Annotated in this window: 54 protein-coding genes and 2 tRNA genes (1 of these 56 running past the window's edge); 21 read left to right on the plus strand and 35 right to left on the minus strand. The window is 66.7% G+C overall.

The genetic code is table 11. The features are described from left to right. Positions 1-794: 794 nt before the first annotated feature. The 3 genes from CRO50_RS16295 to CRO50_RS16305 all read left to right on the plus strand — a co-directional run bounded on the left by CRO50_RS16295 (position 795) and on the right by CRO50_RS16305 (position 3,027). Entirely contained in the window at positions 795-1,904 is a 1,110-nt protein-coding gene (locus CRO50_RS16295) for an MBL fold metallo-hydrolase (protein WP_157791699.1), read from the plus strand. Between the two features lie 63 nt (positions 1,905-1,967). Continuing rightward, the gene (locus CRO50_RS16300; protein ID WP_097147003.1) at positions 1,968-2,492 is read left to right on the plus strand and encodes a DUF3299 domain-containing protein; all 525 of its coding nucleotides are present in this window, start codon (positions 1,968-1,970) and stop codon (positions 2,490-2,492) included. 352 nt (positions 2,493-2,844) lie between these two features. Further along, positions 2,845-3,027, plus strand: a complete 183-nt coding sequence (locus tag CRO50_RS16305; RefSeq protein WP_097147004.1) for an alpha/beta fold hydrolase family protein — start codon at positions 2,845-2,847, stop codon at positions 3,025-3,027. Between the two features lie 209 nt (positions 3,028-3,236). Here CRO50_RS16305 and CRO50_RS16310 read toward each other — a convergent pair. Further along, positions 3,237-3,313 (minus strand) — tRNA-His (locus CRO50_RS16310). A 383-nt stretch (positions 3,314-3,696) separates the two neighbouring features. Here CRO50_RS16310 and CRO50_RS16315 point away from each other — a divergent pair. Continuing rightward, positions 3,697-3,894 carry a DUF6324 family protein gene (locus tag CRO50_RS16315; protein ID WP_097147005.1) on the plus strand — a complete coding sequence of 66 codons (198 nt, stop codon included), beginning with the start codon at positions 3,697-3,699 and terminating at the stop codon, positions 3,892-3,894. Positions 3,895-3,897: 3 nt separating this feature from the next. On the opposite strand, the gene CRO50_RS16320 is transcribed toward CRO50_RS16315, so the two are convergent. Beyond that, a complete protein-coding gene (locus CRO50_RS16320; RefSeq protein ID WP_097147006.1) occupies positions 3,898-4,353 on the minus strand; it encodes an MmcB family DNA repair protein in 456 nt (151 codons plus the stop codon). Positions 4,354-4,524: 171 nt separating this feature from the next. Between CRO50_RS16320 and CRO50_RS16325 the strand changes: the two genes are divergently transcribed. Then, a complete protein-coding gene (locus tag CRO50_RS16325) occupies positions 4,525-5,751 on the plus strand; it encodes a hypothetical protein (protein WP_097147227.1) in 1,227 nt (408 codons plus the stop codon). Further along, complete coding sequence (locus CRO50_RS16330) at positions 5,744-6,499, plus strand: COG3904 family protein (protein WP_097147007.1); 756 nt, start codon at positions 5,744-5,746, stop codon at positions 6,497-6,499. The genes CRO50_RS16325 and CRO50_RS16330 overlap by 8 nt, the downstream gene beginning before the upstream one ends. Positions 6,500-6,756: 257 nt before the next feature. Here CRO50_RS16330 and CRO50_RS16335 read toward each other — a convergent pair whose 3' ends face one another. Beyond that, a complete protein-coding gene (locus tag CRO50_RS16335; RefSeq protein ID WP_097147008.1) occupies positions 6,757-7,056 on the minus strand; it encodes a hypothetical protein in 300 nt (99 codons plus the stop codon). Positions 7,057-7,300: 244 nt separating this feature from the next. Here CRO50_RS16335 and CRO50_RS16340 point away from each other — a divergent pair, with 244 nt between their 5' ends. Continuing rightward, positions 7,301-7,882 carry a hypothetical protein gene (locus tag CRO50_RS16340; RefSeq protein WP_097147009.1) on the plus strand — a complete coding sequence of 194 codons (582 nt, stop codon included), beginning with the start codon at positions 7,301-7,303 and terminating at the stop codon, positions 7,880-7,882. Between the two features lie 33 nt (positions 7,883-7,915). On the opposite strand, the gene nusB is transcribed toward CRO50_RS16340, so the two are convergent. From nusB to CRO50_RS16365, 5 genes are all read right to left on the minus strand, one after another. Beyond that, entirely contained in the window at positions 7,916-8,413 is a 498-nt protein-coding gene (gene nusB / locus CRO50_RS16345; protein ID WP_097147010.1) for a transcription antitermination factor NusB, read from the minus strand. A gap of 24 nt (positions 8,414-8,437) precedes the next feature. Then, positions 8,438-8,971 carry a 6,7-dimethyl-8-ribityllumazine synthase gene (locus CRO50_RS16350; RefSeq protein WP_097147011.1) on the minus strand — a complete coding sequence of 178 codons (534 nt, stop codon included), beginning with the start codon at positions 8,969-8,971 and terminating at the stop codon, positions 8,438-8,440. Positions 8,972-8,986: 15 nt separating this feature from the next. Then, a complete protein-coding gene (gene ribB, locus CRO50_RS16355) occupies positions 8,987-10,117 on the minus strand; it encodes a 3,4-dihydroxy-2-butanone-4-phosphate synthase (protein WP_097147012.1) in 1,131 nt (376 codons plus the stop codon). A gap of 158 nt (positions 10,118-10,275) precedes the next feature. Continuing rightward, complete coding sequence (locus CRO50_RS16360; RefSeq protein WP_097147013.1) at positions 10,276-10,857, minus strand: hypothetical protein; 582 nt, start codon at positions 10,855-10,857, stop codon at positions 10,276-10,278. Then, positions 10,854-11,441 (minus strand): riboflavin synthase, encoded by a 588-nt coding sequence (locus tag CRO50_RS16365; protein WP_097147014.1) that lies wholly within the window; start codon positions 11,439-11,441, stop codon positions 10,854-10,856. The genes CRO50_RS16360 and CRO50_RS16365 overlap by 4 nt, the downstream gene beginning before the upstream one ends. 189 nt (positions 11,442-11,630) lie before the next feature. Between CRO50_RS16365 and CRO50_RS16370 the strand changes: the two genes are divergently transcribed. From CRO50_RS16370 to CRO50_RS16380, 3 genes are all read left to right on the plus strand, one after another. After that, the gene (locus tag CRO50_RS16370; protein ID WP_097147015.1) at positions 11,631-12,923 is read left to right on the plus strand and encodes a capsule biosynthesis protein; all 1,293 of its coding nucleotides are present in this window, start codon (positions 11,631-11,633) and stop codon (positions 12,921-12,923) included. A gap of 148 nt (positions 12,924-13,071) precedes the next feature. Further along, complete coding sequence (locus CRO50_RS16375) at positions 13,072-14,205, plus strand: polysaccharide biosynthesis/export family protein (protein WP_097147016.1); 1,134 nt, start codon at positions 13,072-13,074, stop codon at positions 14,203-14,205. 6 nt (positions 14,206-14,211) lie between these two features. After that, positions 14,212-16,248 (plus strand): capsular polysaccharide biosynthesis protein, encoded by a 2,037-nt coding sequence (locus tag CRO50_RS16380; protein WP_097147017.1) that lies wholly within the window; start codon positions 14,212-14,214, stop codon positions 16,246-16,248. Here CRO50_RS16380 and ribD read toward each other — a convergent pair. The 6 genes from ribD to CRO50_RS16410 form a co-directional block, all read right to left on the minus strand. Continuing rightward, positions 16,245-17,351, minus strand: coding sequence for a bifunctional diaminohydroxyphosphoribosylaminopyrimidine deaminase/5-amino-6-(5-phosphoribosylamino)uracil reductase RibD (ribD, locus tag CRO50_RS16385; RefSeq protein ID WP_097147018.1), 1,107 nt, complete (start codon positions 17,349-17,351; stop codon positions 16,245-16,247). The genes CRO50_RS16380 and ribD overlap by 4 nt on opposite strands. Positions 17,352-17,358: 7 nt before the next feature. Beyond that, a complete protein-coding gene (nrdR, locus tag CRO50_RS16390) occupies positions 17,359-17,826 on the minus strand; it encodes a transcriptional regulator NrdR (RefSeq protein WP_097147019.1) in 468 nt (155 codons plus the stop codon). 166 nt (positions 17,827-17,992) lie between these two features. Then, the gene (locus CRO50_RS16395) at positions 17,993-18,970 is read right to left on the minus strand and encodes a GGDEF domain-containing protein (protein ID WP_097147228.1); all 978 of its coding nucleotides are present in this window, start codon (positions 18,968-18,970) and stop codon (positions 17,993-17,995) included. A 71-nt stretch (positions 18,971-19,041) separates the two neighbouring features. Beyond that, on the minus strand, positions 19,042-19,629 hold the full coding sequence (locus tag CRO50_RS16400; protein ID WP_097147020.1) for a heme NO-binding domain-containing protein: 588 nt from the start codon (positions 19,627-19,629) through the stop codon (positions 19,042-19,044). 72 nt (positions 19,630-19,701) lie between these two features. Continuing rightward, positions 19,702-21,282, minus strand: coding sequence for a trimethylamine methyltransferase family protein (locus CRO50_RS16405; RefSeq protein WP_097147021.1), 1,581 nt, complete (start codon positions 21,280-21,282; stop codon positions 19,702-19,704). Between the two features lie 170 nt (positions 21,283-21,452). Beyond that, positions 21,453-22,145: an HAD family hydrolase gene (locus tag CRO50_RS16410; protein WP_179747307.1), complete on the minus strand. Its 693-nt coding sequence runs from the start codon at positions 22,143-22,145 to the stop codon at positions 21,453-21,455. A gap of 217 nt (positions 22,146-22,362) precedes the next feature. Between CRO50_RS16410 and CRO50_RS16415 the strand changes: the two genes are divergently transcribed. After that, a complete protein-coding gene (locus CRO50_RS16415) occupies positions 22,363-22,821 on the plus strand; it encodes a MarR family winged helix-turn-helix transcriptional regulator (protein WP_097147022.1) in 459 nt (152 codons plus the stop codon). A gap of 49 nt (positions 22,822-22,870) precedes the next feature. Here CRO50_RS16415 and CRO50_RS16420 read toward each other — a convergent pair whose 3' ends face one another. Further along, a complete protein-coding gene (locus CRO50_RS16420) occupies positions 22,871-23,155 on the minus strand; it encodes a DUF3572 domain-containing protein (RefSeq protein WP_097147023.1) in 285 nt (94 codons plus the stop codon). 137 nt (positions 23,156-23,292) lie between these two features. On the opposite strand from CRO50_RS16420, the gene CRO50_RS16425 reads away from it, so the two are divergent. Further along, positions 23,293-24,726: a GGDEF domain-containing response regulator gene (locus tag CRO50_RS16425; RefSeq protein ID WP_179747308.1), complete on the plus strand. Its 1,434-nt coding sequence runs from the start codon at positions 23,293-23,295 to the stop codon at positions 24,724-24,726. A gap of 79 nt (positions 24,727-24,805) precedes the next feature. Here the strand turns inward: CRO50_RS16425 and CRO50_RS16430 are convergent, their stop codons facing one another. The 4 genes from CRO50_RS16430 to CRO50_RS16445 form a co-directional block, all read right to left on the minus strand. Further along, complete coding sequence (locus CRO50_RS16430) at positions 24,806-25,342, minus strand: periplasmic heavy metal sensor (RefSeq protein WP_097147025.1); 537 nt, start codon at positions 25,340-25,342, stop codon at positions 24,806-24,808. A gap of 3 nt (positions 25,343-25,345) precedes the next feature. Then, positions 25,346-25,855 carry a hypothetical protein gene (locus CRO50_RS16435; protein ID WP_097147026.1) on the minus strand — a complete coding sequence of 170 codons (510 nt, stop codon included), beginning with the start codon at positions 25,853-25,855 and terminating at the stop codon, positions 25,346-25,348. Beyond that, positions 25,848-26,438, minus strand: a complete 591-nt coding sequence (locus CRO50_RS16440) for an RNA polymerase sigma factor (protein WP_097147027.1) — start codon at positions 26,436-26,438, stop codon at positions 25,848-25,850. Before CRO50_RS16440 ends, CRO50_RS16435 begins: the two co-directional genes overlap by 8 nt. 229 nt (positions 26,439-26,667) lie before the next feature. Then, positions 26,668-27,261: an EF-hand domain-containing protein gene (locus CRO50_RS16445; RefSeq protein WP_097147028.1), complete on the minus strand. Its 594-nt coding sequence runs from the start codon at positions 27,259-27,261 to the stop codon at positions 26,668-26,670. A 300-nt stretch (positions 27,262-27,561) separates the two neighbouring features. On the opposite strand from CRO50_RS16445, the gene CRO50_RS16450 reads away from it, so the two are divergent. After that, positions 27,562-27,972: a DUF983 domain-containing protein gene (locus tag CRO50_RS16450; RefSeq protein WP_097147230.1), complete on the plus strand. Its 411-nt coding sequence runs from the start codon at positions 27,562-27,564 to the stop codon at positions 27,970-27,972. 17 nt (positions 27,973-27,989) lie between these two features. Beyond that, positions 27,990-28,703 carry an NUDIX hydrolase gene (locus CRO50_RS16455; RefSeq protein ID WP_097147029.1) on the plus strand — a complete coding sequence of 238 codons (714 nt, stop codon included), beginning with the start codon at positions 27,990-27,992 and terminating at the stop codon, positions 28,701-28,703. Here CRO50_RS16455 and CRO50_RS16460 read toward each other — a convergent pair. Genes CRO50_RS16460 through CRO50_RS16470 form a run of 3 tightly spaced genes read right to left on the minus strand, consistent with a single transcriptional unit; the run spans position 28,696 to position 30,696 of the window. Next, positions 28,696-29,577, minus strand: a complete 882-nt coding sequence (locus tag CRO50_RS16460; RefSeq protein ID WP_097147030.1) for a DMT family transporter — start codon at positions 29,575-29,577, stop codon at positions 28,696-28,698. The two genes, CRO50_RS16455 and CRO50_RS16460, sit on opposite strands and share 8 nt — an antisense overlap. A 14-nt stretch (positions 29,578-29,591) precedes the next feature. Then, positions 29,592-30,497 carry a fatty acid desaturase gene (locus tag CRO50_RS16465; protein WP_097147031.1) on the minus strand — a complete coding sequence of 302 codons (906 nt, stop codon included), beginning with the start codon at positions 30,495-30,497 and terminating at the stop codon, positions 29,592-29,594. Further along, complete coding sequence (locus CRO50_RS16470) at positions 30,490-30,696, minus strand: DUF2061 domain-containing protein (RefSeq protein WP_097147032.1); 207 nt, start codon at positions 30,694-30,696, stop codon at positions 30,490-30,492. The genes CRO50_RS16465 and CRO50_RS16470 overlap by 8 nt, the downstream gene beginning before the upstream one ends. 96 nt (positions 30,697-30,792) lie before the next feature. Here CRO50_RS16470 and CRO50_RS16475 point away from each other — a divergent pair, with 96 nt between their 5' ends. Next, positions 30,793-31,650, plus strand: coding sequence for a helix-turn-helix domain-containing protein (locus CRO50_RS16475; protein WP_097147033.1), 858 nt, complete (start codon positions 30,793-30,795; stop codon positions 31,648-31,650). Positions 31,651-31,653: 3 nt separating this feature from the next. On the opposite strand, the gene CRO50_RS16480 is transcribed toward CRO50_RS16475, so the two are convergent. Next, the gene (locus CRO50_RS16480; protein ID WP_097147034.1) at positions 31,654-33,015 is read right to left on the minus strand and encodes a 3-hydroxyacyl-CoA dehydrogenase NAD-binding domain-containing protein; all 1,362 of its coding nucleotides are present in this window, start codon (positions 33,013-33,015) and stop codon (positions 31,654-31,656) included. A gap of 179 nt (positions 33,016-33,194) precedes the next feature. Further along, on the minus strand, positions 33,195-34,238 hold the full coding sequence (locus CRO50_RS16485; RefSeq protein ID WP_097147035.1) for an aldo/keto reductase: 1,044 nt from the start codon (positions 34,236-34,238) through the stop codon (positions 33,195-33,197). Between the two features lie 258 nt (positions 34,239-34,496). On the opposite strand from CRO50_RS16485, the gene CRO50_RS16490 reads away from it, so the two are divergent. Both CRO50_RS16490 and metG read left to right on the plus strand, forming a co-directional pair. Beyond that, on the plus strand, positions 34,497-35,252 hold the full coding sequence (locus tag CRO50_RS16490; protein ID WP_097147036.1) for an SDR family NAD(P)-dependent oxidoreductase: 756 nt from the start codon (positions 34,497-34,499) through the stop codon (positions 35,250-35,252). A gap of 137 nt (positions 35,253-35,389) precedes the next feature. Then, positions 35,390-37,102, plus strand: a complete 1,713-nt coding sequence (metG, locus tag CRO50_RS16495) for a methionine--tRNA ligase (RefSeq protein WP_097147037.1) — start codon at positions 35,390-35,392, stop codon at positions 37,100-37,102. Positions 37,103-37,677: 575 nt separating this feature from the next. Here the strand turns inward: metG and CRO50_RS16500 are convergent. From CRO50_RS16500 to CRO50_RS16520, 5 genes are all read right to left on the minus strand, one after another. Next, positions 37,678-40,281 carry a methyl-accepting chemotaxis protein gene (locus CRO50_RS16500; protein ID WP_097147038.1) on the minus strand — a complete coding sequence of 868 codons (2,604 nt, stop codon included), beginning with the start codon at positions 40,279-40,281 and terminating at the stop codon, positions 37,678-37,680. A 47-nt stretch (positions 40,282-40,328) separates the two neighbouring features. After that, positions 40,329-40,925, minus strand: a complete 597-nt coding sequence (locus CRO50_RS16505; protein WP_097147039.1) for a cache domain-containing protein — start codon at positions 40,923-40,925, stop codon at positions 40,329-40,331. A 135-nt stretch (positions 40,926-41,060) separates the two neighbouring features. Beyond that, positions 41,061-42,533: an inorganic phosphate transporter gene (locus CRO50_RS16510; protein WP_097147040.1), complete on the minus strand. Its 1,473-nt coding sequence runs from the start codon at positions 42,531-42,533 to the stop codon at positions 41,061-41,063. Further along, positions 42,530-42,994 (minus strand): NUDIX hydrolase, encoded by a 465-nt coding sequence (locus CRO50_RS16515; RefSeq protein WP_097147041.1) that lies wholly within the window; start codon positions 42,992-42,994, stop codon positions 42,530-42,532. The genes CRO50_RS16510 and CRO50_RS16515 overlap by 4 nt, the downstream gene beginning before the upstream one ends. Before the next feature lie 195 nt (positions 42,995-43,189). After that, on the minus strand, positions 43,190-44,119 hold the full coding sequence (locus tag CRO50_RS16520) for an L-lactate dehydrogenase (protein ID WP_097147042.1): 930 nt from the start codon (positions 44,117-44,119) through the stop codon (positions 43,190-43,192). 403 nt (positions 44,120-44,522) lie between these two features. On the opposite strand from CRO50_RS16520, the gene CRO50_RS16525 reads away from it, so the two are divergent. Beyond that, positions 44,523-45,872: a methyl-accepting chemotaxis protein gene (locus CRO50_RS16525; RefSeq protein ID WP_097147043.1), complete on the plus strand. Its 1,350-nt coding sequence runs from the start codon at positions 44,523-44,525 to the stop codon at positions 45,870-45,872. A 59-nt stretch (positions 45,873-45,931) separates the two neighbouring features. Here the strand turns inward: CRO50_RS16525 and CRO50_RS16530 are convergent. After that, positions 45,932-46,018: transfer RNA gene (locus tag CRO50_RS16530), tRNA-Leu, on the minus strand. A 481-nt stretch (positions 46,019-46,499) separates the two neighbouring features. On the opposite strand from CRO50_RS16530, the gene CRO50_RS16535 reads away from it, so the two are divergent. Then, positions 46,500-47,315, plus strand: a complete 816-nt coding sequence (locus CRO50_RS16535) for a rhomboid family intramembrane serine protease (protein WP_097147231.1) — start codon at positions 46,500-46,502, stop codon at positions 47,313-47,315. Positions 47,316-47,339: 24 nt separating this feature from the next. Here CRO50_RS16535 and CRO50_RS16540 read toward each other — a convergent pair whose 3' ends face one another. The 3 genes from CRO50_RS16540 to CRO50_RS16550 all read right to left on the minus strand — a co-directional run bounded on the left by CRO50_RS16540 (position 47,340) and on the right by CRO50_RS16550 (position 49,734). After that, positions 47,340-48,128, minus strand: coding sequence for an inositol monophosphatase family protein (locus CRO50_RS16540; protein ID WP_097147044.1), 789 nt, complete (start codon positions 48,126-48,128; stop codon positions 47,340-47,342). Between the two features lie 60 nt (positions 48,129-48,188). After that, positions 48,189-48,743, minus strand: a complete 555-nt coding sequence (locus CRO50_RS16545) for a dihydrofolate reductase family protein (protein ID WP_097147045.1) — start codon at positions 48,741-48,743, stop codon at positions 48,189-48,191. A 76-nt stretch (positions 48,744-48,819) separates the two neighbouring features. Continuing rightward, the gene (locus CRO50_RS16550) at positions 48,820-49,734 is read right to left on the minus strand and encodes a LysR family transcriptional regulator (RefSeq protein ID WP_097147046.1); all 915 of its coding nucleotides are present in this window, start codon (positions 49,732-49,734) and stop codon (positions 48,820-48,822) included. Between the two features lie 93 nt (positions 49,735-49,827). Between CRO50_RS16550 and metF the strand changes: the two genes are divergently transcribed. After that, the gene (gene metF, locus CRO50_RS16555; RefSeq protein WP_097147047.1) at positions 49,828-50,694 is read left to right on the plus strand and encodes a methylenetetrahydrofolate reductase [NAD(P)H]; all 867 of its coding nucleotides are present in this window, start codon (positions 49,828-49,830) and stop codon (positions 50,692-50,694) included. Between the two features lie 146 nt (positions 50,695-50,840). Beyond that, complete coding sequence (locus CRO50_RS16560) at positions 50,841-51,314, plus strand: PaaI family thioesterase (RefSeq protein ID WP_097147048.1); 474 nt, start codon at positions 50,841-50,843, stop codon at positions 51,312-51,314. A gap of 88 nt (positions 51,315-51,402) precedes the next feature. On the opposite strand, the gene CRO50_RS16565 is transcribed toward CRO50_RS16560, so the two are convergent. Then, positions 51,403-52,473, minus strand: coding sequence for a DUF2235 domain-containing protein (locus tag CRO50_RS16565; protein WP_097147049.1), 1,071 nt, complete (start codon positions 52,471-52,473; stop codon positions 51,403-51,405). Beyond that, positions 52,457-54,557: the 3' portion of a xanthine dehydrogenase family protein molybdopterin-binding subunit gene (locus CRO50_RS16570; protein WP_097147050.1), read on the minus strand. The gene runs 206 nt beyond the window's last position; the window shows 2,101 of its 2,307 coding nt (coding positions 207-2,307); the start codon falls outside the window, past its right edge — the gene reads right to left on this strand; it ends in the stop codon at positions 52,457-52,459. Before CRO50_RS16570 ends, CRO50_RS16565 begins: the two co-directional genes overlap by 17 nt.

Consider the following 54,557-nt stretch of genomic DNA (forward strand, 5'->3'; position numbering starts at 1 on the left):
GGGCTCACCCCGTGGGAGTATCACCAACGGTCAGTAGAGGACCAAACCCTGAACAGAGCGAACTAAAAAACGCGGACACTACGGGGAGCACGTCACCAGTCAGGGCGGCACCGTAGGCCTTCAACTAAATCAGGCATTGAGCTTCTCGCTAAAGATGGCCGCCATTGGCGTAGCCGCAGGGAAGCAGTGTCTTGTCCCGCACTGTCACCTCTACCTCTCGGATCGCGCTGCAAAGCGCCACGAACCTCCGGCTTGCTCAGCCAAGCTGCTTCGGGGCGGCACTCCTCTCGCCGCGACTGGCGATCATCCCCGCCCGGACCGGGACACCGGCGCAGGCCGGTGGACCGGAGCGCGCCTTCCTGACCCCTTTCGGGTCGCCTCGGAGACGGAAGGAACATATGCCGGGCTCGCCCGCCGCAGCACCTCTCACCCCCTGATTGTATAGGTTTTTCCAAACCTTCTGAGGCGCAGGACAAGCCCTTCCTATCGTGACCCAGCGTATATGAAGTTTTTCTTACTTTAAGGATTAGCATTTTCCACTTCCGCACAAAATTTCTTCATGTCATCCTGCGTCGCAGGAGGAGTTGGTTCGCCCTAGGGCGGACAGATTTTACGCATCAGATCGAAAGTTGGCTCACCCTGCACGCAGGGCGGATCTGGCTGGCCGTCTCTCGCCCGACCGAAAATCTCGGCGGCAGCGGGCCCGAACAGATTTGCCTGATCGTCGGAAGAGGCCCCCTTTTGCGGGGGTGAATACTCACGAGGAGGACAGCCCCAGAGGCTGGAACATGACAATGAAAATTCAATCCAAACTGGCCCTTGCAACGGCAATCGCCGCTCTCTCCATGCAGGGCAGCTTCGCCCTGGCACAGGACAACTACCCGCCCTACCCCGAGCAGAAGCCGCTGTCTCCTCAGCGCCAGGGCGCGGTCTGGGAAGGCCATGAGGACACCCCCAATGGCGGCCGCCCCGAGATCAACACGGTCGAGGAGATGGTCGAGATCAGCGGCTACTCCGCGCCCGCGGCTCTCGAATATGCCAGCCTCGCCGCCATCGCCGCAGACGGCAACTGGGGCCCGACCATGTTCTACCAGTGCAAGCACCCCCATGGTGGCACGGCGCTGAACGCCGACTACCCGGTGCCGCTGGAAGTCTTCGACAATGTCTACTCCGTCGGCAATGACGCCAACAACATCTGGGCGATAGACACCGGCGAAGGCATCATCCTGATCGACACGCTGCGCAGCGCAGAGCAGGCCGAGGGCTTCATCGTCGGGAACATGATGCGCATGGGTCTCGACCCCAAGGACATCAAGATCATCATCATCTCGCATGGCCACTTCGATCACACCGGCGGTCTTGCCTACATGAAAGAGCTGACCGGCGCCGCTATCGGCATGTCGGAAGCCGACTACCAGATGGCGACGATCGCCGGCGAGATCCCCGAGCGTGCCGAGAATGACTTCGTCATCACCGATGGCATGGAGATCACCCTTGGCGACACCACGCTGACCGCGCTGCTGACGCCCGGCCACACCCCCGGTACCGTCTCGCTGATGATCCCGCTGACCTGGCAGGGCGAAGAGTACATGGGCTCCTACATGGGCGGCGTCGGCGCCCCCCGCGACATCGCCACCGTCAACCAGTGGCGCGAGTCGATCGACCGCATGGCCTATGTCTCTGAGCTCATGCAGGCCGACGTGATCATGTCGAACCACACCATCGGGGACGACGGGCTGACGAAGATCGCCGAGATGGCGGCCGATCCTTCGACCAACCCCTATATCGTCGGCCACGAGGCGGTGCTTGGCTACTACAGCGCCTGGCGCAACTGCCTCTCCGCCGACGTGGCGCAGATGATCGCCAATGGTGCCGAGATCCCGGCCCTGCTCCCGAAGGAGTAAACCAGGCAGCCCCGGCGCGAGCTTCTCGCGTCGGGGCGCCAACTTTCCAGGTTCAGGATCAAGATGACCTCTTCACTCGCCTCCCCCGCCTTCACCCGCCGCCGCATGCTGACGCTCGGCAGCGCGCTTGCGCTCGCCCCCCGCGTGGCCCTGGCCCAGTCCCCCCGGACCATCGCCTGGCGCGACTTGATCCCCGAGGGCGTCGACTACCCTGAGGTCGTGGCCGATGGCGAGATCGACGTCGAAGCCGATACCTGGAAGCCTGTCTGGGACGAGAACGCGCTGCAGCTGAACACCCGCCTCGAAGGCGAGCTGATCCGCATGCCGGGCTTCATCATCCCGCTGGAAACGCGCGCCGGCGGGATCACCGAGTTCATCCTGGCCCCCTTTGTCGGCGCCTGCATCCACGTCCCCCCGCCGCCGCCGAACCAGCTGGTCTACATCAAGACCGACAAGCCGCTGCAGGGCACCGGCCTGTGGACCGCGATCTGGGTGACCGGGCAGCTGGAGATCTCTGCCAGTTCGACCGAGCTTGCCGAGATCGGCTATCGGATGACCTCTCCCGAGATCGAGATCTACGAGCTCTGACCGCGCAGCGACAGCCCCCCCGGCGGGGTCCCGACAGCGCGCCCTGAACTGTCTGCATGCCCTTTGCGGCGCGTCCGTGCGCCCCATGGAAATCCCGTGCCACGCCAGCAGGCGGGCCCTGCCATGCTGGGCGCATGGCTCCTCGGGTTTTCCATAAGCGGCAGGATGTCCCCTTTCCCAGATCCCCCAATGGCACCCGAATTGCGGTGGCCTCGATGGGGCGCTGGTGCTGCGCGCGGCGCATTGGCTGAGCCATGTGTCGCGGGACGTCGAAAGCCCCATCTGGCACCCCTGGCTGACGCGCCTGACCTAAGGCCAGCATCTGGTTCGCCATGGGCTGAGAGGGTGCGGCATGTCCGACAGGACCGTCCCGACAATCGGTTTCGACGCCTGGCTCAAGGACCTGGAAACCGTCGCCAATACGATTGGCGCGCCCTTCGTCCCGATGGGCATGTCGCAGGGGGCCGCCCTTGCCAACGCCCAGGCCGCAAAGCGCCCCGACAGGGTCTCTGCGCTGATCATCATCGGCGGCTAGGGGCGCGGCCTGCTGGCCCGAGGCGCTGGCGATTTGCGGAATCACTCTCGTCAATCGCCTCCACACATCGACGATCCGTGACGTATCCAAGGGGCTGGTGCTGCTCGATGCCCCGGCCGGTGCCTTCATGCCACGCGCCAGCCAAACACACGGGCGAGCAGAGGCGCATCACCTTTGCGGCGCGGCAGATCGAAGCTGAAGGGGAGTTATGGTACCGCCTCCCTGGCTTGAACAGGGGACCTCTGGATCCACAATCCAGCGCTCTAACCAACTGAGCTAAGGCGGCACGTGGGGGGTCATCTACCCAGCCCGCCGGACGAATGCAAGAGGCGTTTGACAAGAAAATCATCCGCCGCGCCAACGCCCCGACGGAAAGGAAAACGCCACCTCCGGGAGAGCATCCGGAGGTGGCGTCAGGGACAAGATCCGGGAACCCCCGGACTGCAAATCTTGGACACGCAGGTTTGCAGAGATGCTGACGCTACCTGACGTCGACCTGCCGCGTTGAGACCCTTATTGAGCCAGATTAAGGCGGAAATGTGGCGAAACCGAAAGAAACCCCCTCTCAAGACTTATTTCCGCCGCAAAGCCCCCTGCCCCAATTCCGCTCCGGCCTTGTCAATCGCCCCGGCAGAGGGTACCGATCCGCAGCCATTTCCGGAGGTTTCCATGGGTATCGACACCGAACGTGACATTGAAGCGAACCTGCAGATCGGTCCGACCGACAGCGGCATGGTGCGCCTTTTCGTCGAGGCCGGCTCGGTCGAGATCCCGATGGACTTCGAGCCCGAGGAAGCCATCGAGATCGCGGAAGAGATCCGCGCCGCGGCCCAGGCAGCCCAGTCTGTCGGCAAGAAGCGCCGCTGAGCGCTAGAGCCGCGGATCGCGCAGCGCCTGCAGGCGCCGCGCGGAATCCCTGGCGAACTTCTGCAGGATCGACTTGCGCCGCGCCCCCGCCAGGCGGCTTTCTTCGGGCATGCGGACCAGCTCTCCGCCATAGGCATCGGCGATGATCAACCCGCTCTCTTCGGGCAGAAGCTCGACCGGGAAATCCTGGTCGACGGCCCAGAAGAAGCGGTCGCACCAGTCCAGGTAGCCCTGCCACTTGGCATCCGATGTGTAATCGGCCCGAGAGCTCTTGCACTCCACCACCCAGATCTCTCCCTTCGGGCCAAGCCCGATCACGTCGACGCGCTTGCCGCGCTCGGGCACGAACTCCTCCAGCGGCGCGAAGCCATGCGAGAGCAGCAGACGACAGACGCCACGGGCGATGAGCTGGCCGGGCTGTGGCGCGAGGGGCTCGGGAGAAAGCGGGGTCAGGGGCATGCCGATATTCTGAACATTTCATGAACATGCGCAAGCCCCTTTGGTCTCCCGCCGGGGTCCACCTATGTTGACCTGAAGGGCATCGCAACGGCCCCGACAAAGTGGCGAGGGACAAAAGTGAACGAAAAGACCGATGTACGGGACGCGGCCCAGCCCGATCCCCGCGCCCGCATGGTGCATGAGCTGGAAACCCACCTGGGCTTCCTCGACACCTTTACCGGCGCAGCACTTGGCGTTCTGGCGGTGGCCTCGGGGATCTACACCTACCTTGGCGTGCAATCTCTGCTGGATGGCGACGGTGCCATGCAGGCCTTTGCCGCGATTGCCTATTCGGTTGCGGTCTCGACCGGCATTTTCGTCTTCTGGTCCTACCTGATGCGATTGTTTCCAGCCATGCGCTCGGCCCGCTCGCGCGCCGGCCTGCTTGGGGCCATGGGGCTTGGCTCGCTGGCGATCATCGCAATGTCCTCCTGGCTGAACGCCGCGGCGCTGGCGGGGGGCGCGGCGGTGGAACAGCACCTGGCCGTAACCGTGCAGGATTACCAGGCCGCGCTGGAGCGCGCGAACGAGAACGCCCTTGCCGCCCAGGGGCTTGAGCGCGACGTGGCGCGGGTCCAGCAAAGCTTCGCGGATCTGTCGGAACAGGAGGCCTCGGGTGGGCTCTCGGGTCTGGCCGGGCGTGGTGCGGTCTTCCGGGTCCTGCGCCAGAAATCCGAAGAGCTTGGCGCCCTGCAACAGCAGATCGCCGAGCAGTCGCCGCTTGTGGATGCGGCCTTCGCCGAGGGCAATGCGATCCTCAGCCGGATGCGCGCGCTGACAGTGGAACCCGGCCCGGTCGACATCCGGACGGTGGAATTCTCCGAAGAGGCCGTGCAGCTTGCCGGTCTGATCGCGCGGCTGCGCCAGCTTTCGGTTGCCCCGCTGGTCGAGCGCGCCGCGCAGGATCTGACCGCCTCTGTCGTCCTGCCCGAGCTGGACGGCGGCAGCGAGGCCTCGCGCACCGCCCAGGGAACCACCATCGCCTCGGTGCTGGACGTGCTGGCCAAGCGCGCCACGACACTCGAGAGCGCGGCGGCCCAGGTCATCGCCCTGCCCGACCCGGAAGAGATCTCTTATACCCCGCTGTCGCCCGCAGACGCGGTGATCCGCTATGCCGGCAATTTCGTGCCCTCCTGGGCCGGGGCCATCGCCATCGACCTGCTTCCGGCGGTTCTGGTGCTGATCCTGACCGTGACCCAGGGAGCGATCCGGTCGGGCCGCGAGGCGGTGCCCATCGAGGACCGGATGACGGTATCGGAACTGCGGGCCGCGCTGGCGGCGGCGCGCGACGTGGATGTGGCGCTGGCCAACGGGCGGGCCGAGGCGCACTCCGGTCGCAAGGACCTGCCAGATGTCTGAGCCAAATGAGGGAACGACCCTGCGCCGCGCCCTGATGGGCGTGCTAGGGTTCCAGGTACTGCTGGCGCTGCTGCTGTTTCTCGGAGACCTGGGCGAAGGTTTCAGCTTGCCGGGCCGGGGCGGCGATGCGCCGGGCCTTGAGCAGCCGACCGCGCCGGGCGACCAGACCCGCCGCTTCGCGCCAACCCGGCCGGCGGCCCCCGGTGTCACGCCCTCGGGACCGATGCCCGAGCGTCTGGTGCTGACCGAGCGCGCGGGCGCCTGGCACCTGAGCGGCGCGATCGCAGAGGGTGACGGTGCCCGCGTCGCCCGCCAGATCGCAGCGCGCGAAGGGGAAGGCGCGCCGCAGACGCTTTTCCTCGACAGTCCCGGCGGCTCGGTTCACGACGCGCTGGAGCTTGGCCGGGCGATCCGTTCGGCCGGGCTTGCGGTGAACATGGAGGCCGGGGCGATCTGCCTCTCGGCCTGCCCGTATCTGCTGGCCAGCGGGGTGACCCGCGCGGCCGATCCGGAGGCCTGGGTCGGCGTGCACCAGCACTACTTCGGAGAGAACACCCTTCTGCCCGCCTTTACCGCCGTGTCGGATATCCAGCGCGGCCAGGGGCTCGTGATGCGCTACCTCGAAGAGATGGGGGTCGACCCGCGCATGATGGGCCCGGCCCTGATGACCCCACCGGATGAAATCTACATGCTGACCCGCGAGGAAATGCTGGAGTTCGCGCTGCTCACCGAAGAGCCCCGGACTTAAAAACAGACGGGAAATGCAGCGATCCCCTTGCCGCAGCTGCAGCAAAGGCCTAGGTGGGGGATCGGCGGGTGCTGCCCTTCTCGTGTACGGTTACATTCCGGTGGCCTTAAGCAAATCCGAGGGAGCTGGCTCTGTCCGGGCCGTGGTCCGGTTACCTGGCGCCCACCTGATCATCAGGTCCTCGGGAATGCGTCAACCAAACGGTTGCGTGCGGGCCCGCCACATATCCAACTACATCAGCAGCTTGAGCCAGGCGCTCAGCGCTTGCGCGCCTCGGCAGCGACCCGCACGGGACGGGCCGGCAGCGGCAGGCGCGTGCCGCCCCTGGGCTCGTCGTCGTCCTTGAGGCGCATCACCGAGATGCCGAATTGCACGCCGGCAAAGACGATCCCGTTCGAGAAGAAGATCAGGAAGGCGCCGAGAATCCCGTCCGAAGAGCCAAGGACAAGGCGCTGCAGCCCCATCACGTCGAAATAGATCAGCCCGGCGGTGAAAAGCGCCGAGATCCCGAAACCGACGAGGCATTGGGTGATGTAGAGACGGATGAGCTTGGGCATGGCGGCCTCCGACGCGAAATGATGCCACCATTATAGCAGTTCCCGCCCCGGTTGTCAGTTCACCCGTCCGCGGCCCGGCGTCGCGGCCAGCCCCGCTGCGGCCCCGACTCAGGTGCAATTGCGGGATTGCACCCGGAGGCCGCCGCGAAGTTTGACTTATGCATACCACCTGAATACACGTGACGCCAAATAGCGACAGCGGGGGCGGAGAATGAAGCGATTGACGGCATATCCATGCGCGACGATGGCCTTTTTCCTGGCACTGCCCGCCGCTCAGGCCCATGCGGCCTCATCCTGTCCGGTCGAGCCGGTGAGCGTCACTCCGGTCGAGCTGACGCGGATGGACAGCTACATCAGGAACACCCAATCCTGGGGCCCAAGCGGTTTCGTCACCACCTCCCTGTCAGAGCGCAGCGGCAAGCGGGTGACGACCACCTATCTCACCCAGCACCCCCTGCTGCCGGGCAGCCTCAGCCGTGACGGCATGCGCATCGACCTCAGCTATGACAGCCCGCTCGAGGACATTCCCCGGCTGAAGACCATCAAGCGCTGGCGGTCCGGCTACACGGCGTCAATGGATGGGGAGGTGCTGGAACGCGGCACCTTCGAGCTGCGCTACAAGCACAGCACCTCGATCTATGTCGGGGCCTGTCGCTATATCGTCTGGGTGGTGCAGCAGCAGATGTCCCCGGAGGGTCGGCCCGGCGACATCTTTGAACAGCATTTCTCGCCCGAGCTTTCGACGATCATCGGCACGATGAAGAAAAGCGCCGAGGGCAAGCGGCTGTCGGGGGTCTTTTTCGACCAGATCCGGGTGGTGGAGTGATCGCAGGCCGCATGGCCTGACACTCCCTGCAGCTCAGAACGCCTCGGGGCGTGCCTCGCGGGCCATGTGATCCAGCACGGCGTTGACGAACTTGGCTTCCTTGCCCTCGGCGAAGAAGGCCTTTGCCACGTCGACATATTCCACGATGACCACCTTGGGCGGGGCCTCGCCCTCGATCAGCTCGGCACCGGCGGCGCGGAAGAGCGCCCGCAGGGTGGTGTCGATCCGGCCCAGAGGCCATTTTGCCACCAGCGCGCGGTCGGTCATCTGGTCGATCTTGGCCTGCCAGTTCACCGCATCGCGCAGGGTGCGGCGGAAGAGCTCCACATCGCCTTCCTGGTAGTCGCCCTCTTCGTAGGAGGCACCGAAGCGGTGATCCTCGAATTCGACGATGACACGTTCCACGCTCTGGCCCGCCAGTTCCATCTGGTAGAGCGCCTGCACGGCATAGAGCCGGGATGCAGAGCGCATCTTGCGCTTCTGGTTCCCCGAAAGGGGGGCGGTTGCAGGGGTCGGGATCTCGTCACTCATCTCGGGCGTCTTTTCTGCTGGCGATCAGGCCTTACCTGTCAGGCTGGCCTCATCTGCGACGGGCAGGAATCCCACGCCGCTTTTAGAAGCGCCCCATTTGCGCGAAAGCGCGAGAAGATGCAAGGCCGCAGCCGCTGCACCACCGCCCTTATTCTGTTCGGCCACGCGGGCGCGGGCCAGTGCCTGGTCGCGGTTCTCGACCGTCAGGATGCCATTGCCGATGCTGAAGCCCTGCAGACCCAGCAGGGTGATCCCGCGCGAGCTGTCGTTGCAGACTGTGTCGTAATGGGTGGTTTCCCCACGGATAACGCAGCCCAGGGCAACATAGGCGTCATAGTCGGACATGCGCCCGGCCATGGCGATCGCCGTCGGGATCTCCAGCGCGCCGGGCACCTCGATCACCTCGGGCGTGGCGCCCCAGGCCTCGATCTCGGCGGTGGCGCCGGCGATCAGCTCGTCGGCGATGTCCTTGTAGTAGGGCGCCACGACGATCAGCACCTTGGTGGGCTTCGAGACGCTGCCGCGCGGCAGGGTGTAATGCTGTTCGGAACCGGCCATGGGGCCCTCCTGAGATTAGTCGGCGATCCGGTGGGAGCCGGTGATTTCAAGCCCGTAGGCATCCAGGCCCACGACGTTGGGCTGCGGCGAGTTGCTGAGCAGCACCAGCTTCGACAGCCCGAGCGAGGTCAGGATCTGCGCGCCCAGGCCATATTGGCGCAGGGTCTGCGGAGAGGTCTCGTGGTCGCCGATCAGCTTCATCTGCAGATCGCGCAGCAGCACCACGACGCCGCGGCCCTCATTGTCGATGACGCGCATGGCATCGCGGAACTCGTCGGCGCGGCCGGCCGGGCCGACACCGGCCACGTCGCGCAGAGGGTCGAGCGCATGCATCCGCACCATCACCGGCTCATCGCCCGAGATGTCACCCTTGATCAGGACGATATGTTCCGCACCCTGGGTTTCATCGACGTAGATCTTCAGCGCCCATTCACCGGCAAATTCGGTCTGGACGATCTCTTCCTTTTCGACCCGCACCAGGTTGTCGTTGCGGCGGCGGTAGCTGATCAGGTCCGAGATCGTGCCGATCTTCAGGCCGTGACGCTGCGCGAAGGCCACCAGCTCGGGCAGGCGCGACATGGTGCCGTCCTCGTTCATGATCTCGCAGATCACGCCCGAGGGGTTGAGGCCGGCCAGGCGCGACACGTCCACGGCCGCCTCGGTATGGCCGGCGCGCACCAGCACGCCGCCGTCGCGGGCGCGCAGCGGGAAGACATGGCCCGGCGTGGCGATATCCTGGGCGCCCTTGCCCGCGTCGATGGCCACGGCCACGGTCCGCGCCCGGTCATGGGCGGAAATGCCGGTCGAGACGCCTTCGCGGGCCTCGATGGAAACGGTGAAATTGGTCTCGTGACGCGAGGAGTTCTGCGAGGCCATCAGCGGCAGGCCAAGCTGGTCGACGCGCTCTCCGGGAAGCGACAGGCAGATCAGGCCGCGCCCGTGGGTGGCCATGAAGTTGATCGCTTCGGGGGTGGCCATCTGGGCCGGGATCACCAGGTCGCCTTCGTTCTCGCGGTCCTCGTGATCGACGAGGATGAACATGCGGCCATTGCGGGCGTCTTCGATGATCTCCTCGATGGAAGAGATCGCGTCGGACCAGTCCTGCTCAACCGGACCGGGTTTTTCATAGGCAGCGCTATCGGACATGGGCGGCTCCTTCATTTGGCATGCAGATAACGCAGGAGGATGAACTTGACCAGAGACTGCGGCCGCACCGCGGCTGTGCATATCCGCATTCCCTAGGGGCGGATGAGCCGCGGCACTGTGCAGAAAACGACCAAGAACGCCCCGCTCCCGTCGCCGGTTCAGCCGAAGAGCGCCTCGGCGGGCAGCGTGGCGCCAAGTCCACCGGCGGCAAGCCATTCCTGTTCCAGTCCGAGGGCGGTGACCGCCACCAGGCTGGCGGCGGGCAGCTGCCCCTGGGCACGGGACAGCGCGGCGCGGATCTCGGCGAAGGTTCCCAGCAGCGGCGGCGCGGCGAAGGCCAGGTCGAGCCCCGCCACGCGCTCCAGCAGCAGGCGCGGATCGAGGGGCGGATGCGCCAGCCCGATGCGCAGCACGTGGCGCAGCGCCTGCAGCCGCTCGGTGATCCGGGGCTGAGGCGGGGCGGCGTTCGAGAAGACGCCGAGCGCATTGGAAGAGATCAGGAAGCCCGAGACATCGCGGCCGGAGCTGGCGCGGATACGGGCGTAGTCGGAATAGGCAAGGCCCAGCTCCCTGGCGCGGGCGATGCGCATGCGGTGGATGGCCAGCGGCAGCTGCGCCTCGCGGTGGCTGGCCTGGGCCCGGCTCCAGCTGTAGAGCCGGAACTGGCGCCCGCCATCCATCGTCGGCCCCTGATTGTGGCCGATCGTGGCGCGGCTGTCAGTGGACCGGGGCTCGTTCATGCATATTCCTGCAGGCGGGCCACGTAGCGGGCCATGGTGTCGACCTCGAGGTTGATCGCATCGCCCTCGGCGACCTTGCCCCAGGTGGTGACCGACTTGGTATGGGGGATCACGTTGACGCCGAAGGTGGCGCCGTCGACCTCGTTGACGGTCAGCGAGGTGCCGTTCAGCGCGATGGAGCCCTTGGGCGCAATGAACTTCGCCAGCGCCTCGGGGGCACGGAAGGTCATGCGGGTGCTGTCGCCCTCGTCGCGCAGGGAGATGAGCTCTGCCACCCCGTCGACGTGACCCGAGACGATATGGCCGCCCAGCTCGTCGCCCACCTTCAGGGCGCGTTCCAGGTTCACCGCCCGGCCCTCGACCCAATCGCCAAGGTTGGTCTTCGACAGGGACTCGGCGCTGATCTCGACGTCGAACCAATCTTCGCCCTTGGCGATCACCGTCAGGCAGACGCCATCACAGGCGATGGAGGCGCCCAGGTCGACGCCGTCCATGTCGTAGTGACAGCCGAGCCGCGCCAGCAGGTCGCCGCGATGCTCGAGTTTCAGGACCTTGCCCATGTCGGTAACGATGCCGGTGAACATGTCGATCTCCTTCTGCAGGGTCCCCGCCCCTTTCCAAGCGGCGTAGCGCGGCGCGGCGAAGGGCGCAAGAGCGCTGCCGGCAAAGGTCCCTCCCCCGCCCCGGCAGCGCCCAAATTCTGCCGGTTTGACGGCGCACCCATAACTCCGCAATATGAGGCGCCGGGCACGGGACATGCCCCGGAGGGACAGATGCAAGACACGACACCGGACAGCCGGGTGTTCCTCTTTCTGCAGGGACCCCACGGCCCCTATTTCCACCAGCTTGCCCGTGCCGTGCGACAGGCGGGGGCTGCCTGCTGGCGCATCGGCTTCAACGCCGGCGATGCGGTCTTCTGGCCCGAGCGCGCCAGCTACCTGCCCTTCACCGATCCCCCCGAGACCTGGCCGCAGCACTTCGCCGCCACCTGCGACGAGAAACAGGTCACCGATATCGTGCTCTACGGCGACACCCGCCCGATCCACGCCCATGCGGTCTCGATCGCCCGCGCGCGCGGATTGCGCATCCATGTCTTTGAAGAGGGCTACATCCGCCCCTACTGGGTGACCTACGAACGCGGCGGCTCGAACGGTCATTCGCGGCTGATGCAGATGTCCGTCGACGAGATGCGCGCCGCGCTGGCGCTCTCGGACCTCGACGCCCCCCTGCCCCCCGCGCGCTGGGGCGACATGCGGGAACACGTCTTCTACGGCGCGCTCTACCATTGGTTCGTGATGTGCGCCAACCGGCGCTATCGCCAGTTCCGTCCGCATCGCAGCCTCAGCGTGGGGCAGGAATTCCGGCTCTACCTGAAGCGCCTGCTCACCATGCCCTTCACCGCGCTGGATCGCTGGCTGGCCTCGCGCCGCATCCGGCGCGGCGGCTTCCCCTACCACGTGGTGCTGCTGCAACTGGCCCACGATTCCTCTTTCCGGGAGCATTCGCCCTTCGGCTCGATGCAGGATTTCCTCGAGGTGGTGATGCGCGGCTTCGCCGAGGGTGCCCCGCGCCACCATCACCTTGTCTTCAAGGCGCATCCGCTGGAAGACGGCCGGGTGCCGATCCGCGCGGAGCTGGGCCGGCTGGCGCGCAGCCTGGGCCTTGAGGGTCGCGTCCACTTCGTGCGCGGCGGCAAGCTGGCACAGCTTCTGGCCGATGCGCGCTCTGCGGTCACGGTCAACTCGACCGCGGCCCAGCAGGTGCTCTACCGGGGCATCCCGCTGAAAACATTCGGCAATGCGGTCTACAACAAGCCCGAGTTCACCTCGACCCTGCCGCTGCCCGAATTCTTCGCCGGGGCCCTGCGCCCCGATGGCGCGGCCTACAAGGACTACCGGCGCTTCCTGCTGGAAACCAGCCAGGTGGCGGGCGGTTTCTACGCCGCGCGCTCGCGCCGGCAGCTGATCCGGCAGGTGGTCGACATGATGCTGGACGAGGAAGACCCCTACGACGCCCTGCGATCCGGCACCGCGGCGCCGCGGCAACAGTTGCGGGCGGTCAGATGACAGAGCGACGGCCAGGGCCGAGGAGACTGGCTTTTGCAGCCAAGCTCCTGTATCCTTTCCGGAAAAGAGGCAAACTGGCGGCAGATCCGGGCCAACTCGGGCGGTCGCGGCAGAGACAACGACCAGCGATAGGTCGAGGAGAAGAGCAGTGACATTCATCCCTTCCCGATGGGCCCGCCCCGTCGCGTTGATCGCGGCGCTTTGTGCTGTTTCCTCCTGCGCGGTGCTGCCCCGCAGCGGCCCCACCAAGCGAGAGATCTACGCCGGTTCGGTCCAGCGCGAGGGCGATGCCTTCGTCGTCGCCATCAACGACCGGGTGACACGGGCCACCGCCGTGATCCCGGCGCTCGGCTTCTCCGAGCAGTTCCTGCGCGCGGGCCCCGTCGGCTCGGACGTGATCCGCCCCGGCGATACGCTCTCGCTGACCATCTGGGAAAACGTCGACGAGGGGCTGCTGGCCTCGGAAGGGGTCAACTATACCTCGCTGAGTGCGGTGCAGGTCGATGGCGCGGGCTTCATCTTCGTGCCCTACGCAGGCCGCATCCGCGCCGCGGGCAACTCCCCCGAGGCAATCCGCCGTATCATCACCGAGAAACTGGCCGACCAGACCCCCGACCCTCAGGTCGAGGTGGTGCGCGAAGCCGGTGACGGTGCCAGCGTCACCCTGATCGGCGCCATCGGCGGCTCCGGCGTCTACCCGATCGAGCGGCCCACCCTGCGGCTCTCGGGCATGCTGGCGGCGGCGGGCGGCATCTCTGTCGCTCCGGAAAGCGCCCTGATCACCGTGGTGCGCGGCAACCAGCGCTCGACCATCTGGTTCCAGGACCTCTTCGACGATCCGCGCTACGACATCGCGCTGAGGAATGGTGACCGTATCCTGCTGGAAGAGGACACCCGCAGTTTCACCGTGCTGGGCGCCGCCGGCACCCAGAGCGTCATCGACTTTGAAAGCCAGACCCTTTCGGGGATCGAGGCCATCGCCCAGGCAGGCGGTCTGCGGGCTAATTCCGCGGACCCCACCGGCGTCTTCGTCTTCCGCAACGAGGCCGAGGAGATCGCCGAGCAGGTCCTGGGCCGCTCTGATCTGACCGGCGCGCAGCGCATGGTCTACGTGCTGGACCTGACCCAACCCAACGGCATGTTCATGGCCCGCGACTTCCTCATCCGTGACGGCGACCTGCTTTACGTTACCGAGGCGCCCTTCACCCAGTGGGACAAGACCATCGCGGCGCTGACAGGCTCCCTGGGGAGTGTGAACTCCCTCACGTCCCTGGGCGAGTAACGCGCCATGCAAGCGGATGCGGCGGACAGCTTCCAAGGAACCGAGGTCTCGCCGGATCACCCCCAGCCCCTACACTTCTACAACGCGGGCTTCCTGCGCCAGAAGCGGGTGCGCCGCATCCTCGAGCTTTCGGGCTACCAGTTGACCCTCGGCAAGCCGGGCCCGGACGGGTTGATCGGCGTCTGGGGGCATTCCCCCTACGCCGGCCGCGGAGAAGCCATGGCGGCCAAGACCGGCGCGGGCCTGCTGCGGATCGAGGACGCCTTCCTGCGCTCGCTGCACCCCGGCCGCGTGGGCGAGGCACCCATCGGGCTGACCCTGGATCGCAGCGGCTGCCACTTCGACGGCAGCCAGCCCTCGGACCTCGAAACGCTGCTGAAAACCCATCCCTTTGACGATGCGCATCTCCTGAGCCGCACCCGCGGACTGGTCTCGCGCATGAAAGAGGCGGGGCTGTCGAAATACGCTGCAACCGATCCCTGGCTGCCGCTGCCCAAGCCGGGCTACGTGCTGGTCATCGACCAGGTGCGCGGCGATGCCTCGGTGCGCCTTGGTGGCGGCGATGCCAACAGCTTCCGCGAGATGCTTTACTGGGCGCAGGAGGACCACCCCGGCGCCCGCGTCGTGATCAAGACCCACCCCGAAACCGCCCGCGGCAAACGCAAGGGCTACTACGGCCCCGCCGATGTCGAGGCGGCAGCTCCGGGGCGGATCTCTCTGGTCGACGGGCCGGTCTGTCCCTGGGCCCTGATGGAGGGCGCGGTGGCGGTCTATACCGTCAGTTCGCAGCTTGGCTTCGAGGCCATCCTCGCGGGCCACCGCCCCCGTGTCTTCGGCCTGCCCTTCTACGCCGGCTGGGGGCTGAGCGACGACCGCCACCCGCTGCTGCCCGGCCCCTCGCGCCGGGGCCGCAACCTGACCACCACCCAGCTGGCTGCCGGGGCCCTGGTGCTCTACCCGCGCTGGTACGATCCCTACCACGACCGCCTGACCAGTGCCGAAGAGGCCTCCGAGGCGCTGATCGCCCAGGCCCGCGCCTGGCGCGAAGATCGCCGGGGCTGGCGGGCCGAGAATGTAAGGCTATGGAAACGCAAGCACTTCCAGGAGTTCTTCGGCCAGCAGAAAAGCGTGGTCTTCGGGGCCCAGAAGGGCAAGGAACGCCGCATGACCTGGGGACCGGCCCGCGATGGCGCGGTCGGGGTCGAGGATGGCTTCCTGCGCTCGCGCGGGTTGGGGGCCGAGCTGGTGCCCCCACTCTCTCTGACGCTGGATGACCTGGGCATCTACTACGATCCCCGGCGCGAGAGCCGGCTCGAGCACATGATCACCGCCCGCGCCCGGCTGCGCCCCGACCAGGCCGAACGTGCCGAACGGCTGATCGCCCGCATCCGCGAGGCGGGGCTGTCGAAATACAACACCGGCGGCACGGTGGAACTGCCGAAACTGCGCCCCGGTCGCCGGGTGCTGGTGCCGGGCCAGGTCGAGGACGATGCCTCGATCCAGCTGGGCGCCGGGCCGGTCAGCACCAACCTGGAACTCCTGCAGGCCGTGCGCCGGGTCGAGCCCGATGCGGTGCTGCTCTACAAGCCGCACCCGGACGTCGAACGAGGCCTGCGCCCCGGCAGGATCACACAGGACGAGGCCATGAAATATGCCGATGCGGTGCTGACAGAGACCGACCCGGCGGCGCTTCTAGGCCAGGTGGACGCGGTCTGGACCATGACCTCCCTGATGGGGTTCGAGGCGCTTCTGCGCGGGGTCGACGTGATCTGCACCGGGTTGCCCTTCTACGCCGGATGGGGCCTGACCCGCGACCTGGACCACGTGCCGCGCCGAAGGGTGCGGGTCTCGCTCGAGGGATTGGTGCATGCGGCGCTGATCGACTACCCGCGCTACTTCGACCCGGTGACCCGGCAGCCCTGCCCGGTGGAAGTCGCTGTCGACCGGCTGCAAGACTCAGAGACCGGCCCGGCCCGACCGGCGTTGCGGATCCTGGCGAAGGCGCAGGGGCTGCTGGCCTCTCGCGCCGACCTCTGGCGCTAGACCTCGGGGCGACGCCAGCGCGACATGACATCGACGCCGACCTGGCGGGACTCGATGAGTTGCAGGCGCGGGCTCTCGGCCAGGCGCTCGATCCCCAGGGCGCCGATTCCGGGGCGCGCCTCGGCGCCCAGCAGAAGCCCTGCCGAGAAGGTGATCAGCTCATCCACCAGGTCCGCCGCCAGCAGGGTCGCCGCCAGCGCGCCGCCGCCCTCGCAGAAGATCCGCGTCAGGCCGGCCGCGCCAAGCTCTTGCAACACCGAGGAAATATCCAGCTGTCGCCCGGCCAGATCGCAGGCAAAGAGCCGTGCGCCCAGGCCTTCCCAGGCCTCGATCAGCGCCGGGTCGGCATCGCGGCCATGGCAGATCCAGACCGGCACGCCCTTGGCGGTACGGGCAAGCTGGCTCATCAATGGCAGGTCGAGACGACGCGAGACGACGATGCGGACAGGCTGATAATCGAGCCCCATGTCTCGCACGGTCAGCGAAGGGTCATCGGCGCGCGCCGTGCCCGCGCCGACCATCACCGCATCGTGGCGCGCCCGCAGGGCATGGACCTCGCGGCGTGCATCCGGGCCGGTGATCCACTTGCTTTCGCCCGTGGCGGTGGCGATGCGGCCATCCAAAGAAAGCGCCAGCTTCAGGGTCACGAAGGGCCGCCCCTGGGCCCGGTTGAGGAAGAAGCCGGCGTGATCGGCAAGCGCCTCTTCGGCCATCAGCCCGGTCGAGACCTCCACCCCGGCCTCGCGCAGCATCGCAAAGCCGCGGCCATCGACATTGGCGTCGATATCCTCGATCGGGGCCACCAAGCGGGCAATCCCGGCGGCGATCAGCGCCTCGGCGCAGGGGGGTGTCTTGCCATGATGGGCGCAGGGCTCAAGAGAGACATAGGCCGTGGCGCCGCGCGCCGCCGCCCCCGCCTGAGCCAGGGCCACGGTTTCCGCATGAGGCCGGCCACCGGGCTGGGTCCAGCCGCGGCCAAGCACGCGCCCGTCCTTCACGATGACACAACCGACAGCCGGGTTCGGCCAGCACCGTCCCTGTCCGCGCCGGCCCAGCAACAGGGCCAGGGCCAGGAAGCGGGCGTCTTCTGCCCCCCGAGACATCACCCCGTCACTCGTCGCGGGGCATGTTCGGGCGCAGCTCGCTGACGAACTTGTCGAAATCGTCAGCCGCCTGGAAATTCTTGTAAACGCTGGCAAAACGCACGTAGGCAACGGTGTCGATCCGGGCCAGGGCTTCCATCACGATCTCGCCGATGACCTTCGATGGGATGTCGGTCTCGCCCATGCTTTCAAGCCGGCGCACTATACCAGAGATCATCTGGTCGATGCGCTCCTGCTCGACGGGGCGTTTCTGCATCGAGATGCGGATCGAGCGTTCCAGCTTGTCGCGGTCGAAATCCTCGCGCCGCCCGGTGGATTTGATCACCACCAGGTCGCGTAGCTGAACCCGTTCATAGGTGGTGAAACGTCCGCCACAGGCCGGGCAGAACCGCCGCCGCCGGATGGCTGCGTGATCCTCCGCGGGCCGGGAATCCTTCACCTGAGTGTCGACATTTCCGCAAAACGGACAGCGCATCGCCCTCGGCTCCCACATCCTGCCCCCATTCTTGGGGGCTCCCCGGTTTTATCCACAGCGACTATAGGGGGTCCACTGAGGATTGGGTAGGGTGCTTTTTTCATCACCAGATATGCTGCGCATTTGCCACTTTACCGGGCAGCGCGGGGATATTTCCGGTCCTGCGCTAGGGAGTTTGGGGCGGGTCTTCCGGAATGAAGAAGCGGTGTTGGGCGCGCCCTGCCTTCTTCGAGGCATAGAGCGCGCTATCCGCATCTGCCAGCAATTGCTCGGCCCTGGGCTGATCGTAGAAGGTCGATAGAGTGGTGCCCATCGAGCAGGAAACGCGGCAGGTCACCCCCTCGAAGCTGATCGGCGCCTCGAGCCGCTGGATCAGCCGGGCCGCGATCTCTTCGATCCGGGCGCGCCTGGTGAGATTGTGGAAGAGCAGGACAAACTCGTCCCCTCCGATCCGCGCCACGGTGTCGCCGCCACGGGTCTCGTCGACCATCAGCCGGGCCACATGTTGCAGCACATAGTCCCCCGCCGCATGGCCGTGGCTGTCATTGACCTGCTTGAACCAGTCCAGGTCCAGGTGCATCAGCGCGAAGTCCTGCCCCGTCCGTACCAGCCGCGACAGGATATGATCCATGGCGCGACGGTTCTTCAGCCCGGTCAGCGTATCGGTATAGGCCTGCTCCTCGGCGGCGATCTTGGCCCCCTGCAGGCGCAGGTTCAGCGTGCGAGAGGCCTCCATCGCGGCGGTCTTGGCCTCGATCAGGTAGAGCATTTCGATGGTCAAATCGGTGGGGGCGAAATCGCCCGAATGCAGCGTATAGGTCTGGATCGCATCGAGGATCGAGATCCCGAAAGAGAAATTGACCAGCGCCCCCGGAGCCGCTGCCCCCTCCCCCGCCAGGGGCACCAGCACGGCCTTCAGTGGCGTGCGCGGTTCATCCCGCAGGCGCAGGTGCAGCTTCATTCCCGCCGAGGCCAGCAGCGCGGGCATCGAGCTCACCGCGCGGGGGCGCGACATCTCGAAGATCTCCAGGAAGCGGCGCCCGGCCATGGGGCTGTCGGGGCGCAGCTTCTGCATCGTCGGCCCGGCGTGGATCACATGGCCGGTCTCGTCCAGCACCAGGTGCATGGGCGAGAGCGCGTCCATGGAGCCAAGCGGCAGCGGCGGCAGCAACGCCGGGCCGGGGGAACCAGCGGCCGGGTGGACCTGGGCCGTGCTCATCCGGTCTTCGCCCCCAGCTCGAAGGCGCGGCCCTCGGCGAAGGCGGGCTCGACCAGCGTCACTTCGATGGTTTCGACCTGATGGCGTTCGCCCAGGTAGTCGAGGATCACAAGCGCGCCGTAGTCATCGGCCATGGCGCGCAGGATACCGACCAGCACATGACCGAAGCCCGGCATCCCCGCATTGCAGGTGATCGAGAACCGGCTGGCCGAGTGCTGGCGCAGCTCCAGCTCCGGTAGTTCGAGATCGGAAACCGCCAGCCGCGTCCGGTCCGGCAGGTCATCCAGCGAATGCAGGAAATCCTCGTAAGAGAGCCCGGCGAAGCGCAGCAGGCGGCGCAACCCTTCGTTGTTGGGATGAGAAACAAGGTAGGTGCCGATATCCTCAAGCACCATGGCGCGGGACTTCTTCAGCGCCACCGCCGCGGCATCGAGCACCCGCCAGGTCAGCGCATCCTCGTAGGTCAGCATGGCCTCGAATTCATTCGACGGCAGATCGGCGGCGGCGGCCACGTCCAGCCAGAGTGGCACCCCGTAGGTATCCCGCAGGAAACATTGTATCGACCTGTTGATCAAACCGTGCATTGCCCGTCTGCCCGTCTTCCGCCCGCACAGCATGACCGCTGGGGCTTAAGATAGGCTCAACGGCGATCGGGATCAGAAGTCTGTCGGCGCCCCGCCCTCCTGCTTGCGTTTCACCACGAAGTCCTCGAGCGCGGCTCGGTTGGCATCGGGCATGGGCGGCGGGGTGAAGTCCGCCAGGATGCGCTTCCAGGTGACATGGGCGCGCTCGGCGGTCCAGACCTCGCCCGCCTGCTGGAAGGCCTCGAAATTGCGCCAGTCCGACAGGAAGGGCTGGTAGAAGGCGGTCGAGTAGCGGTCCTGGGTGTGCTTGATGCCGAAGAAATGCCCGTCGTGGCGGACCTCGCGCATGGCCTCCAGCGCGAGGGAGCCCGCGTCCGTGGCGCAGATCTCGGGCTCGAGATAGCGCTGGATCTGCTGGATCACCTCGCAATCCATGACGAATTTCTCGGGGCTCGCGATCAGCCCGCCCTCAAGCCAGCCCGCCGCGTGATAGACGATATTGGCCCCCGACTGCACGGCGGACCAGAGCGCGTTGGAGGTCTCCCACATGGCCTGCCCGTCGGGGACATTGGCGGCGCAAGAGCCCGAGGCGCGCATCGGCAGACCGTAGTGGCGGCACATCTGGCCGGTCATCTGGGTAGCGCGCATGTACTCTGGCGTCCCGAAGGCCGGCGCACCCGACTTCATGTCGACGTTGGAGGTGAAGGTGCCGAAGGCGCAGGGGATGCCGGGGCGGATATATTGCGCCAGCGCGATGGCCGAGAGCCCCTCGGCCAGCGATTGCACCACCGCGCCCGCCATGGTCACCGGCGCCATGGCCCCCGCCAGCGTGAAGGGCGAGACGATCAGCCCCTGCCCCCGCCGCGCCATGCGCATCCAGCCATCCAGCATCGGGTAGTCGTGCTTCAGCGGCGAGGTGGAGTTGATGTTGGTATAGAGGTGGGGGCGCGAGGTGAAGGTCTCTTCATCCCAGCCCCCGGCGAGACGGACCATCTCCATCACGTCCTCGACCCGCTCGGCGCCCAGGGAATAGGCATGGGGCACCTTGTCGGTCAGGGTGAGCTTGTCGAAGAGCACATCCAGGTGGCGGACCGAGGCGTGCACGTCGACGGGCTCGACCGGGTAGCCGCCGGCGAAGTGGATGCAGTTGAAATACTGCGTCAGCCGCAACAGGTTGGCGCAATGCTCGCGGGTGCCGGGGATCTTCTGCCCCAGGTCCATGTCCCAGTAGTTGGGCGGCGAAGAGACATTGCCGAAGAGGATATGCCTGCCGCCGATCGTCAAGTCATGGGCCGGGTTGCGCGCGTGCAGGGTCCATTCGGCGGGGGCATGGGCCAGCATCTCGGCGATGAAGTCACGGCCGAAGCGGACGACCTCGGCCTCGACGATGCAACCCGCCTCAGCCAGGATGCCTCGGGCCTCGGGGTTCAGGAAGGCGACGCCAATCTCTTCCAGCACCACCATGGCGGCCTCGTGGATCGCCGCCACGCCCTCTTCGCCAAGCGGCTCTGTCGGGGCGTCGATGTTGACGGGAATGCGCCAGGGGCTTTGCGCGATGGCCGCCGAGCCGCGCCTGGCGGCAGAGCCCGCGCGCCCGCCTCCGCGCCGCTTGCGAGTCGGATTGCCGGTCTCGGCTTCAGAACCTTCGCCCATGATCTGCCTCGCTTCCTTCCTGACGAAGTGAAGCGCGGCGCGCAGGCAGGACGCCTTGCCATTCACGACATGAGCTGTCGCTTTCGGACCCGCCGCAGCGGGCGTGCATCAGAAAGCCCCGCCCCGGTCCGCGGGACGGGGCCAATTGCCCAAGTTTCAGGCGTCAGATCTCAGGATTGGGCCGACAGCCATTCCGGCAGGTGGCCGATATGCGGCAGGACCACATGGGCATAGGGGGCCAGGTCCTCGGCCTGGGCGAGGCCGGTCAGCACGCCGACGCAGATCATCCCCGCCGCGCGGCCGGCGATCAGGTCATGCGGGCTGTCGCCGATCATCGCCACCTGGGAGGCCGGCAACCCGGCGCTTGCGGCAAAGGCCAGCAGCGGGTCGGGGTCGGGCTTGGAGCCGAAGCCACTATCGAAGCCGGCAATGAACGAGAAGAACTCGGTAATCCCCGCATCGCCCACCTGGTAACGGGCCGAGACCTCGGAGTCGTTGGTCATGACGCCCATGTGGAAGCCCCGCGAGCGCAGATCCCGCATCAGTGCGGTGAGGTCGGTGACCGGGACCACCGGTGCCTTGGCGGCCTCTTCGGTCAGGAAGTCCTCCAGCCCCTCCAGCGTCTGCTCGGGCAGATGGACCAAGAGCAGCTCGGCCAGTTCTCGATTGGTCTCGGCAACGGCAGGGCTGTCTGGTCGAAAGGCCTTGGTTTCAAGGTCGAACCGCAGTGATCGCGCCAGCGCCTGAAGCCTCTGTGGATCGCCCTGCGATAGATCGTCAAGGACCTGTCCTGCCCAGGCGTTCCAGGTGCCGCCAAAGTCAAAGAGCGTTCCGTCCTTGTCGAAAAGAAGTCCTTTCAGCATCGATATTTTTCCGTCCCCACACACATTTCCAGCGGGAAGCTGCGCGATTGCCGGACCTGCCGCAAGGGCTCGTATCCCCATGGGATCAACATTTGCAATTGTGTGCTTGCAAATATGCAGCACTCTCGCCAGAGCTGTAAAATCCGCTCAGGAGATTTGCAAAGCCGGGCCAAGTCCCGAAGCTTGACTTTCGCCCCTGCCCCTGTCTGATGGCCCCATGAGTGGCGATATCCCCCCCTACAGGCTTCACCAATCCCTTGGCTACTGGCTCTCCGTGACGGCACGGCTGCAAGAGCGCCGCCTGGATGAGAAATTGCGCGACATCGGGCTGACCCGGATCACCTGGTGCATCCTGCTGGGCCTGGCCAACGAAGGGCTGACCCAGCCCTCGGAACTGGCCGATTTCGTCGGCATCGACCGCACCGCCACCTCGCGCGCCCTGCGCCAGCTCGAGCAGGCGGGACTGGTCTCACGCTCTTCGGGCACCGGCGACCGGCGGACCCGCAACATCGCCTTGACCGACGAGGGACAGGAGGCGGTGCGCATCGGCACCCCCTATGCCCGCGCCAATGGCAAGGTGATGAGCGACCGTCTGGGCGAGGAAGAGGCCGAGACCCTGCGCCAGCTGCTGCGCAAGCTCGCCGAGGGCGAAGAGGCCGGGCTGAGCCACCTCTGAGCAGCGGCCCCAACGCCGTGTTCTTCAGCTTTCGCTTACCCTCTTTGCCTCAGGTCCAATGCACCTGCTCCCCGCCCGGCAGCGCCTGCCGGGCCTGGTAGGGCACATCGTAGTCCAACCCCTGCGCCTGGCAGAAGCCCATGACCCAGGCGTCATCCATCAGCAGGAAATCCAGCACCGCGCCCAGAAAATGCGGGTCCTCCGCCGAGGCGCGCAGGTCCTCTGCCGCAACGCCGGAGGCGCCCATGAAGACCGGCAGCAGGTCCTCGTTCGCCGCCAGCCAGCCAAGGCAGGCCAGGGCGATCTCTTCGGCGCGGGTTTGCGACAGGCTCATGGGGGCGGGTGTCTCCGGAAGCGGCGAAATGGTTTCTTTACCAATTTCACCAATTGATGTCCTACGCAATATCGCCGCCATGGCTCTGCCCTGCCACTCGGGGTGGGCCTTGGCGGCCCGCAGGGAGCCCCGCCGACATGCCCGGACGTATCCTCATCGTGGATGACAACGTGACGCGACGGATTTCGCTGGCCGCGCGTCTCTCGGGGGCCTTCTACGAAATCCAGGTGGCCTGCACGGCGCTCGAGGCGCTGGAGCTTCTGGATCACTGGCAACCCGGCATGATCCTGATCGCCGATGAGCTCGAGAGCATGCCGACCGGGCGCTTACTGCGCCGGCTCAGGGTCGACGCCCGCGCCGCCGAGGTCACGCTGCTGGTGGTCACCGCGCCGGGCGCTCACCTGGGACGCTCCGGCCTGCTGACCGCGGGCGCCGATGACGTGATCGCGCGCAATGAACCGCAGGAGGTCTTCCGCGCAAGGATGCGCGCCCAGCAGAGGGCACGCGAGGTGATGAACACCCTCAAGCTGCGCGGCAACGACCTGCGCCTGCCCGGCCTGTCCGAAAGCCGCGCGCGGTTTCCGGGGGTGGCGCGGGCCAGTTTCATCGCCCCCGATGCCGCCACGGCGCGCGACTGGCGTCGCGCCTTCGAGGGGTTGCCGGGCTTCCGGCTGGAGTTCCTGGACATGGGCGAGCTGCGCGAGGGCTCGGGACGGGCGGCGCCACCGGGGCAGCCGGACCGCTCGGGCCTGCTGGTGCTGGGACTGGCACCGGACAATGAAGGCCGCGGGTTGCGTCTGCTGGCCGAGATGACCAATCGCTCGGACCGGCTGGAGCAGGAGATCCTGGTCCTCGCCCCCGGCGCCTCGCCCTACACCCAGGCCCAGGCCTATGACATCGGCGCCGGCGCGGTGATGCCGGGCCCCTTCGACGCGGCCGAGATCGCGGCGCGGATGCGGCTTCTGCAGGCGCGGCTGGCGCGGCGGCGCGCCCTGCGCCGGGCCCTGGCCGAGAGCCTGCGCGCCTCGGTCACCGACCCGCTGACCGGCTTGCACAACCGCCGCTTCGCCCTGCCCCGGCTGGCCCAGATCTCGCAGGCTGCGGCGATGCGCGGCGAGGGCTTCGCGGTGCTGGTGGCCGATCTCGACCACTTCAAGGCGGTCAATGACCGCTATGGCCATGGCACCGGGGATATCGTGCTGCAATGGGTGGCGCAGATCCTGCGCCGCAACCTGCGCAACGAGGATGTGCTGGCCCGTATCGGCGGAGAAGAGTTTCTGGCCATCCTGCCAGGCGTTGGCCCCGAGGCGGCGCGACAGATCGCGGGCGGGCTCTGCACCCGCCTGCGCGAGGCCCCCCTTGAGCTGCCAGAGCTCGAGGCCCCGCTGCCGCTGACGATCTCGGTCGGTCTGACAACGGGCGGCGCCGGGCGGCGCTGTCCCGAAGAGTTGATCGCGGATGCCGACCGCGCGCTCTATGCGGCCAAGCGGGCCGGGCGCGACCAGGTGGTCTGCCATCCGCCGCTCACCCCGCCACAGCCCGCCATACGGCGGGCAGAGGCCAGGGGCTAGCAGGCGACCAGATGGGGCGAACACCCCGCCGGCTTACCCCCTTTCGGCAATGTAGCTGCTCAGAGAAACCGGCCCGCGATCAATCGCGCGGCGGCGGATTGCGCGGCGGTTTCTCGTCGCGACGCTTCAGCCCCTGTTCCAGCCGGTCCGCGAAGGCGGCGCGCTCTTCGGGGCTCATTTGCAGGATACGGTCCATCAGCGCCCGCTGGCCCGCCACCTGCAGGCGCATCGCGGCCTGGCGTTGCAGCTCGAAGCTGCCCCGCAGGGCCTCGGGCTCGAAGGGCTCGGCGCGCAGGGCCGCCAGCACGGCAGCGTATTCGGCGCGGCGGGTCCGGTTCTCGTTCTCGCCCCGGCGCATGGCGCGGAAGACCTCACGGCCGATGATGCGACGATCCTTCTCGGTGAGCGCGAAGGTCAGCGCCCCACCGACCTGATCAGGACGCGGCGGCGGGCGGAAGGGGGCACGGGTCAGGAAGCCGATGATCAGCCCCACCACCGCCAGGTTCAGCGCCAGGGAGGCAAAGAGCAGGATTCGCAGGCCAGCCCCGAGGCGCGCCCTCGGGGCGCCGGGCGGCGACGTTTCGGGGCCCGTTTCGGGGTTCTCGGGAGTGCTCATCAATCAGCCCTCGCTGTCCAGGAAATCGAATGCGGTGGTACTGTCCACCAGGTAGGGATTGCTGCTGACCGAGCTGCCCAGCAGGGTCTCGAGCGAGCTCTCCAGCGCGTCCGGGGGCATGACCCCGATCCAGAGCCCGGCCACCGCCACGGCGCCAAGGCCCGCCAGCGCCGGCAGCCCGCCAAGCGCACGGGAAAGCTGACCCCAGAAGCCGCCCCCCAGGCCAGAGAGCACGCCCTGCCCCATCCCTGCGCCCGCAGGCACCAGCCCGGCTGCGGCCAGCGGTGCCGAGCCTCCGGCCGTCGCCCGAAGCCGCTGGCGCCGGGCCGCTTCCTCGGCGGCGCGGTCAGACTGCAGCTGATCGGCATCGCCCAGGATTCGCGCCGAAAGTCCCGGCGGCAGCCCCAGGTCATCGGCCCCGGCAGCCTTCGGGGCCTCGACATCCCGCGCCTCGGCAAAGAGCGCTTCCAGCGCCGCGTCGGGCAGCATGTCCTTGTCCTCGCGATCAGTCATCGTGATACCCCAGTTCCTCGCGCCGCGCTGCCAGAAGGCGGCTCAGCGCCCGTTTGCCCCGTGCGGTCAGGCTCTCGACCGCCTCGGTGCTGATCTCCAGGATCTCGGCAATCTCAGGATTGCCCAACCCTTCCAGGTGGCGCAAGACCACCGCCTGCCGCTGCCGGTCCGGCAGCTGGTTCAGCGCCCGTTGCAACGCATCCAGTCGCGCCTGCGCCTGCAATGTCTCCTCGACCGGGGCCGAAGGATCCTCGGGCTCAGGCAGATCATCCAGACCCGCCCCGCCGCGCCTGCGCCGCAGCCGGTCGGTGCAGAGGTTCGCCGTCACCCGGTAGAGCCAGGTCGAGACCTTGGCCTCGCCCCGCCGCCAGTCGGGCGCGATGCGCCAGAGCCGCAACATCGCCTCCTGCGCCACGTCCTCGGCCTCGGCCCGGTCCCCCAGCATCCGTTGCGCCTGGGACAGGACACGCGGCGCCAGCCGGGCGGTCAGCAGACGCGACGCCTGGCCGTCCCCGTTGGCATAGAGCACGAGGAGCGCATCGTCGGGTATGGCGTCTGGATCATCGAGTGCCATCTGCTGCATGCCAGTCGGGCTATCCGTTTCCGCGTGGCCTGTCCACGCATGGGTCAGTCTCGGGGGCAGGACGCCCCGGTTGCAGTGCCCGAGCCCGACGGAAGGGGGACGATCCTTCCGCCGGGCCCGGAGACACCCTCCGCGACTGGGGGACGCCGCGGATGTGCCCGACGTAAGGGGGCGGCTCTGCACCGCTCACGACGGATCTGCCGCCCGGCCCGAGGGCCGGACGCGCTCCTCAGCCGGCGTCACGTCCGCCGAAGAAGTAGAAGAAGGGCGGGCGCTCGCCGCGGGGGCCACCGTCGTGCTGGCCCGGACCGCCCGGTTTGCCGAAGCGCGGGCCCTTGTCATGGCCTGCGGCCATCTTCTCGCGGGCGGCCTCGAACTCGGCCTCGCTGATCGCGCCATCCGCATCGGTGTCGAGCCGGGCGAACATGCGATCCCCGCCGCGCGGCGCGTCCGGGGTCAGCTCTTCCAGGGTCAGGCCGCCGTCCTGATCGGCATCGGCACGCTCGAACATCTTCAGGACCATGCGTTCCATGCGGTTCTTGCGCTGCGCCTCGGCCTGGGCCTCGAGCGCGGCGATCATCTCGTCAGAAGTCACCACCCCGTCGCCATCGGCATCGGCCAGGGCAAAGCGCTCGGCCATACGGGCCTGGCCCTGGGCCTGGATCTCTTCCGCGGTCAGCTTGCCGTCGCCGTCGGCATCGGCCTGGGCGAAGTCAAGGACCGGACCTCGCGGCGGGACCGGGGCCTGGCCCGGATCTTGCGCAAGTGCAGAGGTGGCCAGTGCCGCGATGGTGAGACCGCCAAACAGGATCACGCGTTTCATGTCGTCTTCTCCTCTTTCCCTTTTCGGGTTGATCGGGCGGGGGGCATCCCGTCCGCATCTGGAGGTAGAACGGCGCAGCCCCGCGTTTCCGTCGCACCCCAGGTCGCTTTTTTCCCGACACGGCCTAATTCATTCCGCAAGCGGCCCCATGGTCTTGCCCAAGGTTCTGAAAAGGCTTTGAAACCTGATAGCCTGCGCCAATCCGCGCAGGCGGCGCTTTGCCTCATGGCCGCGCGCCCCGCATTGAGGATGATGCGAAGAGCTGCCGAAAAGCCCGCCCGACCCCTGATGGAGCCCCCGATGCAGGACAATGCCCAGACCCGGTCCCCCGTGGATGCCAAGAGCGCCGAGCGGCCGCTTGGCCCCGCCCTGCGGCGTGGCTGGCGGCGCAAATGTCCCAATTGCGGCTCGGGCCCGATGCTGAAGGGCTACCTGAAGGTGCGCGACCATTGTCCGGTCTGCCGGGAGGATCTTTTCCATCATCGCGCCGACGACGGGCCAGCCTACATGACCATCCTCATCGTCGGCCACCTTGCAGCGCCGCTTCTGGGCACCGTCTGGATGGCCTGGCAGCCCGAGCCGTTGGTGCTCTTCACCATCTTCGCTATTGGCACGGTGGCCCTGTCTCTCTACCTTCTGCCAAGGCTCAAGGGGGCGATGGTCGCCTTCCAATGGGCCCGCAGAATGCATGGGTTCGGCCGCGAGAGCTGAGCCCCGGAGAGACGCCGATGCCCCAAAGCGCGCAAACGCCAGCCCGCGATGTGCCGATCCGTGACGCGGCAACGGTGATCGCACTGCGCGCGCGCAAGGGTCAGCGCGAAGTGCTGATGGGACAGCGTGGCGCCAAGGCCGCCTTCATGCCGATGAAATTCGTCTTCCCCGGCGGCGCCGTCGATCCGGAGGACGCCGAGGTTCCCCTGGCCGCTCCCCTGCCCCAGCCCTGCGCCCGCCGCCTGGCCGAGGATGCCCGACCAGAGCTCGTTCCTGCCCTGGCCGCCGCCGCGATCCGCGAGCTCTGGGAAGAGACCGGCCTGGTCCTGGGCCGCCCCGGCGCCTGGCCCGACGCCCCCGCCGACTGGCAGGGCTTTGCCGCAACCGGGCACCGCCCCGACCCTTCGGCCTTGCGTTTCGTCTTTCGCGCGGTGACGCCTCCGGGGCGGCCGCGCCGCTTTGACGCCCGTTTCTTCACCCTGGACGCCGATGCCGCGATCCGGGGCGACCTCGAGGACTTTTCGGCCGCCTGCGACGAGCTGAGCCACCTGCAATGGATACCCTTGCCCGAGGTGCGCGCCTTCGATCTGCCCTTCATCACCGAGGTCGTGCTGGCCGAGATCGCCGCAAGCGAGACCGGAGAAGCCCCGGCCTCGGTCCCCTATTTCGCCCAGGACGAGGAAGAACAGCTCTTCCGCAGGCTGGGCGGGCGCTCTCCGCTGGTCAGCTGACCGCGATCAGCGCCAGGACAGAGCCGGTGATCAGGGCGATGCCGCCCAGCTCCTTGCCCGAGACCTTCTCGCGGAAGAACAGAACCGAGGCGAGCAGCGAGAGCACGACCTCGAACTGGCCTACCGCGTAGACCAATGCGGCGTTCTGCAGGGTGAACCCGGCGAACCAGCAATAGGAGCCCGCGACCGAAGTCAGCCCGACCCAGATCGTACGCCGCCAGCCGCGGACGACGCGGGTGATCTCTCCGCCTTCGCGCAGCAGCAGCCAGGCGCCCAGGATCACCACCTGCGAGGTGACCACCACGAGCAGGGTCAGCAGCGCCCGCGTCGCAGGTTCCGCCGGGATCAGCAGCGAGGCCCCGCGATAGGTGACCCCCGACAGCGCAAAGAAAAGCCCCGAGGCAAGGCCCAGTACCGCGGCCCGATTTGCGAGCCGTTGCAATCCCTTGCCGCCAGGAAGATCGGTCAAAAGCAGCACTCCGGCGAGGCCGGTGAGGATGGCGGCAAGCGCCAGGGCGCTGATGCTCTCGCCCAGGATGGCCAGGCCCACGAAGGCGGTCAGCAGCACCTCGGTCTTTTTGAGCGTCACGCCGACGGCGAAGTTGCGGCTCTTGAAGAGGGCCACGACGCAGATGGTGGCCAGGATCTGGGTGATCCCGCCGACGATGGCGTAGAGCCAGAAGAGCGGTGGCACGGCCGGGAAGTTGCCGCCCTGCAGCGCGAAGGCCAGCCAGACCAGCGGCGCGGCCCAGAGGAACCGCGCGAAGGTGGCCCCGGCGGGGCTGAGCCCGCTGGAGGCGAGCTGCTTCTGCAACATGAAGCGCACGGTCTGGAAGACGACGGCGGCAAGGGTGAAGGCGATCCAGGGGGTCATGCTGCCCTAATGCGCTATTCCCCCGATCTCTGCCAGAGAGGATGCGGCACCGGGTCCTTGGCCTGGGCGAAGTAGCGTCGGAAGACCTCGGCGTAATTTGCGTAGCGGTAACCTTCGTTGCGTCGCAGGTAATGCTCTTTCCGCTTCGCGTAGAGGGCCGGCAGATCGTACCAGGGGCGGTTCGGGTGCATGTGATGCACCACGTGGAAATTGTTGTTGAGGAAGAGCAGTGCGAGCGGCCCGCGATCCTCGATGATCACCGTGCGGGCGCGGGCCTTCTCATGGGCCTGGTGTTCGAGAAAGGTGCGGATCTTCAGCAGGGAATGCGACAGGTAGGTGCCCAGGGCGAAGGCCCAGAGCGGCATCGTCGCGACCTCTGTCAGCCAGAGCGCGACAAGCGCCAGCGCCGGCACATGCCAGAGCCAGCCGCGCAGGACCTGCGGGTCGCGCAGCGCCGTCTGCGCCTCGAGCGCGATGAAGCTGGCATTGCCCACCAGCGGGCCGATCAAGATCCGCCCCAGAAGCGTATTGTTGATGCGCAGCAAGAGCTTGCGCCAGGACGGCAGACGCGCCCAGACGCCGGGATCAAGGAAGTTCGACTCCGGATCATCATAGGGATCGGTCAGGATCTCGTCGTGGTGATGCGCCAGATGCGTGGCCTCGAAGCGCAGGTAGGGCACGGTGATCGAGAGCGCCGGAAAGACCAGCGCCAGGTTCAGCAGACGATTGCGGAAGGGGTGCCCATGGATCACCTCGTGGCTGAGCGAGGAATGCAGCGCCGCGGTGATCGCAAGCACCACGATGGCCAGCGCGAGCGAGATCCCCGCAAGCCAGGTCGTCGCCGCGATCCAGCCTCCGTAGCAGAGCAGGAAGAGGCCCAGAGTAGGCCATTCCACGGCAGGCCCTCGGCGATCACGCATCGAGGCGCCCCCAACGGATGCGGGCCCAGATGCGCTCGTAGATGACATATGTGATCAGCCCCAGGGTAGCATTTATGAACGCCATGAGGCCGCCCGTGGTGACCGAGCCGGTAAAGGCCAGACCCACGAGGCTCATTATGACGAATCCAAACAAGGTCCAGAGGATGCCCTTGAGAAGGCTCCGCGTCTTCGTTTCCATGATGTCCCCTTTTGACACCAAGGTAGGGGGGGCAGCGGCGGATCGGAACTCGGGATCTTGTTAACAAATCCAGCATTATGTGATTTAATTCACAATATGATGGATAAAGTCGACAAGAGAGAACGTGCTCACGCCTTCCGCCACCGCCTGCGCGAAGCCATGGGCGAGAAGGCGATGAGCCAAAGCGCCCTGGCGCGGCGCGTCGGCGTGGATCGCTCGACGATCTCGCAGCTACTTTCGGGCGATTCTCCGCGTTTGCCCAATGCGCAGGTGGTCGCAGAATGCGCCGCGGCGCTCGGCGTCTCTGCGGACTGGCTGCTGGCGCTTTCCGAACGGCCCGAGACTGCGGCGGATCTGCTGGCGGCTTCGTCGCGGATGACCGAGGCGCCGCGCGCCTTGATCGACGAACAGATCTTCGCCTGGCACCAGGAAGCGGAAGGCTACAAGATCCGCCATGTGCCTGCTGCCCTGCCCGACATGTTGAAGGCCAACGCCTTGCTGGAATGGGAATATTCACCGCACCTGGGTCGCACGACACAACAGGCCATCGGCGCCTCGGCCGACAAGCTGAGCTGGATGCGCAACGCCTCCTCGGATTACGAGATCGCCCTGCCCCGGCACGAGATGATCGCCTTCGCCACCGCCACAGGCTACTACGCGGACGTTCCCGCCGATATCCGCGCCGAGCAGATCGACCGTTTCGCCGACCTGCTGGAAAGCCTTTATCCACGAATGCGCATGTATCTTTTCGATGCCCGGCGGCTTTATTCCTCTCCGGTCACCATTTTCGGTCCGCTCTTGTCGGTCCTCTATATCGGCCAGAACTACATCGCCTTCCGCGACACCGAACGCGTGCAGGCAATGACCGCGCATTTTGACTACCTGGTGCGCGAGGCCTCGGTGGCCTCCCGCGTGCTGCCGGAATACCTGCGAGAGCTGAAAGACTGGATCTGAGCCTCAGGCGATCAGGTCCTGCGGGCCATCGGACACATCCTGCAGGGTCAACCGGCGCAGCAGCGCCTCTCGCAGGGGGGGCGGCAGATTGCGCGCGGCACCATCCGAGAGCGCGGCAAGGCCAAGAGTTTCCCCAACCAAGGCAATCACTTCTGATCCAAACTTCACGCGGTAGCTGAGTTGGATCGCCCCTTGTTCCACGGTCAGAAGCGCAACCTCCAGACGCAGGGGGCTGGCAGTCGGCAGTGCCATCGGCTGGTCGATCCGCTGCGCGGCGAGGCGTATACGCAGGTCATGGGCAGCCAGCGCCCCGGATCCGCACCCCAGCTTTTCCAGGAAAGCATCCCGCAGGGGGGACAACAGGCGGGGTAGGCATTCGACCGGCGCATGTCCCATGGGATCAAGCCAGTCGAGCGGGATCACCCGCGTCACACCCAGCCCCGGCGGACCGGGCAGCGGCGCTCCTTCGATCCTGGCGAGACCTTCGGGCCGGTTGCGCAGGCCCGAGACAAGGGCCTTGTCTCGCCGCGCAGTCAGCCCCTCGAGCGAGAGCACCCCCTGCTCGTCCATCTGCTCGCGGAGCGCGCGCCCCAACTCGACGCTCGGTTCCTCGTTCCCGCATTCGTTTGGCCAGGGCACGGGCAGGGTCTCGCTACCTGCGGCAAGGCGCCCGCTTTGGAAAAGCCCCAGCTCGGCCCAGACCGGCCCCAGCCCATGGCGCAGCGCCATGTCGATCTCGGAGGTCACGGCTGCCCCGTCGCGCAGCAGGCCAAGCGCCTCGCGCCAGGTCGCCTCAGCCAGACGGCCGGCGATATGTCCGGCGCGTTCGGCACGCAGGCGCAGGGGGACCATGCCGATGCCCTCCAGCACCTCTTCGGCGCGGGCGATCCGTGCCGCGCCATTGCGGGCGCTGACGCTCAATTCGACCAACGGCACGAGATAGACCGGATCGAGCGGATGCGCGGTGACGATCTGATCAGGACGGTTCGAGAAAGCTTGCAGATCCGACACCGGGAACACCGAGCTCGAGGAGGCCAGGATCGCACCCGGATCCATCTTCTCTTGCAGGGATTGGTAGACTTTCTGTTTCAGCTCAATGCGTTCCGGCAGGCTTTCCTGCACCCAGTCCGCCCCGTCCACGGCCTGGGACATCAGCGGAACCACTTCGAGACGACCCTCAGGCGGAAGCGCTTCGTCAAGAAGTCCCGGCAGGCTTGCGCGGGCGCGCTCCATGGTCTTGCGCAGAAGATCTTCGGCTGCCGGATCAGGATCGAAGACCCGGACGTTCCATCCATGAAGACAGAAGCGCGCCGCCCAGCCTGCGCCGATACGACCGGCCCCTATGATCGCGACGACGGAGGGCATCAGAAAACCTCTGTGCCGAGCCGCGCGACAGGCGGCAAGTCAGTCATATCCGATAGAAGAACCACGGCACCTCTCACCCCTTCCGCGTAGCAAACGCGGTCCGGGGTGAGCGGACAAGGGCGCAATCGCCCTGCCCCGGCATTCGCGCAAGAGTGTTGCGCGGCCGACGCAAGCTCCCGCTAAAAGGGCATCGGATGTGCCTTGTAGACCGCGTCGAGATCCTTCAGCACCTCTTCCGAGAGCTCCAGGTCGACGCCATCGAGGATGCGTTGCAGCTGCTCCATGTCCGTGGCGCCGAAGATGACCGACGCGGTGAAGGGGCGCTGTGCGACCCAGGCCAGGCACATGGCGACCGTGTCGAGGTCATGCTTGAAGGCCACGTCGATGTAGTCGTCGATCGCGGCGAAGGCACGCTTGGTAGCGCGGCCGCCCAGGTCGGGGTTCAGCGTGATGCGCGATCCCTTGGGCTTGGCCCGCCCCTGGTACTTGCCCGTCAAAAGACCGGCGGCAAGAGGCGAATAGGCCATGAGGCCCACGTCTTCCATCAGGCACAGCTCTGCCAGATCGCTGTCGAAATGTCGGCAAAGCAGGGAATATTCGTTCTGGATGGTCACCGGGCGCAGGACGTCATCGCCGGCCATCCGCAGGTATTGCGCCATGCCCCAGGCGGTCTCATTGCTGAGCCCGAAGGCGCGGATCGTTCCACGTTTGCGTTCCTTTTCAAGCGCCTCCAGGCATTCATGAAAGTTCTCGAGCACCGCATCCCGGTGCAGGCCCGAAGGGTCGTAGCCCCAGATCTTGCGGAAGTGGTAGGAGCCGCGATTGGGCCAGTGGAACTGGTAGAGGTCGATGTAGTCGGTCTTCAGGCGGCGCAGCGATCCCTCGATCGCCTCGTTGATCGTCTGGGCCGAGATCGGCTTGCCCTCGCGGATCATCATCTGGCCTTCGCCAGCGTGCTTTGTTGCAATCACCACCTCGGAGCGATGACCGCGGCTTTTCTCCAGCCAGAGGCCGATGATCCGTTCGGTCCGACCGATCGTCTCTTCGCGCACGGGATTGACCGGATAGACCTCTGCCGTGTCGATGAAGTTGATGCCGCGCTCGAGAGCTGCATCGATCTGCTGATGCGCCTCCTTGCTGCGTGTCTGATTGCCCCAGGTCATCGAACCGAGGCAGTAATTCGTCACCTCGATCCCCGTGCGGCCAAGCTTTACCTTACGCATGTCCCGTCCGTTCGCAGCTTTCTGATTGTCCTAAGGGCAGAAGGTTACGATTTTCCTTCGGGTTGCAAGGCGATTTCCGGCAATTGCGCCTATGCCCCTCCCCCGCTCCAGCTGTCTCCAAGTGGCCGTTTCGGCAGGACCCGCTGCGCGAAAATGCGCAGACCGGGGGCTGTAACTCTTCAGGAAAAACGCCACATGGTAGTGTAGTGGACACGGTCAACTTGATTTCGACCCCACGCAGAATGAAAGGAACACCCCATGGAACTGACATTTGACGGCAAGACCGCCATCGTCACCGGCGCGGCCTCTGGCATCGGCGCGGCGATTGCAGAGGCGCTGGCGGCTTCGGGCGCCACGGTCGTTGTGGCGGATCTGAAGGAAGAGGCCGCCGAGGCCGAAGTCGAGAAGATCGAGGCCGCTGGCGGCAAGGCGCTGACCTTCGTGGGCAACGTGGCCGATCCGGCCTCGGTCGAAGCCATGGTGAAGTTTGCAGAAGAAAAGACCGGCGCATTGCATCTGCTGGTCAACAACGCCGGTATCGGTGGCGCCGCGGCACCCGTCGGCGAATACCCGATCGACAGCTGGAAGCAGGTGATCGACGTCAACCTGAACGGCGTCTTCTACGGCATCCGCTTCGCGGTGCCGGCCATGAAGGCCGCCGGTGGTGGCGCCATCGTCAACATCGCCTCGGTTCTGGGCTCTGTCGGCATTGCCAATTCCTCGGCCTATGTGACCACGAAACACGCCGTCGTCGGGCTGACCAAGAACGCGGCGCTGGAGCATGCGGCCGACAACATCCGTGTCACCGCCGTGGGACCGGGCTTCATCCACACCCCGCTGGTGGACGCCAACCTCGACGAGGCCTCGCAGGAATTCCTGGCCAGCCAGCATGCCTTCAACCGCCTCGGCACCCCGGAAGAGGTCTCCTCGCTGGTGCTCTACCTGCTGTCGGACCAGGCAAGCTTCGTCACCGGCTCCTACCACCTGGTGGACGGCGGCTACGCGGCACGCTGACTGCTGCAGGGCCCCCGCCCCGGCACATTTCACCCAAGATCAAGGGCTGCCCTGCGGGCGGCCCTTTTTATTCGGCAGCGGGCGGGCTATGAGGCGGGTCAGCCCCTTCGGGGAAAGCAGCTTTCAAGGAGGCGTCCATGGCGCGGCATCTCATCACTTCGGCGATCCCCTACATCAACGGGATCAAGCACCTCGGCAACCTCGTGGGTTCTCAACTGCCCGCCGACCTCTACGCGCGCTACCTGCGCGGGCGCGGCAACGAGGTGCTCTTCCTCTGTGCAACCGACGAGCACGGCACCCCGGCAGAACTTGCCGCGGCCAAGGCCGGCAAGCCGGTGGACGAATACTGCGCCGAGATGCATGAGGTGCAATCGGGCATCGCCGAGGGTTTCCGGCTCAGCTTCGATCACTTCGGACGCTCGTCCTCGCAGCGCAACCAGGAACTGACCCAGCATTTCGCCGGTGTCCTGGACGAGCAGGGCCTCATCCGAGAGGTCTCTGAAACGCAGATGTACAGCCCCACCGACGGGCGCTACCTGCCGGACCGCTACATCGAAGGCACCTGCCCCAATTGCGGGTTCGACAGCGCCCGTGGCGACCAATGTGACAATTGCACCAAGCAGCTGGACCCGGTCGACCTGATCAATCCGCATTCCACCATCTCGGGTGCCACCGACCTCGAGATGCGCGAGACCAAGCACCTTTACCTCTGCCAGTCGCAGATGAAGGACGAGCTGGAGGCCTGGATCGACAGCAAGTCCGACTGGCCCGTGCTGACCACGTCGATCGCCAAGAAGTGGCTGAACGATGGCGATGGCCTGCAGGACCGGGGGATCACCCGCGACCTCGACTGGGGCGTGCCGGTCAAGAAGGGCACCGAGGATTGGCCCGGCATGGAGGGCAAGGTCTTCTACGTCTGGTTCGACGCGCCCATCGAGTATATCGCCTGTTCCCAGGAATGGGTCGATGCGGGCAAGGGCGAGGACTGGCAGCGCTGGTGGCGCACCGATGCCGGCGCCGAGGATGTGACCTACACCCAGTTCATGGGCAAGGATAACGTCCCCTTCCACACCCTCTCTTTCCCCGCCACCATCCTTGGCTCCGGCGAGCCCTGGAAGCTGGTCGATTACATCAAGAGCTTCAACTACCTGAACTACGAGGGCGGCCAGTTCTCGACCTCGCGCGGGCGCGGGGTCTTCATGGACCAGGCGCTCGAGGTGCTGCCGTCGGATTACTGGCGCTGGTGGCTGCTGAGCCATGCCCCCGAGAGCTCTGACGCTGAGTTCACCTGGGAGAACTTCCAGGCCTCGGTGAACAAGGACCTGGCCGATGTGCTGGGCAATTTCGTCAGCCGCGTGACGAAGTTCTGCCGCTCGAAGTTCGGTGAAGTGGTGCCCGAAGGCGGCAGCTACGGCGCGGCGGAAGAGGCCCTGCTGGCAGAGCTGACCGAGCGGCTGCAGCGCTACGAGCAGATGATGGACGCCATGGAAGTGCGCAAGTCGGCGCAGGAGCTGCGGGCGATCTGGGCGGCTGGCAACGAATACCTGCAAAGCGCCGCCCCCTGGGCCGCCTTCAAGGAAGACCCCGAGCGCGCCGCCGCGATCGTGCGCCTGTCGCTGAACCTGATCCGGCTCTACGCCGTGCTCTCGGCCCCGTTCATCCCCGACACCTCCGCGGTGCTGAAAGAGGCCATGAAGCTGGACAGTCTCGACTGGCCCGGCGACCTGAACGAAGCGCTTTCGGCCCTGCCCGCAGGTGCCGAATTCACGGTCCCCGAGAACCTCTTCCGCAAGATCACCGACGACGAGCGCGAAGAATGGCAGCAACGTTTCAGCGGCAAGCGCGACTGAGCCCGCGGACCGAGGTTCAAGGACACCGCAATACGAGTTGAGGAAGAGGCGCCCCAGGTTCGGGCGCCTCTTCTGTTTTCGGCTCATGTCTCGCGGCAGCGTGCTCTCTGCAAGAACTTGCTCGCTCCGGGGAAGTCGCATCGAGGTCTGACCTGGTGAGGTCAGTTGGCGACAGGTTTCGCCTCAGCCTCCGGTATCGCGAATTCGGTCGGCAGAAGGTTCGGACGGCAGAAGGTCTGTGCTGTCCTTGCGGGGCCTTTCGGGGCACATTCTGTCGCCGCAAGATTGATCGACGCAACGCGCCTCTTTGCAGGCTCTGTCGTTGCAGGATCTGTGGTCGCAACGGCCGCATGCGCGAGAACCACGGGCGCAGGGTCTGTCGTTGCAGGAACTGTCGGCAGAAAGGCGAACGCTGCAAGCGCCCGTAGGTGCGAGGGCCCTCGCTGGAGGGACTGTCTTGTCAGGTGTCGCCAGCACGGGTCCTGTCTTCACCAGCCCTGCGGGATCAGGCCTATGCCAACCGCCCCGAGGCTGCCGACCCTGCCCGCGTGGCTCACGCAAGCTTCTGCAAGGGGTCAGAATTCCTCCCAGCTTGCGGCACCGGCCTCAGCGACCCGCGCGCTTTCCGACGGGGCACCAACCGCGCTTTTGCGCGGCATCGGCGCGACCGGGGCTTTCGTCCCCTTCTCCTTGCCGCGCTTGCGTCCTCCGGGGACCCGCACCTCGTCGACACGGAAACGGCTGGCGGCCTCGACGAGAGCATTGGCTTCGCTGGTCAGCGCATGGCTTGCGGCGGTTGTCTCCTCGAACATGGCGGCATTCTGCTGGGTGACCTGATCCAGGTCGTTCATGGCCGAGTTGATCTCGTTCAGGCCACTGGATTGCTCTCGTGCAGAGCTGGCGATGGAGGCTACACGGCTGGAGATATCGACCACGGAGGTGACGATCTCATCCAGCGCCTCGCCGGTACGATCCACCAGCTCGACCCCCGAGCGCACGTGATTGCCGGAGCTGGAGATCAGCTGATTGATCTCGCGCGCGGCATCTGACGAGCGCTGTGCCAGGGCGCGCACCTCGGTGGCCACGACGGCAAAGCCACGTCCCGCCTCCCCCGCCCTGGCCGCCTCGACGCCCGCGTTGAGGGCCAGCAGGTTGGTCTGGAAGGCGATGTCGTCGATGACCGAGGTGATCTTCGAGATCTCCTTCGACGAGGATTTGATCGCATCCATCGCGGAAACCGCCTTCCGCGCGACTTCGCCGCCCGTCTCCGCCTTGCTCTGGGCAGTGGCGGCAATCTGGCTGGCCTCATCGGCCCCGGAAGCGGCGGATTTGACCGAGGCCGTGAGCTGGTCCAGCGCGGCGGCGGTCTCTTCCAGCGTGGCGGCCTGCTTCTCGGTTCGCCGGGCGAGGTCATCGGCGGCATTGCTGATCTCGCCGGCCTCGCCGCGGATGGACTCCGAGTTCTGGATCACCGCGCCCATGGCCACATGAAGCGCTTCCACCGCCTGGTTGAAATTGGTCCGCAGCTGTTCGTATTCAGCGCGGAACGGGTCGGGGATCGAGACGGTCAGGTCACCATCCGCCAGCTGCCGCAGCCCGACCTTCAGCTTGTCGACCACCAGCTGCTGCTGTTCGGCGGTCTCGCGGCGCTCGATCTCGGCATCGCGCATGGCGATGTGGCTATCGGTGATGTCGGAGCCGATGAAGACCATGCGCTCGATCTCGCCACGGCCATCGATCAGCGGGCTGACGCTGCCTTCGACGTAGATCTCACCCTGTCCCTTGCGCATCTTGAACTTGCCGCTGATCGCCTTGCCCTGTTTCAGCTTGCGCTGCTCCTCCTGGCGGTCGCTTTCGGTCACGCCGACCCATTGCATGAGATCCAGCGCAAAGACCCCCTGCAGCGCGGCAAGATCCGTGCCGAGAAGCTCAAGCAGGCGTGCGTTGCAGGCAGAGAGCCTCTGGTCGGCGTCGAAGTCGATCCGCAGCTGGTGGGATTCGATGGAGCCCAGCACGGCCTCGTTCAGCTTCTCGGCAGAAATGTCGTTGAGCTCCAGCACGAAGCCGATCGGCTCTCCCTCCTCCGAGTCGACGCGGTTGATATAGACCGCGATCAACACATCGCCCCACCTGACATCGCCGGAATAGGGCAGGCCCTTGTGACCATTGGCAACGTCTTCGAGAATTGCGCCAATGCCCGGCAGCCGCCCTGCGGGTTGATCGACGATCCGGGTGGGATCGAAACCGGACCAGGCCTCTCGAATGCGTTTGGCAGAGCCTTCGAGGATGCGGGTGCAGGCGGGATTGGCGAAGGCGATCAGCTGCTCCTTGTCGAGCAACATCAGGGCCGAGCCGGAGGTATTCACCGCCGCGCTCTTGAAGGCATTCTCGCGCGCCGTGCCCTGCGCCGCGCCCAGCTCGTCGCGGAAACGCTGCAGACGGTAGGCGATACGGCCGATCTCGTCGCCGCGCCGGGTGCCGTGGATCTGGACGTCGTAGCGGCCAAGGGCCACTTCCCCCATCTGGTCGGCCACCCGTTGCAGCGGCCGCGAGATATAGCCGTAGAACATCACCGCCGCCGAGATCAGGGCGACCAGGAAAATGCCGAGACTGGCGAGACCGGCCATCAGCATCTCCTGCATTGCCGCAGCGATCCGCAACGCGGGCGTCCATTGCGAGACGAAACTGCCCACGACGGTCCCGTCAGGTCCGTAGAAGGCCGGCGAGGCCCAGAGGCCCGCCTCCCGGTCCGCAAGGAAGGTGCCGGTCGCCAGGGCCTCGGCCGCCAGGGCCTGCGCCGCCGCCGGGACGAAGCCCTCGATCCCGGTCTGGTAGAGCACTTCGCCGTCAGAGCGCAGCAGCATCGCCCCCAGCACATCGCCATTGAGCTCTGCGATGAAGCCTTCGAGCATGGGCGAGACGGCCTCTGTCCGGCCGAACTTTGCGGCACCCGAGAGGTTGCTGGCGAGGCCCTTGGTGGTTTCCACCGCGCGGATCTCGGTCCAGTCCTCGATGGTGCTGACCGTGTGCCGAATCCAGAGCACCTGCGAGAAGGCGACCACGATCAGGATGCAGACCGCAACGATGGCCGTGGCCCGGAAGAAGGTCGTGCGGAAGAAGGGTATCCTGCCCGAACTGCGAGAGCTGTCTGGCAAGCGGGCCGCGGCGGCGCTGGTCATCTGCGATCCTTCCGTGATCTGGTCCCGTCAGGGAGTTCTGCGCAGGCTCAGTAGAGCATGTCCGCGTTCAGACCGATGGTCACCGCGCCGATCACCTCGCGCGTGTCGGGGTCCGTGACCGAGACCGAGATCTGCCCCAGGTAGGCCTGGGTCGACTCGTCGAATTCGACGTCACCCACATGCACCGCACCCGGCCCGACCGAGAAGGTGTCCTGGAACTTCGCCTCGTCCCCCTGCCAGTAGTCCGAGGTAGGGCCGGTGGCGGCGACGTTCAGGCCATTGGCATCCATCAGGAAAATCTCGCTGATGGCACCGGCGGACTCGGTCGAGCGGGCGCGCAGGAAGTCCGAGGCCGGGTGCCCCAGCACCGCGTCGACCAGCGGCTGATCCCCGGTCCCAACTTCGGCCCGCCACTGCTGGTCGAGCGCGTCGATCTCGGCCTGCGGCATGGTCCCGTGACGGGCATTCTGGTCGCGGATCGCCTCTATGACGATCGGGTCGAAGACCCAGAGCAGCACTTCCGCCTCCAGGTAGTCGCGCATCGAGGCGTCATAGGGGTTGGCCTGGGCCCCCGTGCCGAAGCACAGGGTGAGGGACGAAAGGGCAATCGCCGAAGTGGCGAGAAACGAGCGAAGGGCGGTCATCTGCAATCCCCGATTGGCTGAATATCGGGCGGACCTTGGGGCAAAAGGCTTTCGGCGGGCTTAATTCCCGCCGCCCAACCTTCTCCCAGAGCACCAGTTTTGCAGAAAATACGCCGGATCTACCGGCGCCGGCACCTAGCCGAGCCCCGCCACGAGGCGGATCACCGTGAAGACGAAGGCCGAGAGCAGCGCCGCGCAGGGCAGCGTCACCACCCAGGCCCCGATGATGGTCATGAAGTGCGACCGCCGCACCAGGCGCCGCCGGCGGCGTTCCTGCGCGGGGTAGCGGCGGCCGGGCTCGGGGCTGCGTGGCTGCATGAACCATTCACGGAAGAAGCCGACGCCGAAGACGCCTCCGATCGCGATATGGGTCGACGATACCGGCAGGCCGAGGGCCGAGGCCAGGATCACGGTCACCGCGGCAGAGAGGGCGACGCAGAAGGCGCGGGTGGGGTTGAGGCGGGTGATCTCATGCCCGACCATGCGGATCAGGCGCGGCCCGAAGAGCATAAGCCCGACCGAGATCCCCGCCGCGCCGATCACCAGCACCCAGAAGGGCAGAGAGACGAACTCGGAGGGGACGCCTGCCCGCTGCGCCTCGACCAGCGCCGCGAGGGGCCCCACGGCATTGGCCACGTCGTTGGCCCCATGGGCGAAAGACAGCAGGGCGGCAGAGATCACCAGCGGCAGGCGGAAGAGCACCTTGAGAGAGGCACGGCGGTTCTCCAGCCCCTCGGCGCGGGCCCGGATCGCCGGGATCGACAGGCGCCAGGCCAGCGCGCCCGCGGCCAGCGCCATCGGAGCGATCGCCAGGGGCGTTGTCACCAGGCGGACCGGCAGCTTGAGCAGCAGGTAGGCGGTGAAGGCACCGGCCATCAGCCCGATCAGGCGCGGCAGCCAGCGACGCGCCGCCGCGATCTTGTCCTCGGCATCTAGAATGCGCCACTTGATCAGCGCCAGCAGCAGCGCCGCGACCAGCGCGCCAAGCAGCGGCGAGACCACCCAGCCGAGCGCCACCAGCCCCAGCGTGGGCCAGTTCATCGCCGAAAGCCCCCCCGCCGCCGCCGCCGCGCCGATCATGCCGCCGATCACCGCCTGGGTGGTCGAGACGGGCGCCCCGATCCAGGTGGCGACATTGACCCAGATCGCCGCGCCGAGAAGCGCCGCGATCATGGCGATGGCGAAGCTCGAGGAGGTCGAGACGAGCTCGAATTGCAGGATGCCACGGGACAGGGTCTCGACCACATCCGAGCCCGCGACCAGCGCCCCCGCGCTTTCGCAGACCACCGCCAGGGCGATGGCCCAGGCCATGGGCAAGGCCCCCGATCCCACCGCGGGGCCCATGTTGTTGGCCACGTCGTTGGCGCCGATGTTCAGCGCCATGTAGGCCGCCAGCGCCGCCGCGGCGACGATCACCAGCATGCCGGGCTCGCGTCCCGTCACCAGCAGCGCGATCAGCATCGAGAGCACGATGAAGACCAGCGAGATCCCCGCCCCGAGGAGCGGGCGCGACAGGTGGATGGCTCCGGCCTCCAGGACCGAGACGCGCTCTAGGTCGCGGTCGAGACTGCGCCATTCTCCGGGGCCGCGCCGTGCCGGTCCCTTCATTGCCGCGCCTCGGCGGTGAACCCGGCCAGCAGCTCCGAGAGCTCGGGCTCATGCACCGCGGCGGCGGCATCGGCGGGGCTCATCCAGACGCGGTCGCGCTGGCCCTTCTCGGGATAATCGTCATGCAGGCCGGAAACGGGGATGGCGAACACCTCGACCCGCGTGGGCACCGGCAGGCCGCCGTCCAGCCGTTTCTGGTAGTGGTAGCGGCCAACCAGCCGGGGACGGCCCTGAGGCTTGATCCCGGCCTCCTCCCAGGCCTCTTCCAGCGCCGTGCCGCCGGCGTCATGGCCGCGCTTGGGCCAGCCCTTGGGCAGCACCCAGCGGCCGGTATCGCGCGAGGTGATGAGAAGAATGCGCGTGGAACTTCCCTTGCCGCGATGGCACAGCGCCGCGACCTGGTAGCGCGCGGGTCGCACCATCAGGGGCACAAGAAAGGAGTTCCAGAATTGCCTCAACATTCCTCACCTATCGCGGGCCTTGTGGCCCGTCTGGTCCTGCCATTCGGCCTCTACGTGCCGTTGGCCTTCTCCGGTGCGAACAATTCGTACGAATGACGCTCGAAAAAGGATCGGGCTTGCTACCAGATCACCCGGCGATTGTGCAAGCCCCACGTAACACCCGGTTGACCGCCGGGCCCCTGCCCTGTTGCGGTTTCAGGCCAGCTCTGCGGCTGTCTCGCGCAGCATCTCGGCCGAGGCGCGCAGTGCCGTGGCCTCGGAATAGGACAAATGCGGGATCAGGGTCTCGGCCACGCCGTCGCGGCCCACCACGCGGGGCAGCGAGAGGGTGACATCGCGGACGCCCTCGATCTCGGGCACCCGCGCCGAGACGGTGAGCACGGCGCGCTGGTCATCGCGGATCGCCTGGACGATCCGCGCCAGCCCGGCGCCGATGCCGTACCAGGTGGCGCCCTTGCCCTCGATGATCTTGTAGGCCGCGCGGCGGACGTTCTGATCGATCTCGTGGCGCACCGCCTCGCTGATCGGCCGGCCCAGCTGATCGGCCACGTCGTCCAGGGTCTCGCAGCCCGAGCGGGCCGAGGACCAGGCCAGGACCTCGCTGTCGCCATGCTCGCCCAGCACATAGGCATGCACCGATTGCGCGGCCACGTTCAGGTGCCGTCCCAGCAGGTAGCGGAAGCGCGCCGTATCCAGGATGGTGCCCGAGCCGAAGACCCGCGCCGCCGGCAGCCCCGAGAGCTTCAGCGCCACCTCGGTCATGATATCGACGGGGTTCGAGGCGATCAGCAGGATGGCATCAGGCGCCACCTTGCCGGTCTGCGCCAGCACATCGCCGAAGACTTCGGCATTGCGGCCCAGCAGGCTGAGACGGCTCTCACCGGGTTTCTGTGGCACCCCGGCGGCAATGATGATCAAATCGGCCTCGGCCAGCGCCTCGTAGTCCCCCGAAGAGACCTGTGTCGGCTGGGCGAAGGGCATGGCATGGGCAATATCCTCGGCCTGTGCCAGGGCCAGGGCGGGGTTGTGATCGACCAGCACCACCTCGCTGGCCACCCCGCGCATCACCAGTGCAAAGCCCGCCGAAGAGCCCACCATGCCTGCGCCCACGATACCCACTTTCATCAGCCCGCTCCCTTGCCTGTCCAGGTTCCCGTTCCGGCAGGTTAGGCCGGGAGACGCGCCTTGGCATCCCCCAAGCCGGTCATGCCCCCCTGCAGGCCTCGCATGGCCCACCTTTGGCCCATTTCCGCGCCACTTCCAAAGACAGGGCACGGCGAAGGGCCCGCGCCCTGTTGCGCTTGGCCGCAGCTTTCGGGAAGCACCGCGTTTCGATCCGGGCAAATCATTCATTTTCAGACGCTTGCGCCTGCCCCCGCGCCACGCAGCTGAACCCCGACGGGGATGTCCTGCCACCCTTCGCAAGTTGAACCAAATGCGCGGAAGAAATCGCCGAAAGCAGAGGGCACTTAAGAGAACGGAAAGGGAAAGGGCCTATCCAACCCGCAGAAAACGCGAAGGAGCGCGCATGGGACTGTGGGGACAGACACGACATTCGGCCATGTCCGACAACGAACGCGCCGTGCTGCGCGTCGTCGAAGAGACTCAAGCCGTCATCCACTTCGATGCGAATGGCATCATCCTTGACGCGAACCGCAATTTCCTGAGCGCGCTGGAATATTCCGCCGAAGAGGTGATCGGAAAGCACCACCGCATCTTCGTCGAACAAAGCTACGCCGACAGCCCCGACTACCGCGATTTCTGGCACCGCCTGCAAGCCGGAGAGCCCATTGCCGACCAGTTCCCCCGCCGCACGCGCAGCGGCCGCCGGATCTGGATCCAGGCGACCTATGCCCCCGTGCGCGACAGCAACGGCAACGTGATCCGCATCACCAAGATCGCTACCGATGTCACCAAGCGCCGCAACACCATCGAACGGCTGGCCCAGGCGCTCGACAGCCTCAGCCAGGGCAATCTCACCGACCGCATCCCGCACAGCGGCATTCCCGATCTCGACGCCCTGGGCGCGGCCTATAACCACAGCATGCAGACCTTCTCGAACACCCTGTCGGAGGTGCAGACCTTCGCGGTGGACTTTGAAGCGCTCAGCCAGCAGATCGGCTCTTCGACCCACGACCTGTCACGGCGCACCGAAAGCCAGGCCGCCACGCTGGAGCAATCCGCGGCAGCGATCGAAGAGCTGGACGCCAGCGCACGGGTCTCGGCCGAGAATGTCCAGCGCGTGTCGCAGGCCGCCGACGAGACCCGCAGCGCCGCCGAGACCAGCGGCGCGCTGGTGCAGGAGGTGACCCAAGCGATGGAAAAGATCGAGAGCTCTTCCAAGGCCATCGCGGATATCCTGTCGGTCATCAACGACATCGCCTTTCAGACCAATCTGCTGGCGCTCAATGCCGGTGTCGAGGCCGCGCGGGCGGGCGAAGCGGGCTACGGTTTCGCCGTGGTCGCCTCTGAGGTGCGCTCGCTGGCCAGCCGCACTGCAGATTCCGCGCGCGAGATCCGCGGGCTGATCGGCGAAAGCTCGACCCACGTTGCCCTTGGCACCAGCCTCGTGGCGCGCACCAGCACCGAGTTGAACGAGATCTTCGACCGGGTCGATTCGGTGAATGTGCTGGTCAAGGAGGTGGCCCAGACGATCGAGCAGCAATCCACCACCATCGGAGAGATCAACAGCGCGGTCACCAGCCTCGACCAGGTCACGCAGCGCAATGCGGCGGTGGCCTATGACACCGCGGAGGCCACCCGCGACCTGGCGCAGAAGAGCGCGACCTTGAAGGATCGCACCGGGAATTTCGTCATCTCCAGGGGCAGCTCCTCCTGGGAGGTGCCACAAGGCGCGGCGGTTCTGCAGGCCTCCTGACCGCTGCAAGGTCAGGCCGGCAGCCCCTCGAAAACACCCCGGCGCTCTTCCGGAGGAAATGGTGCGGGCGACGGGACTCGAACCCGTAAGCCATTTAAGGCGCAAGATTTTAAGTCTCGTGCGTATACCAATTTCGCCACGCCCGCCGCATCGACAGATTTGGCATGAACCGCGGGGCAATTCAAATACTGCCGTGCATTGCGGGTGTTTTTCCTGAAGGAAAGAATTCCGGCTCCGATTGCATCCCCCGCGCGCTATCGCCGCGCATCGGAGCCGGGGTCCATTCCAATGCCAGCACCCCCGCTGCCAATGCGCGCCCGGCTCTCGGGGGAAATGGCTTTTTCCGTCTAACTTGCGGTTCCAACCGCGGCTCCGGCAGGCACGGCCACTGGCGCGCGCTGAGCGGCGTGGGAAACAGGGCCTTGGTGGAACCTCGGCCCCGCCGCGGGACAGCATCAAGGCCAGCCACTCGGCTGCGCCTGACCCTCGGGCCGGGACCCGCGCCGCGCTGGTGCCCCGCCTGCCCCCTGCCCTTATTGAGGCCACCGCCCTGCCAGGGACCTCACCTTGCCGACAGCGCCCGAATTTGCGCTTGACCTGCGCCGCGCGGCACCCCAGCTATTCGCCATGTTTCCATTGCGCGATCACAACCCCTCAGAGGGGACACCCTTCGTCACCTACCTGCTGATCGCGGCCAATGTGCTGATCTTCCTGTCCTATTCGGGATTGATGGCCGATCCGCGGGCCCTCGGCGCCTTCTTCGGTGAATATGCCATGATCCCCGCGCGGGTCGCATCGGGCGATGGCAGCTACACGCTGATCACCTCGATGTTCCTGCATGGCGGCGTCATGCACCTGGCGGGCAACATGCTGTTCCTGTGGATCTTCGGCGACAACCTGGAAGACGAGATGGGCTTCCTGGCCTTCTACCTGGCCTCGGGCGTGGGCGCGGCGCTGGCCCATCTGGGCTTCTCGGCGGGCTCGACCGTGCCGACCGTCGGCGCCTCGGGGGCCATTGCCGGGGTGCTGGGGGGCTACCTGCTGCTCTACCCCAGGGCCAAGGTGGATATCCTCTTCATCATCGTGGTGATCTTCCGGGTGGTGCCGGTGCCCGCCTGGCTGATGCTGGGCCTGTGGTTCGCCATGCAGGTCTTCAATGGCGTCGGTGCCGATCCGACCACCGGCGGCGTGGCCTACTGGGCCCATGCGGGCGGCTTCGTGGTGGGCTTCGTGCTGACCCTTCCTGTCTTCCTGAAGCGTGGCGGCCCGGCCTATTGGAACCGCACCCTCGGCCGTCCGCCCAACCCCGAAGCGACCTACAGCTTCTCGCGCTCCAGCGTGCCGACGGTGCCCCGCCGCCCCAAACGAAAAGACGCCCCGGCCGGTAGCCAGAGCGTCATTCCTCGCGTCCGCAAACGCAGGCCGCGCGATCCCTGGGGCTGAGACCCCGGGCCGCGCCGGCCGCGATCACTCGTCGCGGATGATCTTGGAGAACTTGTCGAAGAGCGGCTCGTTGGCGCAGAGCACCGTGCCATCGGCCAGGATGTCGCCCTCGGGGTTCACCGGCTGGATGAAACCACCGGCCTCACGCACGATGACCAGGCCGGCCGCCAGGTCCCAGGGCTTCAGGCCACGCTCCCAGAAGCCGTCGTAGCGGCCCGCGGCCACATAGGCCAGATCGAGAGAGGCAGCCCCCCAGCGACGCACACCCGCACAGGCCGGCATCAGCCGGGCCAGGTCCTTCAGGGTGGCGGGCAGGTTGCGCGAGGCGGCGAAGGGCACGCCGGTGGCAAAGACGGCCTCGATCATCCGGATGCGGCCCGAGACGCGGATACGCATGTCGTTCATCCAGGCGCCTTCGCCCTTCTCGGCCACGTACATCTCGTCCTTGGCGGGGTCATAGATGACACCGGCGACGATCTGTCCCTTGTGCTCGAGCGCGATCGAGATCGCCCAATGCGGCATGCCATGCAGGAAATTGGTGGTGCCATCCAGAGGATCGACGATCCAGCGGCGGGTCGGGTCTTCACCCTCTTCCTCGCCGCCCTCTTCGGCCAGCCAGCCATAGTTGGGGCGGGCTCCCATCAGCTCTTCCTTCAGGATCGCCTCGGCGGCGATATCGGCGCGGCTGACGAAGTCTCCGGCCCCCTTGACCGACACCTGCAGGTTCTCGACCTCGCGGAAATCCTTCACGAGGGAGCGACCCGCTTTGCGGGCGGCTTTCATCATGATGTTGAGATTGGCGCTGAAGGACATGGGGTTGGCTCCGTTATACGAGTGGCGCGTATAGACGCCCCCGCGCCACTTGCCAAGGCCTCATGACCCTTGCATTTCAGGCAATATGCCCCGCGGCTCGGGAACGTGGTAGCGCGATTGCACCAGTCCCGAGGGCCAGGAGCGGGTCGCCTCATGGGTGAGTGTCAGGTCCCCGTCCAGCGCCCCGAAGAGCGGCAGCCCCGCGCCAAGCAGCACCGGGACCCGCGTCAGCACGATCTCTTCGATCAATCCGGCGGCCAGGAAATCGCGGATCACGGCGCCGCCATCGACATAGGCGCGCTCCCATCCACGGCTGGCCAGCTCGGCCATGACCTGCTCGGGCGGCGCCGAAAGCACCTCGGCGGTGGTCCCCTCCACCGGGCCCGGCGGCAGGGTATGAGAGAGCACGATCACCGGCAGCTCATAGGGCCAGTCCCCGAAGCCCCGCACGGTTTCGTAGCTGGCGCGGCCCATGACGATGCCATCCATGCGGGCGATGAAGTCGGCGTAGCCGTAATCCTCGGCCCCGCCCTGGGGCAGCCAGTCGAGCGCGCCGTCGGGGCGTGCGATGAACCCATCAAGGCTGGTGGCGATGAAAACATGTCCGCTGGTCATGAGCCTCTCCCTTTGCCCCAGCAAAGCCGCGGGCTGCGGCTTGTGCAAGTACCCTGCTGACCGGGGATGTCAGCACTCAGCGTCCCTTGTTGCCCTGCAGCTTCACCGCCTCGGTGCGGGCCAGCTTGGTGAAATGGGCCATGAAGGGCTTTACCGCGTCCTCGCTGCGGCAGGCGGCATACATGCGCCGCTTAAGCTTGCCGTCACCAATGGGCTTGGTCACGTAGTCGGGATGATAGCGCACTTCGCGCATCACCCAGTCGGGCAGCACCGCCACGCCGCGCCCGGAAGCCACCAGCAGCAGGATGACTTCGGTCAGCTCGACCTTGCGCTGCTGTGCGGGCTCGACGCCGGCGGGGGCGAGCAGCATCTTGAAGACATCCAGCTTGGCCCGGTCCACCGGATAGGTCAGCAGGGTCTGATCGGCCAGGTCCTCGGCGGTGATCAGCTTCTTGGAGGCCAGCGGATGGCTGGCGGCGGCGACGAAGACCGGCGAATAGTCGAAGAGCGGCGCGAAGGTGATGCCGGGCATGTCGGCGGGATCAGAGGTGATCACCACGTCGACCTGCTCGCGCTCAAGCGCCTCCATGGCGTTGAAGGCCAGGCCGGGGCGGATATCCACGTCGACTTCCGTCCAGGCGCGGCGGAAATGTTCCAGCACCGGCAGCAGCCAGTCGTAGCAGGCATGGCATTCCAGGGTGATGTGCAGCCGTCCCGCGCTGCCGTCGCGCAGGTGGTCGAACTCGGCTTCCAGAGCCTCGATCTCTTCCAGCACCCGCTCGGCCACGCGCAGCATCCGCATGCCGGCGGAGGACAGGCGCATCGGCTTGGTGCGGCGCACGAAAAGCTCCATCCCCGCCTGATCCTCCAACCCCTTGATCTGGTGTGACAGCGCGGACTGGGTGATGTGAAGGCTCTCTGCCGCCTTCTGCAATCCGCCGGTCTCGTGGATCGCGCGGATCGTCCGCAGATGTCTCAGCTCAAGATGCATACCCAACCGACCTCATGATTATCGTGAGAATTATGAAGTTGTCTCATTTTCAGCGATGCGCGACAAGAGCACAGTTCTACTCAGGAGAGATCCATGACCGTCCCCGCCGTTTCCTTCGAATTCTTCCCCCCGAAGAACCTCGAGGCCTCGTTCCGCCTCTGGGATACCGTGCAGGTACTCTCTCCGCTCATGCCGCGCTTCGTCTCGGTGACCTATGGCGCGGGCGGCACCACGCGCGAGCTGACCCGCGATGCGGTCGGCACGCTGCACAAGAACACCGGGCTCAATGTCGCCGCCCACCTGACCTGCGTGAATGCCACGCGGGACGAGACGATGCAGATCGTCGAGGGCTTCGCCAAGGCCGGCGTCACCGATATCGTCGCCCTGCGCGGCGACCCGCCCAAGGGCGAGGGCCAGTTCACCCCCACCCCCGGCGGTTTCGCCAACTCGGTCGAGCTGATCGAGGCGCTCTCGGCCACCGGCCAGTTCACCCTGCGCGTCGGCGCCTACCCCGAGAAGCACCCCGAGGCCGCCGACAGCGATGCCGATATCGCCTGGCTGAAGCGCAAGATCGACGCCGGGGCCGCCGAGGCGCTGACGCAGTTCTTCTTCGAGCCTGAGACCTTCCTGCGCTTCCGTGACCGCTGCGCCAAGGCCGGGATCGAGGCGCCCATCGTGCCCGGCATCCTGCCGATCGAGAACTGGCCGGGCCTGCGCCGCTTCGCCCAGGCCTGCGGCACCGCCATCCCCGCCTGGCTGGACGATGCCTTCGACAAGGCGATCCGCGACGGCCGTCAGGACCTGCTGGCCACCGCGCTCTGCACCGAGATGTGTGACACGCTGCTCTCGGAAGGGGTCGAGAAGCTGCATTTCTACACGCTCAACAAGCCCGAGCTGACCCGCGATGTCTGCCACGCCCTGGGCGTGACGCCCCGCGCCAAGCTGGAAAAAGTCGCCTGAGTCCCCCCCCTTCTCACGCGCCATGGAAACGCCCGGCCTTCACGGTCCGGGCGTTTTCTTTTCTGTCGCCCGCCGGCCAGTATATGTCCGCATAGCAGTTGCGCCTGCCGCGATGCGGGATTAGCCTTCCCGCGGGAGGACCAGACATGGCAGAACAGGCAGAAGCGCAGCGGGCAGAGATGACGGGGCTCGAGGCGCTGCAGGCGATCATATCCGGCAAGCGCGACGGGCCCGCGATCTCCAGGGTGCTGAACTTCCGCATGGAAAGCGCGGCAGAGGGAGAGGTCTCGTTCCTTGGCACGCCGATGCCCGATTTCGCCAATCCGGCCAATACCGTCCACGGCGGATGGTACGGCACGATCCTGGACAGCTGCATGACCTGCTGCGTGCTCTCGCGCCTGCCCGCCGGGCGCGGCTGCACCACCCTGGAATTCAAGGTCAACATCCTGCGCCCGGTCCCCTATGGCATGCAGGTCCGCGCCACGGGCCGCACGCAGCACGTCGGCCGTCGCACCGGCGTCGCGGTCGGAGAGCTGATCGGCGTCGAGGACGGGCGGCTCTACGCCACCGGCTCGACCACCTGCGCGGTGCTGGAACTGCCCAAGGGCCAGAGCTTCTGAGCCAAGGCCGCCCTCAGCCGCACCACGCCCCGCACATCACCAGGCTGAAAATACTCCCGCCGGAGGCGGTCGGGTCGCTGGCGCTCTGTCAGGGATGATGCGCCAGCTGCGGGCCGGTCGGATAGGTACCACGGGCCAGGGCGGAATCATGCAGCCGCTCTGACGGGTCCGCGCCCACCACCCGCACCTTGCGCAGCAGGAAGAGCTTGGCCAGGCCGCGCCATTGCCCGACCGAGGGCGCATGCAGATCCGTGGGGAAGCGCGCGCGCCAGTTCGGCGGCAGCGGCAGCCCCCGGAACTCGGCCTGCCCCAGCATCCAGACCAGCGGCAGGTTCGACAGCCCGCGCGCCTCGTTGAAGCCGCCCAGCTGGCCGCCCACGTCGCCATGGGTGCCGGGAAACCAGACCTGCTCGAGCCGGCCCTGCCAGTTAGGATCGCTCTTCCACATCACCGGCGCATAGACCTGACGGGTTTCCTCCAGCGCCAGGGCATGGAAGCCCGACTTCACGCAGTCCGAGAGCGCATGGTTGTGGAAGGCGTGTTTCGCCTCTGCCAGCCGCCAGAGCAGCGGCAGCCGCAGCCCGAGGCTTTTCACCGTGTCGAAGGCACCGATCATCTCGATGTCGACCTTCGGGTGGCAATTCTTGTCATGGAAGGCGCGGATCGCCTCGGCGCTGCCGCCCTCCTGGTAAAGCCTGTAGGCTTGGCGCACGTTGCGTTCGGTGGCGCGGGGGCTGCGCACCAGCCCGACCTGGTCGATCACGCCCGCCAGCGAGCGCACCGCATAGGCGCCACGGGAATAGCCGAAGAAATAGACCTTGTCTCCGGGCCGGTAGCGCGAGGCGAGGTAGCCATAGGCGGCGCGGATCTTGCGATTGATGCCCCGTCCCAGCAGCACGTCTATGGTATTGCGCCAACTGTCCCACTGGATGCCCGCCTCGTAGTAGACCGACAGCGTCGAGCTGGCCTGCCCGGCGAGCAGGGAATAAATCAGCCCGACATTGCTTTCCTGCCCCTCCTCGAGAGAGGACATGGTGCCGTCAAGGATGACCACATGGGTGACCGGGCCACGCCCCGGCGCACCTGCGGCCCGGCGCTGACGCCGGAACCATCCGCCCGGCCGAAGCCGGGCGACAAGACGTTCAAGCGGCCGCTTCACTGCCCTCTGCAGCCTCCCTCAGCGCCACCCAGACCCTCTCGGGCGTGAAGGGCATGTCGGCGCGCGTCACCCCGCGCGAGGCCAGCGCATCCATCACCGCGTTCGAGGCCGAGGCCATCGAGCCCACGGTGCCGGCCTCGCCACAGCCCTTCATCCCCATGGGATTGCGGGTCGAGGGCACGGGCTCGGTCGAGAAGGCGATCATCGGCACGTCGGCGGCACGCGGCATGGCGTAATCCATGAAGGTGGCCGTCAGAAGCTGGCCGTCCTCGTCATAGGTGACGTTCTCCATCAGTGCCTGGCCGATGCCCTGCACGACACCGCCATGCACCTGGCCCTCGGCCAGCATCGGGTTGATCAGGTTGCCGAAATCATCGACCACCGTATAGGCCTCGAGCGTCACGCGGCCGGTCTCGGGGTCCACCTCGACCTCGGCCACATGGGCGCCGTTCGGGTAGGAGCGGCCCGGCAGCGCCGCCTTTTCCTCGTGCACCAGCAGCTCGGGGCGGCTCGCCTCGCGGGCCATCTCGGCCACGTCGATCATCGTCGGCGCGGCGTTCGAGCCCTTGATGCGGAAGCTCTCGTCGTCGAAGCTGACGTCTTCGACCGCGACCTCCATCTTCTCGGCCAGGAAGGTGGTGAACTTCTCGATCATGGTCGAGGTCACCGCCAGCGTGGCATTGGACTGCGTCGTCACCGAGCGCGAGCCCCCGGTGCCGCCGCCGGTGGCGATGCGGTCGCTGTCGCCCTGCACCACGCGGATCAGATCCATCGGGATGCCCGTTTGATCAGAGAGGAATTTCGCATAGACCGTCTCGTGCCCCTGGCCGTTGGACTGGGTGCCCACGTAGATGTTCACCGTGCCATCGGCGTTGAATTCGACCTTCGCGGTTTCGGAAGGGTCCCCCAGAATGGACTCGATGTAATAACAAAGTCCCAAGCCGCGCAGTTTTCCACGGCTTTCGGATTCCATCCGCCGCCCCTCGAAGCCCGCACGGTCGGCGGCCTGGGCCACGGCATCCAGCAGGCGGGGGAAGTCGCCGACGTCGTAGTTCTCGCCCGAGACGGTCTCGTAGGGGAACTGGTCCCGGCCAATGAAGTTCTTGCGGCGCAGCTCCCAGCCGTCGACACCCATGTCGCGGGCGGCGTAATCCATCATGCGTTCCAGCAGATAGTTCGCCTCGGGGCGGCCCGCGCCGCGATAGGCGTCCGTCTGGGCGGTGTTGGTGTAGAAGCCCTCGGCCTCCAGCAGCGCGGTCTGGATGTCGTAGACGCCGGTCAGCACGCGGGCGAAGAGGTGGCTCTGGATCAGCTGGCCGAAGTTCGAGTTGTAGGCACCGAGGTTGTACTTGGTCTTCACGTGATAGGCGGTGATCTTGTGATCCGCGTCGAAGCCAAGGGCGACCTCGTGGGTCAGGTCACGGGCGCCATTGTCGGTCAGCATGGATTCGGTGCGGTCCGCGGTCCAGCGCACCGGGCGGCCAAGCGCCCGCGATGCGAAGGCGCAGGCCACGTATTCGGGATAGGTCTTGGCCTTCATGCCGAAGCCGCCGCCCACGTCGGGGTGGGTCACGCGAACATTCTCGGGCGCGAGGCCGAAGAGCTCGGACAGCTCCTTCTTGGCCCCCCAGACCCCCTGGCCGCCGAAGCACAGGTGCAGCTTGTCGCCGGCCCATTCGGCATAGCAGCCGCGCGGCTCCATCGAGACCACCATGACGCGGTTGTCCGAAACCTCGGCGCGCACCACGTGGGCCGAGGCCTTGAGCGCGGCGTCCACCGCCTCGGCATCACCAAGCGCGTAATCGACGCCACGGTTGCCCGGCACGTTGTCATGCAGATCCGCAACCTGCGGGGCCAGGAAGGTCTGCACCGGCAGCTCGTCATAATCGAGCATGATCATCTCGGCGGCATCCTTGGCCTCGGCCAGGCTGTCGGCCACGATCAGCGCCACGGCCTCGCCGACAAAGCGCAGCTTGTCCTCGGCCAGGATCGGGTGGCGCACCTCGGCATTCTTGCTGCCGTCGCGCCCCGGAGCCAGCGCCGCCGAGAGGCCTCCGGTCAGGCCGCCCTCGTGCAGGTCGGCA

It is taken from the genome of Pseudooceanicola antarcticus (assembly GCF_900215355.1).
Taxonomy (GTDB): Bacteria; Pseudomonadota; Alphaproteobacteria; order Rhodobacterales; family Rhodobacteraceae; genus Pseudooceanicola; species Pseudooceanicola antarcticus.

Excerpts from the sequence above, each read along its gene's own strand:
- CRO50_RS16295 (WP_157791699.1), top strand. The coding sequence starts at position 795 with ATGAAAATTCAATCCAAACTGGCCCTTGCAACGGCAATCGCCGCTCTC.
- CRO50_RS16300 (WP_097147003.1), top strand. The coding sequence starts at position 1,968 with ATGACCTCTTCACTCGCCTCCCCCGCCTTCACCCGCCGCCGCATGCTG.
- CRO50_RS16305 (WP_097147004.1), top strand. The coding sequence starts at position 2,845 with ATGTCCGACAGGACCGTCCCGACAATCGGTTTCGACGCCTGGCTCAAG.
- CRO50_RS16315 (WP_097147005.1), top strand. The coding sequence starts at position 3,697 with ATGGGTATCGACACCGAACGTGACATTGAAGCGAACCTGCAGATCGGT.
- CRO50_RS16320 (WP_097147006.1), bottom strand. The coding sequence starts at position 4,353 with ATGCCCCTGACCCCGCTTTCTCCCGAGCCCCTCGCGCCACAGCCCGGC.
- CRO50_RS16325 (WP_097147227.1), top strand. The coding sequence starts at position 4,525 with ATGGTGCATGAGCTGGAAACCCACCTGGGCTTCCTCGACACCTTTACC.
- CRO50_RS16330 (WP_097147007.1), top strand. The coding sequence starts at position 5,744 with ATGTCTGAGCCAAATGAGGGAACGACCCTGCGCCGCGCCCTGATGGGC.
- CRO50_RS16335 (WP_097147008.1), bottom strand. The coding sequence starts at position 7,056 with ATGCCCAAGCTCATCCGTCTCTACATCACCCAATGCCTCGTCGGTTTC.
- CRO50_RS16340 (WP_097147009.1), top strand. The coding sequence starts at position 7,301 with ATGGCCTTTTTCCTGGCACTGCCCGCCGCTCAGGCCCATGCGGCCTCA.
- nusB (WP_097147010.1), bottom strand. The coding sequence starts at position 8,413 with ATGAGTGACGAGATCCCGACCCCTGCAACCGCCCCCCTTTCGGGGAAC.
- CRO50_RS16350 (WP_097147011.1), bottom strand. The coding sequence starts at position 8,971 with ATGGCCGGTTCCGAACAGCATTACACCCTGCCGCGCGGCAGCGTCTCG.
- ribB (WP_097147012.1), bottom strand. The coding sequence starts at position 10,117 with ATGTCCGATAGCGCTGCCTATGAAAAACCCGGTCCGGTTGAGCAGGAC.
- CRO50_RS16360 (WP_097147013.1), bottom strand. The coding sequence starts at position 10,857 with ATGAACGAGCCCCGGTCCACTGACAGCCGCGCCACGATCGGCCACAAT.
- CRO50_RS16365 (WP_097147014.1), bottom strand. The coding sequence starts at position 11,441 with ATGTTCACCGGCATCGTTACCGACATGGGCAAGGTCCTGAAACTCGAG.
- CRO50_RS16370 (WP_097147015.1), top strand. The coding sequence starts at position 11,631 with ATGCAAGACACGACACCGGACAGCCGGGTGTTCCTCTTTCTGCAGGGA.
- CRO50_RS16380 (WP_097147017.1), top strand. The coding sequence starts at position 14,212 with ATGCAAGCGGATGCGGCGGACAGCTTCCAAGGAACCGAGGTCTCGCCG.
- ribD (WP_097147018.1), bottom strand. The coding sequence starts at position 17,351 with ATGTCTCGGGGGGCAGAAGACGCCCGCTTCCTGGCCCTGGCCCTGTTG.
- nrdR (WP_097147019.1), bottom strand. The coding sequence starts at position 17,826 with ATGCGCTGTCCGTTTTGCGGAAATGTCGACACTCAGGTGAAGGATTCC.
- CRO50_RS16395 (WP_097147228.1), bottom strand. The coding sequence starts at position 18,970 with ATGGACGCGCTCTCGCCCATGCACCTGGTGCTGGACGAGACCGGCCAT.
- CRO50_RS16400 (WP_097147020.1), bottom strand. The coding sequence starts at position 19,629 with ATGCACGGTTTGATCAACAGGTCGATACAATGTTTCCTGCGGGATACC.
- CRO50_RS16405 (WP_097147021.1), bottom strand. The coding sequence starts at position 21,282 with ATGGGCGAAGGTTCTGAAGCCGAGACCGGCAATCCGACTCGCAAGCGG.
- CRO50_RS16410 (WP_179747307.1), bottom strand. The coding sequence starts at position 22,145 with ATGCTGAAAGGACTTCTTTTCGACAAGGACGGAACGCTCTTTGACTTT.
- CRO50_RS16415 (WP_097147022.1), top strand. The coding sequence starts at position 22,363 with ATGAGTGGCGATATCCCCCCCTACAGGCTTCACCAATCCCTTGGCTAC.
- CRO50_RS16420 (WP_097147023.1), bottom strand. The coding sequence starts at position 23,155 with ATGAGCCTGTCGCAAACCCGCGCCGAAGAGATCGCCCTGGCCTGCCTT.
- CRO50_RS16425 (WP_179747308.1), top strand. The coding sequence starts at position 23,293 with ATGCCCGGACGTATCCTCATCGTGGATGACAACGTGACGCGACGGATT.
- CRO50_RS16430 (WP_097147025.1), bottom strand. The coding sequence starts at position 25,342 with ATGAGCACTCCCGAGAACCCCGAAACGGGCCCCGAAACGTCGCCGCCC.
- CRO50_RS16435 (WP_097147026.1), bottom strand. The coding sequence starts at position 25,855 with ATGACTGATCGCGAGGACAAGGACATGCTGCCCGACGCGGCGCTGGAA.
- CRO50_RS16440 (WP_097147027.1), bottom strand. The coding sequence starts at position 26,438 with ATGCAGCAGATGGCACTCGATGATCCAGACGCCATACCCGACGATGCG.
- CRO50_RS16445 (WP_097147028.1), bottom strand. The coding sequence starts at position 27,261 with ATGAAACGCGTGATCCTGTTTGGCGGTCTCACCATCGCGGCACTGGCC.
- CRO50_RS16450 (WP_097147230.1), top strand. The coding sequence starts at position 27,562 with ATGCAGGACAATGCCCAGACCCGGTCCCCCGTGGATGCCAAGAGCGCC.
- CRO50_RS16455 (WP_097147029.1), top strand. The coding sequence starts at position 27,990 with ATGCCCCAAAGCGCGCAAACGCCAGCCCGCGATGTGCCGATCCGTGAC.
- CRO50_RS16460 (WP_097147030.1), bottom strand. The coding sequence starts at position 29,577 with ATGACCCCCTGGATCGCCTTCACCCTTGCCGCCGTCGTCTTCCAGACC.
- CRO50_RS16465 (WP_097147031.1), bottom strand. The coding sequence starts at position 30,497 with ATGCGTGATCGCCGAGGGCCTGCCGTGGAATGGCCTACTCTGGGCCTC.
- CRO50_RS16470 (WP_097147032.1), bottom strand. The coding sequence starts at position 30,696 with ATGGAAACGAAGACGCGGAGCCTTCTCAAGGGCATCCTCTGGACCTTG.
- CRO50_RS16475 (WP_097147033.1), top strand. The coding sequence starts at position 30,793 with ATGATGGATAAAGTCGACAAGAGAGAACGTGCTCACGCCTTCCGCCAC.
- CRO50_RS16480 (WP_097147034.1), bottom strand. The coding sequence starts at position 33,015 with ATGCCCTCCGTCGTCGCGATCATAGGGGCCGGTCGTATCGGCGCAGGC.
- CRO50_RS16485 (WP_097147035.1), bottom strand. The coding sequence starts at position 34,238 with ATGCGTAAGGTAAAGCTTGGCCGCACGGGGATCGAGGTGACGAATTAC.
- CRO50_RS16490 (WP_097147036.1), top strand. The coding sequence starts at position 34,497 with ATGGAACTGACATTTGACGGCAAGACCGCCATCGTCACCGGCGCGGCC.
- metG (WP_097147037.1), top strand. The coding sequence starts at position 35,390 with ATGGCGCGGCATCTCATCACTTCGGCGATCCCCTACATCAACGGGATC.
- CRO50_RS16500 (WP_097147038.1), bottom strand. The coding sequence starts at position 40,281 with ATGACCAGCGCCGCCGCGGCCCGCTTGCCAGACAGCTCTCGCAGTTCG.
- CRO50_RS16505 (WP_097147039.1), bottom strand. The coding sequence starts at position 40,925 with ATGACCGCCCTTCGCTCGTTTCTCGCCACTTCGGCGATTGCCCTTTCG.
- CRO50_RS16510 (WP_097147040.1), bottom strand. The coding sequence starts at position 42,533 with ATGAAGGGACCGGCACGGCGCGGCCCCGGAGAATGGCGCAGTCTCGAC.
- CRO50_RS16515 (WP_097147041.1), bottom strand. The coding sequence starts at position 42,994 with ATGTTGAGGCAATTCTGGAACTCCTTTCTTGTGCCCCTGATGGTGCGA.
- CRO50_RS16520 (WP_097147042.1), bottom strand. The coding sequence starts at position 44,119 with ATGAAAGTGGGTATCGTGGGCGCAGGCATGGTGGGCTCTTCGGCGGGC.
- CRO50_RS16525 (WP_097147043.1), top strand. The coding sequence starts at position 44,523 with ATGGGACTGTGGGGACAGACACGACATTCGGCCATGTCCGACAACGAA.
- CRO50_RS16535 (WP_097147231.1), top strand. The coding sequence starts at position 46,500 with ATGTTTCCATTGCGCGATCACAACCCCTCAGAGGGGACACCCTTCGTC.
- CRO50_RS16540 (WP_097147044.1), bottom strand. The coding sequence starts at position 48,128 with ATGTCCTTCAGCGCCAATCTCAACATCATGATGAAAGCCGCCCGCAAA.
- CRO50_RS16545 (WP_097147045.1), bottom strand. The coding sequence starts at position 48,743 with ATGACCAGCGGACATGTTTTCATCGCCACCAGCCTTGATGGGTTCATC.
- CRO50_RS16550 (WP_097147046.1), bottom strand. The coding sequence starts at position 49,734 with ATGCATCTTGAGCTGAGACATCTGCGGACGATCCGCGCGATCCACGAG.
- metF (WP_097147047.1), top strand. The coding sequence starts at position 49,828 with ATGACCGTCCCCGCCGTTTCCTTCGAATTCTTCCCCCCGAAGAACCTC.
- CRO50_RS16560 (WP_097147048.1), top strand. The coding sequence starts at position 50,841 with ATGGCAGAACAGGCAGAAGCGCAGCGGGCAGAGATGACGGGGCTCGAG.